47 protein-coding genes (1 of these 47 running past the window's edge) are annotated in these 57671 nt (G+C 42.9%); 29 read left to right on the top strand and 18 right to left on the bottom strand.

Features of this window, described 5'->3' with window-relative positions; genetic code table 11:
• The 3 genes from M0221_RS00235 to sstT all read left to right on the top strand — a co-directional run.
• A protein-coding gene (locus M0221_RS00235; RefSeq protein ID WP_483284002.1) for a leucyl aminopeptidase crosses the window boundary here: on the top strand, window positions 1–97 show its final stretch. Its footprint begins 1583 nt before the window's first position; only the last 97 of its 1680 coding nucleotides appear in the window; its start codon lies beyond the left edge, outside the window; its stop codon occupies window positions 95–97.
• A gap of 35 nt (window positions 98–132) precedes the next feature.
• Window positions 133–588 (top strand): DNA polymerase III subunit chi, encoded by a 456-nt coding sequence (locus tag M0221_RS00230; protein ID WP_149492331.1) that lies wholly within the window; start codon window positions 133–135, stop codon window positions 586–588.
• Window positions 589–782: 194 nt separating this feature from the next.
• Window positions 783–1985 (top strand): serine/threonine transporter SstT, encoded by a 1203-nt coding sequence (gene sstT, locus M0221_RS00225; RefSeq protein WP_011512424.1) that lies wholly within the window; start codon window positions 783–785, stop codon window positions 1983–1985.
• A gap of 87 nt (window positions 1986–2072) precedes the next feature.
• Here sstT and M0221_RS00220 read toward each other — a convergent pair whose 3' ends face one another.
• Together M0221_RS00220 and M0221_RS00215 are read right to left on the bottom strand one after the other, a co-directional pair.
• Entirely contained in the window at window positions 2073–2396 is a 324-nt protein-coding gene (locus M0221_RS00220) for a chaperone modulator CbpM (RefSeq protein WP_011512423.1), read from the bottom strand.
• 85 nt (window positions 2397–2481) lie between these two features.
• Window positions 2482–3462: a DnaJ C-terminal domain-containing protein gene (locus tag M0221_RS00215; protein ID WP_483284001.1), complete on the bottom strand. Its 981-nt coding sequence runs from the start codon at window positions 3460–3462 to the stop codon at window positions 2482–2484.
• Between the two features lie 543 nt (window positions 3463–4005).
• Here M0221_RS00215 and M0221_RS00210 point away from each other — a divergent pair.
• A complete protein-coding gene (locus M0221_RS00210; protein WP_483284000.1) occupies window positions 4006–4368 on the top strand; it encodes a septal ring lytic transglycosylase RlpA family protein in 363 nt (120 codons plus the stop codon).
• Window positions 4369–4472: 104 nt separating this feature from the next.
• Here M0221_RS00210 and M0221_RS00205 read toward each other — a convergent pair whose 3' ends face one another.
• Window positions 4473–6464, bottom strand: a complete 1992-nt coding sequence (locus M0221_RS00205) for an ATP-binding cassette domain-containing protein (RefSeq protein WP_483283999.1) — start codon at window positions 6462–6464, stop codon at window positions 4473–4475.
• A gap of 503 nt (window positions 6465–6967) precedes the next feature.
• On the opposite strand from M0221_RS00205, the gene erpA reads away from it, so the two are divergent.
• The 8 genes from erpA (at window position 6968) to M0221_RS00165 (ending at window position 15308) form a co-directional block, all read left to right on the top strand.
• Complete coding sequence (gene erpA, locus M0221_RS00200) at window positions 6968–7348, top strand: iron-sulfur cluster insertion protein ErpA (RefSeq protein WP_483283998.1); 381 nt, start codon at window positions 6968–6970, stop codon at window positions 7346–7348.
• Between the two features lie 384 nt (window positions 7349–7732).
• On the top strand, window positions 7733–9316 hold the full coding sequence (gshA, locus tag M0221_RS00195) for a glutamate--cysteine ligase (RefSeq protein WP_483283997.1): 1584 nt from the start codon (window positions 7733–7735) through the stop codon (window positions 9314–9316).
• A 55-nt stretch (window positions 9317–9371) separates the two neighbouring features.
• Window positions 9372–9902, top strand: coding sequence for a disulfide bond formation protein B (locus M0221_RS00190; RefSeq protein ID WP_011512418.1), 531 nt, complete (start codon window positions 9372–9374; stop codon window positions 9900–9902).
• Between the two features lie 193 nt (window positions 9903–10095).
• Complete coding sequence (locus M0221_RS00185; protein WP_483283996.1) at window positions 10096–10719, top strand: copper resistance protein NlpE N-terminal domain-containing protein; 624 nt, start codon at window positions 10096–10098, stop codon at window positions 10717–10719.
• A 289-nt stretch (window positions 10720–11008) separates the two neighbouring features.
• Window positions 11009–12529 (top strand): Mur ligase domain-containing protein, encoded by a 1521-nt coding sequence (locus M0221_RS00180; RefSeq protein ID WP_483283995.1) that lies wholly within the window; start codon window positions 11009–11011, stop codon window positions 12527–12529.
• A 314-nt stretch (window positions 12530–12843) separates the two neighbouring features.
• Window positions 12844–13098 (top strand): GlsB/YeaQ/YmgE family stress response membrane protein, encoded by a 255-nt coding sequence (locus M0221_RS00175; RefSeq protein ID WP_011512415.1) that lies wholly within the window; start codon window positions 12844–12846, stop codon window positions 13096–13098.
• A 235-nt stretch (window positions 13099–13333) separates the two neighbouring features.
• A complete protein-coding gene (def, locus tag M0221_RS00170; RefSeq protein WP_483283994.1) occupies window positions 13334–13888 on the top strand; it encodes a peptide deformylase in 555 nt (184 codons plus the stop codon).
• A gap of 244 nt (window positions 13889–14132) precedes the next feature.
• On the top strand, window positions 14133–15308 hold the full coding sequence (locus M0221_RS00165; RefSeq protein WP_011512413.1) for a type III PLP-dependent enzyme: 1176 nt from the start codon (window positions 14133–14135) through the stop codon (window positions 15306–15308).
• A 95-nt stretch (window positions 15309–15403) separates the two neighbouring features.
• On the opposite strand, the gene M0221_RS00160 is transcribed toward M0221_RS00165, so the two are convergent.
• From M0221_RS00160 to dnaJ, 3 genes are all read right to left on the bottom strand, one after another.
• Window positions 15404–16324: a hypothetical protein gene (locus M0221_RS00160; RefSeq protein ID WP_483283993.1), complete on the bottom strand. Its 921-nt coding sequence runs from the start codon at window positions 16322–16324 to the stop codon at window positions 15404–15406.
• A 102-nt stretch (window positions 16325–16426) separates the two neighbouring features.
• Entirely contained in the window at window positions 16427–17257 is an 831-nt protein-coding gene (dapB, locus tag M0221_RS00155; RefSeq protein WP_483283992.1) for a 4-hydroxy-tetrahydrodipicolinate reductase, read from the bottom strand.
• 170 nt (window positions 17258–17427) lie between these two features.
• Complete coding sequence (gene dnaJ / locus M0221_RS00150) at window positions 17428–18561, bottom strand: molecular chaperone DnaJ (protein ID WP_483283991.1); 1134 nt, start codon at window positions 18559–18561, stop codon at window positions 17428–17430.
• Between the two features lie 484 nt (window positions 18562–19045).
• Here dnaJ and M0221_RS00145 point away from each other — a divergent pair, with 484 nt between their 5' ends.
• Window positions 19046–19699: a DUF2939 domain-containing protein gene (locus tag M0221_RS00145; RefSeq protein WP_483283990.1), complete on the top strand. Its 654-nt coding sequence runs from the start codon at window positions 19046–19048 to the stop codon at window positions 19697–19699.
• A 137-nt stretch (window positions 19700–19836) separates the two neighbouring features.
• On the opposite strand, the gene M0221_RS00140 is transcribed toward M0221_RS00145, so the two are convergent.
• The gene (locus M0221_RS00140; protein WP_483283989.1) at window positions 19837–20922 is read right to left on the bottom strand and encodes a thioredoxin fold domain-containing protein; all 1086 of its coding nucleotides are present in this window, start codon (window positions 20920–20922) and stop codon (window positions 19837–19839) included.
• A gap of 337 nt (window positions 20923–21259) precedes the next feature.
• Window positions 21260–21964 carry a pseudouridine synthase gene (locus M0221_RS00135; RefSeq protein WP_011512407.1) on the bottom strand — a complete coding sequence of 235 codons (705 nt, stop codon included), beginning with the start codon at window positions 21962–21964 and terminating at the stop codon, window positions 21260–21262.
• Between the two features lie 198 nt (window positions 21965–22162).
• On the opposite strand from M0221_RS00135, the gene M0221_RS00130 reads away from it, so the two are divergent.
• The 5 genes from M0221_RS00130 to M0221_RS00110 all read left to right on the top strand — a co-directional run bounded on the left by M0221_RS00130 (window position 22163) and on the right by M0221_RS00110 (window position 26462).
• On the top strand, window positions 22163–22759 hold the full coding sequence (locus M0221_RS00130; RefSeq protein WP_133104000.1) for a YigZ family protein: 597 nt from the start codon (window positions 22163–22165) through the stop codon (window positions 22757–22759).
• A 118-nt stretch (window positions 22760–22877) separates the two neighbouring features.
• Window positions 22878–23930 (top strand): YheT family hydrolase, encoded by a 1053-nt coding sequence (locus tag M0221_RS00125; RefSeq protein ID WP_483283988.1) that lies wholly within the window; start codon window positions 22878–22880, stop codon window positions 23928–23930.
• A 52-nt stretch (window positions 23931–23982) separates the two neighbouring features.
• The gene (locus tag M0221_RS00120; protein ID WP_020442427.1) at window positions 23983–24525 is read left to right on the top strand and encodes an acyl-CoA thioesterase; all 543 of its coding nucleotides are present in this window, start codon (window positions 23983–23985) and stop codon (window positions 24523–24525) included.
• A gap of 246 nt (window positions 24526–24771) precedes the next feature.
• On the top strand, window positions 24772–25149 hold the full coding sequence (locus M0221_RS00115) for a DsrE family protein (RefSeq protein WP_483283987.1): 378 nt from the start codon (window positions 24772–24774) through the stop codon (window positions 25147–25149).
• A gap of 269 nt (window positions 25150–25418) precedes the next feature.
• On the top strand, window positions 25419–26462 hold the full coding sequence (locus M0221_RS00110; protein ID WP_483283986.1) for an NAD(P)H-dependent flavin oxidoreductase: 1044 nt from the start codon (window positions 25419–25421) through the stop codon (window positions 26460–26462).
• 240 nt (window positions 26463–26702) lie between these two features.
• Here M0221_RS00110 and M0221_RS00105 read toward each other — a convergent pair whose 3' ends face one another.
• A complete protein-coding gene (locus M0221_RS00105; protein ID WP_483283985.1) occupies window positions 26703–27650 on the bottom strand; it encodes an alpha/beta fold hydrolase in 948 nt (315 codons plus the stop codon).
• A 325-nt stretch (window positions 27651–27975) separates the two neighbouring features.
• Here M0221_RS00105 and M0221_RS00100 point away from each other — a divergent pair, with 325 nt between their 5' ends.
• Window positions 27976–29481 carry an MATE family efflux transporter gene (locus M0221_RS00100; protein WP_483283984.1) on the top strand — a complete coding sequence of 502 codons (1506 nt, stop codon included), beginning with the start codon at window positions 27976–27978 and terminating at the stop codon, window positions 29479–29481.
• A 120-nt stretch (window positions 29482–29601) separates the two neighbouring features.
• Here M0221_RS00100 and M0221_RS00095 read toward each other — a convergent pair whose 3' ends face one another.
• On the bottom strand, window positions 29602–30321 hold the full coding sequence (locus M0221_RS00095; protein ID WP_483283983.1) for an aspartate/glutamate racemase family protein: 720 nt from the start codon (window positions 30319–30321) through the stop codon (window positions 29602–29604).
• 252 nt (window positions 30322–30573) lie between these two features.
• Between M0221_RS00095 and M0221_RS00090 the strand changes: the two genes are divergently transcribed.
• The 4 genes from M0221_RS00090 to M0221_RS00075 all read left to right on the top strand — a co-directional run bounded on the left by M0221_RS00090 (window position 30574) and on the right by M0221_RS00075 (window position 36571).
• Window positions 30574–30828: a DUF2798 domain-containing protein gene (locus tag M0221_RS00090; protein WP_483283982.1), complete on the top strand. Its 255-nt coding sequence runs from the start codon at window positions 30574–30576 to the stop codon at window positions 30826–30828.
• A gap of 147 nt (window positions 30829–30975) precedes the next feature.
• Window positions 30976–31953 carry a zinc-binding dehydrogenase gene (locus M0221_RS00085; protein WP_440825753.1) on the top strand — a complete coding sequence of 326 codons (978 nt, stop codon included), beginning with the start codon at window positions 30976–30978 and terminating at the stop codon, window positions 31951–31953.
• An 86-nt stretch (window positions 31954–32039) separates the two neighbouring features.
• A complete protein-coding gene (locus M0221_RS00080) occupies window positions 32040–33044 on the top strand; it encodes a YhdH/YhfP family quinone oxidoreductase (protein WP_483283981.1) in 1005 nt (334 codons plus the stop codon).
• Window positions 33045–33265: 221 nt separating this feature from the next.
• Window positions 33266–36571, top strand: a complete 3306-nt coding sequence (locus tag M0221_RS00075) for a VPA1262 family protein (protein ID WP_483283980.1) — start codon at window positions 33266–33268, stop codon at window positions 36569–36571.
• A 326-nt stretch (window positions 36572–36897) separates the two neighbouring features.
• On the opposite strand, the gene guaA is transcribed toward M0221_RS00075, so the two are convergent.
• Entirely contained in the window at window positions 36898–38493 is a 1596-nt protein-coding gene (gene guaA / locus M0221_RS00070) for a glutamine-hydrolyzing GMP synthase (RefSeq protein WP_483283979.1), read from the bottom strand.
• A 256-nt stretch (window positions 38494–38749) separates the two neighbouring features.
• Between guaA and M0221_RS00065 the strand changes: the two genes are divergently transcribed.
• The 3 genes from M0221_RS00065 (at window position 38750) to M0221_RS00055 (ending at window position 44136) form a co-directional block, all read left to right on the top strand.
• Complete coding sequence (locus tag M0221_RS00065; protein ID WP_483283978.1) at window positions 38750–40501, top strand: FAD-binding oxidoreductase; 1752 nt, start codon at window positions 38750–38752, stop codon at window positions 40499–40501.
• Between the two features lie 230 nt (window positions 40502–40731).
• Window positions 40732–42387, top strand: a complete 1656-nt coding sequence (locus M0221_RS00060; RefSeq protein ID WP_483283977.1) for a glycerol-3-phosphate dehydrogenase/oxidase — start codon at window positions 40732–40734, stop codon at window positions 42385–42387.
• A gap of 180 nt (window positions 42388–42567) precedes the next feature.
• The gene (locus M0221_RS00055; protein WP_483283976.1) at window positions 42568–44136 is read left to right on the top strand and encodes an FGGY-family carbohydrate kinase; all 1569 of its coding nucleotides are present in this window, start codon (window positions 42568–42570) and stop codon (window positions 44134–44136) included.
• A gap of 128 nt (window positions 44137–44264) precedes the next feature.
• On the opposite strand, the gene M0221_RS00050 is transcribed toward M0221_RS00055, so the two are convergent.
• A complete protein-coding gene (locus tag M0221_RS00050; RefSeq protein WP_483283975.1) occupies window positions 44265–45449 on the bottom strand; it encodes a MalY/PatB family protein in 1185 nt (394 codons plus the stop codon).
• A 239-nt stretch (window positions 45450–45688) separates the two neighbouring features.
• On the opposite strand from M0221_RS00050, the gene M0221_RS00045 reads away from it, so the two are divergent.
• A complete protein-coding gene (locus M0221_RS00045; RefSeq protein WP_483283974.1) occupies window positions 45689–46528 on the top strand; it encodes a hypothetical protein in 840 nt (279 codons plus the stop codon).
• 183 nt (window positions 46529–46711) lie between these two features.
• On the opposite strand, the gene M0221_RS00040 is transcribed toward M0221_RS00045, so the two are convergent.
• Window positions 46712–47539 carry a crotonase/enoyl-CoA hydratase family protein gene (locus M0221_RS00040; RefSeq protein WP_483283973.1) on the bottom strand — a complete coding sequence of 276 codons (828 nt, stop codon included), beginning with the start codon at window positions 47537–47539 and terminating at the stop codon, window positions 46712–46714.
• A 203-nt stretch (window positions 47540–47742) separates the two neighbouring features.
• Between M0221_RS00040 and M0221_RS00035 the strand changes: the two genes are divergently transcribed.
• Both M0221_RS00035 and rlmF read left to right on the top strand, forming a co-directional pair.
• Window positions 47743–48480: a LysE family translocator gene (locus M0221_RS00035; protein ID WP_483283972.1), complete on the top strand. Its 738-nt coding sequence runs from the start codon at window positions 47743–47745 to the stop codon at window positions 48478–48480.
• Between the two features lie 65 nt (window positions 48481–48545).
• A complete protein-coding gene (gene rlmF, locus M0221_RS00030) occupies window positions 48546–49583 on the top strand; it encodes a 23S rRNA (adenine(1618)-N(6))-methyltransferase RlmF (protein WP_041772346.1) in 1038 nt (345 codons plus the stop codon).
• Between the two features lie 111 nt (window positions 49584–49694).
• Here the strand turns inward: rlmF and M0221_RS00025 are convergent, their stop codons facing one another.
• From M0221_RS00025 to dnaA, 5 genes are all read right to left on the bottom strand, one after another.
• Window positions 49695–50276 (bottom strand): manganese efflux pump MntP, encoded by a 582-nt coding sequence (locus M0221_RS00025; protein ID WP_483283971.1) that lies wholly within the window; start codon window positions 50274–50276, stop codon window positions 49695–49697.
• A 124-nt stretch (window positions 50277–50400) separates the two neighbouring features.
• Window positions 50401–53016 (bottom strand): DNA topoisomerase (ATP-hydrolyzing) subunit B, encoded by a 2616-nt coding sequence (gene gyrB, locus M0221_RS00020; RefSeq protein ID WP_483283970.1) that lies wholly within the window; start codon window positions 53014–53016, stop codon window positions 50401–50403.
• A gap of 499 nt (window positions 53017–53515) precedes the next feature.
• Window positions 53516–54724, bottom strand: a complete 1209-nt coding sequence (gene recF / locus M0221_RS00015) for a DNA replication/repair protein RecF (protein WP_483283969.1) — start codon at window positions 54722–54724, stop codon at window positions 53516–53518.
• Window positions 54725–54889: 165 nt separating this feature from the next.
• Entirely contained in the window at window positions 54890–56065 is a 1176-nt protein-coding gene (gene dnaN, locus M0221_RS00010) for a DNA polymerase III subunit beta (RefSeq protein ID WP_483283968.1), read from the bottom strand.
• 160 nt (window positions 56066–56225) lie between these two features.
• Window positions 56226–57671, bottom strand: coding sequence for a chromosomal replication initiator protein DnaA (dnaA, locus tag M0221_RS00005; RefSeq protein WP_181209298.1), 1446 nt, complete (start codon window positions 57669–57671; stop codon window positions 56226–56228).

Raw genomic sequence — 57671 nt, 5'->3', positions numbered from 1 at the left:
TGGTACGGCATGGATTTCAGGTCAAGACAAAGCTGCGACTGGTCGTCCTGTACCGTTATTTATGCAATATCTGAAAAACAGTGCAAACATGGCATAACTTATTAATGAAAACCAATTAATGAAAATCAGTTTATGAACGTTAGCTTCTATGTATTAACTGAGAATAAAGCCCAAGATTTCTTGGGCTTTATTTGTCAGCTGACCCAAACCGCGCTTAATAAAAGTAATCAATCATTGTTAATTCTTATCGACGATGATGAATTGCTATCGACGCTTGATAAGGCATTATGGGCGCAAGAGGCTACTAGCTTTATCCCTCATCAACGCCTTTTGAATGCTGATACTGATATCAATCATAAAGCGTTAGCGCCTGTACTTCTTAGCAATTATATGCCTGCTAACTTTAAAGGTATGGTTCTTAATACCACTATACATCCAGTAAGCACTTTTATGACAGCTACTATCAATGCGAAACCTACTCGCGTCCTTGAGCTGATAAAACCTGATGCAGCTAGTGTGCAAGAAGGTCGTCATAAATATAAAAGCTACCAACAACTCGGCTATGAGCTGACCCACTTTACAGTTTAATTCTTCAAACCGCTTTATTTGTTACAGTAAAATCATTCTTTTTGTCACATACAACGCCTTTTCTTTAGCTCTATCAGCCCAGTCAGATGCGGGTTAAAGGTAGGCGCTTATCCCAAAAAATGCTACCATCCTCCGATTATTTTTCTGTTTTCGCTATAAATATCTTATTTATTGACAAGGTTGAGGGTGTATAGATGCGTTCATTGATTGCGATGTACCAGCGTATAGGACTGGTACCGCTTATTATTATCGGTTTAGTATTAGGGGTATTAATAGGTTGGTTGGCACCAAATGTTGGTATTGCATTAGGATTATTGGGTACTTTATTTGTGGGGGCACTAAAAGCCGTCGCGCCGATACTGGTATTCGTTTTGGTCATGGCAGCCATTAGCCAACATCGTAGTGGCAACGAGGTCTATGTTAAACCCGTGCTGATCATGTATATGTTTGGCACTTTTTTAGCAGCGCTGACTGCTGTAGGGGCAAGCTTCTTATTTCCAACCGAGCTGGTTTTAGTCAATGCGGTAATTGAGCAAGTACCGCCAGCAAATTTAAAAGAAGTGTTGACCAACTTGCTGATGAATTTGGTCGCCAACCCCGTTCAGGCTATCGCTGAAGCCAACTATATTGGTATTTTGGCATGGGCAATCATCATTGGTTTTGCTTTACGCCAGGCGAGTGATACTGCTCGTACCGTGGTTGGTGATTTTTCTGATGCCATCTCACAAGTGGTAAAATGGGTTATTGCCTTAGCGCCTTTTGGTATTTTGGGTTTGGTTGCCAATACGGTTGCTGAGACAGGCTTTGAAGCTTTAGCTGGCTATGCACGCATCTTGATGGTATTGGTCGGTTGTATGCTATTTATCGCGCTAGTCGTCAATCCACTCATTATCTTAGTTAAGACAGGAAAAAATCCTTATCCGCTCGTGTTTATCTGCTTACGTGAGTCTGGTATCACCGCCTTCTTTACCCGCTCATCAGCGGCAAATATCCCTGTCAATATGAACCTTGCGCGTAAATTGGGTCTACACGAAGACACTTATTCAGTGACCATTCCACTGGGTGCTACCATCAATATGGCGGGCGCTGCAATCACCATTAACGTCCTAACGCTTGCTGCTGCTCATACGCTCGGTATCGAAGTGACGTTTGCCTCAGCACTGCTATTAAGCTTGGTAGCAACGATTAGTGCCTGCGGCGCATCTGGTGTTGCTGGTGGTTCATTGCTACTGATTCCATTAGCGGCAAGCCTATTTAGTATTCCAAATGACATTGCAATGCAAGTAGTCGCAATTGGCTTCATCATCGGCGTCATACAAGATTCTGCAGAAACCGCTCTGAACTCATCAACAGACGTCTTATTTACCGCTGCTGCTGATCCAAAATATGCTCGTTAATTTGCTATAAAATCGTATGCTTAAATGCTGAAGAGTCCAATCAATGATTGGGCTCTTTTTTATGATCGGCTTTTACTGTTCATTTAACTATTTTAATTGGTCAATCGTGACTTCAATAACGGGTGCTTGCATATCCAATTGGCGTTTTAGTTGGCGCAGTTGCTCGATTTCATCTAGCAGCTCAAGTATCAGACCAATTGCTGGCACGCTGGCTTCAAAGTCGCGACTTAGGCGGGACGCACGGCGCACAGTCGTCAGCTGATAGCCAGTAAACTGCTCGCGCTCTGGTACATCATATTCGATGATGTTCTCTTCAATCAGCTCGATCACCCACTGGCGCTCTTGACCACAGGCAGATATCAGCTCATCTAAGCTCATGATAATGTCATTAAATTCAGGCGAGTGTTTCATAGCGATTATCCTCGTTTTTCTTTATTTTATCGTTATCGTCTACATCTCTATTAAGGTATTAAACGGCTTTTATAAATCTATTTGTTTATCGTTCAATGGTTGTGTCAGTGAAGGCTTGTTTTAGTGCTTCATAAGCGTTGGTTTCCGCTTCACTATTGATATCGGGATTGACAATATTTAGGGTTAAGTATAAATCGCCTGCTTCTTTAGCAGGAATACCTTTGCCTTTTAAGCGTAAATTGCTGCCTGACTTGCTATTTTTAGGAATTGTCACACCTAGTGTGCCCGCTGGCGTATTAACATTAATTTTTTCACCCAGTGCTGCCTCCCATGGGGCGATGTTTACAGTTTGATAAATATCTGCGCCTTCGATACGGATATTTGAAGCATGACTGATTTTAACCTTTAAAAATAAATCACCATTTTTACCATTACCGCTGCCAGCCGCTCCTTGTCCAGCCAATCGAATTTGCTTGCCATCCGTAATGCCTTTAGGGATTTTAATTTTAAGGGTTTTATTATCGTAGCCCACACTGCCATTTGGCTGACGCACCGGAACATTTAACTTAATACTATAGTCATCACCGTTATAGACCGAAGCCAAATCAACAGTAATCTCGGCATGTTGATCTTGACCTTTGCTATCTTGGTTGCTAAAGCCGCCATATTGCGACTGACCACTATTTTGTCCGCGTGCGCCGCGTCCAAATGCCGAAAAAATATCATCGAAGCGGAAACCTCCATCGCCGTAAGCCTCACCTTCCCCAAACTGATCTTTGATATCTTCCCAACGGAAGCCGCCCTGACCAGCACCTGATTGCCCGCCAAAACCGTCACCTTGACCAGCAAAAGGATTGTTTAGAATCGCATCATATTCAGCACGCTTGTCCTTATCTCTGATGGTTTCATAAGCATTATTAATCTCAGCAATCTTATTATCGGCATCTGGCGCATCACTGACATCCGGATGATATTGACGGACGAGCTTACGATATCTTTTTTTAATATCGGCGTCTGAGGCGTCTTTTTTGACCCCTAAAATGTCATAGTAGTTTTTTTCTGCCATGTTATGTTCCTCAAAATAAGATCTATTAATAATAATGAAATGCCAATTGTAAACGCTAGTAATCGAAATTAGGTTGGCGATATAACAGATTGTGACCCTAGTCTACTTATAATGATAGCGCTAAAAAAACCAAATACCGTTATAGAAATATTACCAATATAGGGGATACAACTTAAACGCGATACCGTGCGCTCGCTATAAATTATTATCGTCTCTGCTAGGCGGATAGTAGTATGCAAGGGATCTTTTTCTCTGAAACATACTATTTAATACGAAAATTTTTTACTTTCAACTGATTTTATAATGAGAGAATCGACCAATAAATTGTTTATATTGACAGCAATCTAAATATAGCAAAATAGGTATATATATCATAACTTACTGTTAAAACAGCGTTTTTGACCTAAAGAGTTTTTTTACAGAGCTGTAAGAATGTGAAAAGTTATTTCTTGTATGATGTTTTATATTATTTGTACTCATAGGGAGTATGCATAACATAGGCAAGAGTATCTGTCTATTTCTTCAATAGCAAAAAGGTTTTAAATGTCTTATTTAATCAAGTCTTTAGTCGTCACTTTATCAATACTATTGAGCGCCACTGCTTTCGCCGGCAATACCAGCTACTACGGTAGCAAGTTCCACGGTAAGCGCACGGCAAGTGGTAGTATCTTCAATATGAACTCCCTGACAGCTGCACATAGAACGCTGCCGTTTGGTACGAAGGTACAAGTGACCAACAAAAAGACAAAGCAGAGTGTGATTGTGAAAATTACAGATAGAGGACCTTTTATACGAGGTCGCATCCTTGATTTATCTAAAGCTGCTGCTGGTCAAATAAACTGTCAGCTTTGTACTACTACGATGGAAATCCTATCTTATGGTGATGGTCGATATCGTAGAGAGTAAGGCAATAAAGTAAAAAAAGGGAAGGCGTAAGCCTTCCCTTTTTTAATGACTGAGTTTTATCGCTTGGTTTCGATTAAAAATTAATTGATAAAAACCTCACGGTATTAGCCGATATTGGCTTCCATTTCTTCCAAGGTTGTCATTGCCAGTAGCAATTTTTCTTCATGTTGACTATGTTGTTGCTGTAGCGCGGTTTGCTCATTCAACAATATCATCAAATCAGCCTTACGACTTTCTTCATAAAGATCCGTATTCGCCAGCTTTTCTTCTAACACCAGCAGCTTTCCATCAATTGTTGCCAAGGTCTTTTCTGTATTTTCAATATCACGGCGAATAGGCGCTGTTAATTTGCGTTGTTCAGCGGCTAGCTTGCGCTGCGCATCTTTACCCACTTGCTTGCTTGCTTGGCTACCTACTGAATTAGCATCTGTTTCACGTGAAACAAACTTCTTACTCTCTTTTTTGCTTTTTTTCTTACTGGTATTTTTATCTTGTGAATTTTCCTGCTTACGCTTTTCGGCAAGCCACTTGCCATAATCGCTTATATCACCATCAAACTCATCGATTTGTCCATCATGTACCAAAAACAGCTCATCACAGACGTTGGCAATCAATTCACGGTCATGCGATACCAATACCACTGCCCCTTCAAAGCCCTGCAAAGCAATGGTCAGTGCTTGGCGCATTTGTAGGTCTAAATGGTTGGTTGGCTCATCAAGTACCAGAACGTTCGGACGTTGCCAGACTATCAAAGCCAATGTTAAGCGCGCCCGCTCACCACCAGAGAATAGCTCACTGATGGTATCGATACGGTCACCACGGAAATCAAAGCTACCCAAAAACGAGCGTAGCATGGCATCAGAAGTATTGCCTGCTAAGCGGCGTAACATCTCTATTGGGGTTGCCTTCGGATCAAGAATATCCATTTGATGCTGGTTAAAGTAGCCAAGCTTTAGCGTATCAGAGACATTATAGCTGCCCTTTAATACGCCAAGCTCACCGACCAAGGCTTTAATCAAGGTCGATTTACCAGCGCCATTCATCCCAAGTAGCCCGATACGAGTATCAGGAGTGACTTGCACATTGGCATTATAAAGCAGCGGCGTATCGCTATAGCCAATATCTGCATCGGTCAGCTCAATCAATGGCGAGCTCATATTAGCTGGCTCATAAAAACGGAACGAAAACGGGTTGTCTGCCATCATCGGCGACAGCTCAGCCATGCGCTCAAGCTGCTTGATACGGCTTTGCGCTTGCTTGGCTTTACTGGCTTTCGCACGGAAACGACGAATAAAGTCATCCAAATGTGCTTTGGTCGCTTCTTGCTTCTCAAAAGCTTGCTGCTGCTGCGCCATACGCTCATGACGGGTGCGAATAAACTGCTGATAGTTACCGGTATAAAGGGTGATTTTTTGTTGCTCAACGTGCAAGATATGACCAACAGTATTGTCCAAGAACGTTTGATCATGTGAGATGACGATGACCAAGCCAGTAAAGGCATTAATCCACGTCTCAAGCCACAAAATCGCATCCAAATCCAAATGGTTGGTTGGCTCATCGAGTAACATCAAGTCAGCGCGGCTCATCAAGGTCTTAGCAAGATTTAAACGCATACGCCAACCACCCGAAAACCCTTCTACCGGCAGCTCATGCTGGTTGGTATTAAAACCAAGACCCGCCATGATTTGCGCGGCTTTGGTTGGCGTACGATAGCCATCAATCTCATCAAACTGCTGATGCAGCACACCAATCTGCTCATCACTGACGCGGCTTAAGTCATTTAACGTAGCGTTAATCTCGTACCACTGCTCATCACCGCTCAGCACATAATCAATCGCCGTCTGTGTGGTCGCGCCAACTTCCTGCGCCATGTGCGCTACATGCCAGCTATCGGGGATACTCACTTCACCCCTATCAAGGGTCACTTCGGTGTCACCGGTACCCATTCGTGTCAATAACAAGGCAAATAAGGTCGATTTTCCGGTCCCGTTATTGCCCGTTAAGCCAACTTTGTGGCCCGGATGTAGCTGGAAGCTTGCCCCTGCAAACAACTCACGACCATCACGGCGAACACCAACGTCTTTAAATTCGATCATATAATTTCTTCATCTCAGCGGTAATATAAAACATAAGGCAATAGGAAAAACACTTCTCTGGCGTGTTTACTGGCGGCTATTATTTCAAACGCCTAACCGATAGGCAAACAATTAAATAAGTATTTTAAATTCAAACCTTTATACTGCTACTAATTCCCTTGTATTAACAAACAACAAGGGGCATATATAAGTAGGTTATAATAGCAAATGCTACTGTTAGCCTTGACAAATCAATCATTAGCCCAATTATGTTATACTAGCAAAACACTATTGACATCAGGCAGTTAAGTGCTGATATTCTCAATTAAAGCCTAGTTACTATGCTGTCTATATTGCAGTGGTTGTCCAACAATAGCGATACCTTGCATAAAGAATAGTGCAGTTGCCTGTAGGTCATGAATAGCAGCTATGAAAAGCTACTGGCAAGTCATCTTAGCCTGTATCAATAGACGACCTCGCATACGTAAAAATAATAACATCTGATTTTAGCAATTGAGGTAGATATGAACCAACCAGCCAACCAATTTAATCCAAGCTCAAGCCAACCTGTCGATCCAACGGTTTTGAATCTGACTGACAGTGCCGCGCAAAAAGTCCGTCGCCTGCGTGAAGAAGAAGGCGATAACAACTTGATGCTACGCGTCTATGTGACGGGCGGCGGCTGCTCAGGCTTTTCTTATGGCTTTAACTTTGCCAATGAGCTCAATGAAGATGATGCCAACTTCGATAATGCCGATGTGACCTTGGTCGTTGACTCATTAAGCTATCAGTATCTGCAAGGCTCTACCGTTGATTATACCGAAGGCTTGGAAGGCGCACGCTTTATCGTAACCAACCCGAATGCCACGACCACTTGTGGCTGCGGCTCGTCATTCTCAATCTAAATACTCGCTTTGGTATACCTCAATATCCAATGATTATATAAAGAATTGTTTTGCTATGGCACTTACCCGATTGGTAGGTGCTTTTTATTTCAGATATTTTTCCTATAAAAATTTGGGTGCATTGGCTATTGATAAAAATAGAGTTGCCCTCCATAAAAGCTTTCAAGAAAATAAGCACAAACGATCAATTAAAGTCATTTCTGTATTAAGATTTTACTGCTAGATTTCTTGCCAGACAGAGTAAAGTTTACCTTAATAAAAACGGACCGTATTTGTAATCGTGCGTGGTTTTTAGCCTATCTTTGGGCTAAACTGAAGTCACTATTCTCTATTTTTCGATTAGCCATTGATGGTTTTTTAATCAATAATAACCAATAACAACAGATGATCCTTATGAGTAATTTTGCGAGTAGCTTTGTCGATTTTGATATTCCAAACTGGTTTGCCAGCGAGCATTTAGCAGGCATGTTACGTGGTATCGAAAAAGAAGGATTGCGCGTGACGCCTGATGGTTATTTGGCACAAACGCCACATCCTGCCAAACTGGGCTCCAAGCTGACTCATCCTTTTATTACGACGGATTATTCTGAGAGTTTACTTGAGCTGATTACCGACCCCAAGTCCTCGCCAAAAGAGACGCTTAACATGCTGCGCCAATTGCATCTATTGGTATATCAAGGCATGCCTGAAAACGAGCTGATGTGGCCGCTGTCTATGCCTTGTATGCTGTCATCAGATGATGAAGATATTCCACTCGCGGACTATGGTAGCTCTAACACGGGTAAATTGAAAACTTTGTACCGTAGTGGACTTGGTGTTCGTTATGGTCGCCGGATGCAGACCATTGCAGGTTTACATTATAATTTATCATTTGGTGACGATTTATTCACTGCATGGCAAACACAAACGCCTACTGCACAATCTCTGACATTAACAGAGTTTAAAAACGATAAATATCTGGGTCTGATTCGTAACTTTAAGCGCCTGACCAGCTTGGTGCTGTATTTATTGGGCGCAAGTCCGAGTGTTTGCCCTTGTTTTGTTTCAGGGATTGAGCACGACCTTGAGATGTTCAATAATTCAACCTATTATAAACCAACTGCTACTAGCCTGCGTATGGGTAAACTTGGTTACACCAATAGTGTGCAAGAGCACCTTGATATCCGCTACAACAATTTGCCTGAATATGTCAAAGGTCTGCGCCGTGCGATTCAAACCCCGCACGAAAGCTTTGAGAAACTCGGCTTAGATGATGAGAATGGCAATCCTATTCAAATCAACAATCATATTTTACAAATAGAAAATGAATACTACAGCCCTATTCGTCCTAAACAAATAGCCATGAGTGGCGAAAGCCCAACTGAAGCACTTGAGCGTCGTGGTATCGCTTATGTTGAGTTTCGTGCGATTGATTTGGACCCTTATAGCGATATCGGTATCCGCTTATCTAGTGCCTGCTTTTTAGAAGTGATGGCGCTTTATTGCTTGCTTAGTGATTCCCCTGAATTAATGCCTGAGGAAGAAGATGCGCTCGCTATCAATCTTGAGCGCGTCGTTAATGAAGGTCGCCGTGACAATTTACAAATCCTTAATAATGGTGCCGAGCAATCATTAGAGAGCTGGATGCTGATGCATCTAAATCGTATGCAGCCGTTAGCGGCACTACTAGATGCACACTATGGCGGCAATGATTATCGTGCAGCAGTTGCCTTGATGCAAGGCAAAGCTGGTCACTCTGAGTCAACTATTTCAGCGCAAGTGAACTCTGATAGCAAGCGCTTGGGCAGTTTATGGCAGTTGGGCTTTACCTTAGCGCAGCAGCATCGCGACTCGTTATTGCAGCAGACGCTCAGTCCAAATACCCAAGCAAAATATGAAGTGCTCGCCGAAAAATCCATCTTACAACAAGCGGAGATAGAAGCAGCTGAAACAGAAGATTTCATGGATTTCTTGCAGCAATATCGTTAATCTTTCATATCTTTCTGTCCTTTATTAACAAGCACTTTATAAGAGTATCTGCCCCATGCTACAGCTAACCACTTACCGCAATCTGCAAGTGTTTTTAGTCATAATGACCGCGATAGGCATGAGCTTTGCACTATTTTTCTTACAGCGTTATATGGGTTTTTCACCTTGTCCGCTTTGTATTTTTCAGCGAATTGGTCTGATGATCATGGGTGGGTTTGCTTTAATCGCCGCTTTGTTTCATCCAAAATCGATGGTTATCAGACTACTACTTTGGCTTGGTAGTTTAGCGGGTATCGGCTGGGCGGCGATAGTCGCAGGACGTCATGTCTGGCTACAGCATTTACCAGCAGATCAAGTCCCGTCATGTGGTCCGGGTTTGGATTATTGGCTTGATACCTTGCCTATGCAGCAGGTATTAAAAGAAGTATTTGCGGGCTCTGGTGAATGCGCCTCTATTGACTGGACGTTTCTGGGCTTAAGCATCCCTGAACAATCCTTGATTTTATTTAGTATTCTGATACTGACCCATTTGCTTATCTTGTGGCGTATCGTACGTCCTGCTACTCCTAAGCCTCTCGCTCGATAAATAACGCACGGCGTGCTATTCATAGTTTCTCCATTTTTATCACATAATTTAACGAAATCAAGCTCGCAACGCGGGCTTATTGCCGTTACTCTAGTCGTTTTCGTTCTATGTGGTTTTTACGCTGATTTTAGAGTCAAAATGACATCAGTTGTAATTAGCAATATTGTTTAAAAATCTGCTCTGTGGTAATACTATGATAAATTTTTCGCCTGTATTTTCTGCTTCCTTGCTTAACAACCGCTGTCTACGCCTATTATTAGCCGTACCGGTCTGTATCGCCTTGGTGAGTTGTGACAGTGCCTCTTCTTCTACAAATAAAAATACCCAAGGTGCGCCGATTAACAGCGACCAAAGTAACGTTTTGAATAATGATGAGCCTGCCTTAGAAGACAATAGTGCTAAAGCATCAGCTAATGAAGACAGTGATCAAGAAGGACAGGCACTTATTGCAGCAGCAAACTCGAATGATAACTTAGCACGTTCACCGATGATTTCAGCAGCCAATAGCGACAGTATGTTGCAAGCGACCTTGATGGGCGATTATGGTGGCGTTGTCCCCTGCCCATCTTGTGGCAGTATCGACCTCACGCTAAACTTATTCGCTGACGGTTCAGTATTAAAAACCAGTGTTTTTAATCAGGCAAAAACGCCGCAACCGCCTTTGATAGAATCCGGTGTCTATCGTCAAGACAATGATGTAATTACTATCGTTTATGAGAAAAAAAATATCGAAACCTATCAAATTCAAGACAATCACTTGATCATGATGGATGAGTATAAAAATCCTGATGAAAACTATGCTTTAGCACGTCAATAAATGCGTGAATAGTAACGCCATATAGCATCTTTAAGATAACACTAAATCCGACTACTTTATAATTTTGATAACGCCTATTTACTAGGCGTTTTTTATTGGTCAACGAACCATGATTACTTTACAATGAGCGCTTGCCTGCTGTGCTACGGTCGTTGGCTCAACATAAAAGAGTACTGGCTTAAATAGTAATTTGCTAAGATAAATATTAGCTCAGCCAAAATACAGCAATCTCTTTTATTACCTTACGTTAGATTTTCATTCCTCTTATTCAAGCTCGTACGGAACGTCTATGCATATTCATATTCTTGGTATTTGTGGTACTTTTATGGGCTCGCTGGCCTTATTGGCGCGCGAGCTTGGACATACGGTCACGGGCTCAGATGCCAACGTTTATCCGCCGATGTCTACCCAACTGGAAAACGCGGGCGTGACCATTGAGCAAGGCTATCTGGTAGAGCATTTACAACCAGCACCAGATTTGGTCGTGGTTGGTAATGCTATGAAGCGCGGTATGGATGTCATCGAATATATGCTGGACACAGGTCTACGCTATACCTCAGGACCACAGTTTTTATCTGAGCAGGTATTACAATCGCGTCATGTGATAGCCGTTGCCGGTACTCACGGTAAAACCACGACGACGACCATGCTCGCTTGGATATTGCACTATGCGGGTATCGATACTGGGTTTTTAATCGGTGGTGTGCCACTTGTTGATACCACTGATGAGCATTTACAGCACGTCTTCGCTCACAGCAGTTATTTGGGTGCTGACAAAATTGATAATGACGATTCGGCAAATACTGGCTATTTCGTTATCGAAGCAGATGAATACGATTCTGCATTTTTTGATAAGCGTTCAAAGTTCGTACATTACCGTCCGCGTACGGCTATTTTAAATAACCTTGAATTTGATCATGCGGATATTTTTGCGGATCTTGATGCTATTCAGACCCAATTTCATCATATGGTACGTATGATTCCAAGCACTGGCAAAATCATTATGCCCACAGCGACTGCCAGCTTAGAGGAAACGTTAGCGAAAGGTGTTTGGACACCCGTTTGGCGGACAGCAGTATTGGACTCAGCGGCAAATAATACCTATGCAACAGATAATACCTATGCAAAAAATAATACCCACGCAAAAGATAGTAGCGATTGGCAAGCTGAACTTATCAGCGCAGATGGTGGTCAATTTGCGGTTAGTTTTGCGGCTGATATTGCTGATAAAGAAGCCACGGGAGTCGTCGATTGGTCGATGAGCGGCATTCACAATGTGAATAACGCCTTGGTTGCTGTCGCAGCGGCTTATAACATCGGCGTCAGTGTCAAAACTGCTTGCGCGGCGTTATCAGCATTTGCGGGTATTAAACGTCGGATGGAGCTTATAGGTAATGTAAATGATATCTTGGTCTTTGATGATTTTGCTCATCATCCAACGGCAATTACCACTACTTTGGATGGTGCTAAGAAAAAGCTAGCTGATAGACGACTGTGGGCAATTATTGAACCACGTAGTAATACCATGAAAATGGGCATTCATCAAGACAGCTTGGCTGAGTCTGCTGCTCTCGCCGATCATACCTTATGGTATGAGCCGACAGGACTTGAGTGGGGTCTAAAAGAAGTCATTAATAATGCCACTATCGCAAATCCAGATATTGGCAGCCAACAGGTACTCTCTAGCGTAGAAGATATCATTACTCATATTTGCACATATGCCAAGGCTGGTGATGCGATTGTGATTATGTCTAATGGCGGCTTTGAAGGTATTCATCAGCGTTTAGTAACCGCTTTAGCTAATAGTTAGTCTGGCTCTATAACCCTGTAGAATAACAGGCGTAGCTCATTAATAATGAGCTACGCCTGTTTATTTCTTTTTATACCTATAAAAAAATATTTTTACTTTTATAGAGAGATATAGTCATTTCATTAGCGACTTTACTACCTTTGTAACACCCCGTTTACCTATTTCCCCTGCTAAATAGCAAATATCGCTTTTTCCTCACAGAGCCCATACATAGGTAACATTTTTTGCTTATTTCTCGATCTCGATAATGTTTACAATGGATTCAACAAAATAAGTAAACCATTATAAATGATAGACACTTTAGGAGAATTGATATGAGCTTTATTTGGATGATTATTGTTGGTCTGGTTGCAGGTTTATTGGCACGTGCGATTAAGCCAGGTAGCGATCCTATGGGTTGGATTATGACGATTGTATTGGGTATCGTTGGTGCGATGCTTGGTGGTTTTGTTGCTGGCCTAATTGGTATCAATGCTGATGGCGGTTTCACTGGTCTAATCTTCTCAGTAATTGGTGCGATTATCTTACTGTTCATCTATGAGATGATTATGAGTAAACGTCGCGTATAATTGGACACAGCTGAATAGCTAATATATTTCAATAACTAATACATAAAACAAAGGTCTTGTGCAATCAAGGCCTTTTTTACTGTTTCAAATTCCTCTATCCATACATTATTACTATATTTTTCTTATATTTATCAGTCAGGATATCTCTCTTTAGCTATTGATAAGCATTACTTTTGTCCCCATTTATCTTATAATATCAAACCTATTTTTTATCTTTATCATTGAGGTGAGCCTTATGGCGTTACTCCCTATTTTAAGCTATCCCGACCCGCGTCTGCGTACGATTGCAACGCCTGTCAAGGAAGTCACTGCTGAAATCAAAACCTTAATCACCGATATGATTGAGACCATGTACGAGGCGCAAGGTATCGGTCTGGCTGCAAGCCAAGTGGATCACCATATCCAGCTTATCGTGATCGATTTATCAGAAGATAAAGACAGCCCAAGAGTGTTTATCAATCCCAAAGTAACGCCATTGGTTGAAGAAAAGCAGCCGTATGAAGAAGGTTGTCTGTCCGTGCCAGACGTCTATGACAAAGTTGAGCGCCCGAATAAAGTGCGTATCGAAGCACTAGATGAGAATGGCAATAAGATTGATGAAGAAGTAGAAGGCTTACTTGCCGTTTGCATCCAACATGAAATGGATCATCTGAATGGGGTGATTTTCGTCGATTATTTGTCGCGTTTGAAACAGACACGTGCGCGCGATAAGGTGCGTAAAGTCCTTAAAATACGTGAAAAACAAGGCGAGCAAGTGGCGGAAAAAGAGCCACAGCCAGCAAACTCTTAATCTATTTCTCTGATAAGTTGATTGTCACATACGTTTATCGTCAAGTGGTTTTGTTATGGCTTATGCTACGTTTTAAACGCTGTCTGTTTTAGATACTGCACATAGCGCAGCGATAAGGCGACGATTAAACGCTTAGATTTTAGCGTAAAGAATTTGGGTTTTATTATTAGTTCTGGTTAGCATCACTCCTTGTTAGCTTCATTCCTTGTTCTCATTAAATACTGTTTTTATTAAAGGTCTTACTATGATTAAAATCGACCAATATTTTGACCCTGCCGGCTGGCAGAAATTTACTAAAGCGGCTGAAGGTCGTGAAACGCCATTTTTAGTGGTTGATCTTAATCGCATTAAAATAAAATATCATGAAATGGTTGGTTTTTTTCCTCATGCTAAAATCCATTATGCGATGAAAGCAAGCCCTGCTGTTGAAGTCATCAATCTGCTTGCTGAGCTTGGTTCAAACTTTGACTGTGCATCGATTTATGAGCTTGATCGCGTGCTTGACTGCGGCGTTGAGCCCTCACGTATCTCTTATGGTAATACCATCAAAAAGCCTGAACATGTCAAATACGCCTTTGAAAAAGGGGTTGATTTGTATGCGACCGACTCAGAAGCAGATTTAAAAAACATCGCAAAACATGCACCTGGCTCAAAAATATTTGTACGTATCTTGGTACAAGGGTCAGATACCGCTGAATGGCCATTGTCACGCAAATTTGGTTGTCACCCCAATATGGCGATTGAACTATTGATTCAAGCGCAAGAATTGGGCTTGGTACCTTATGGCATCTCATTCCATGTGGGCAGTCAGCAAAAAGACGTTGCCGCTTGGGATGATGCTTTAGCCAAAGTTAAATATATGTTTGATTGGATGAAGAACGAAGAAGGCATAAAGCTTCAAATGATTAATTTGGGTGGCGGCTTTCCGGCAAACTATCTGAGCGAAGTCAATCCTATCAAAGTCTATGCTGAAGAGATTCAAAGCTACTTAAGCGATGACTATAGTGCTGAAGATATGCCAGAGATTATTTTAGAGCCCGGTCGTTCATTGGTTGGCGGTTCAGGCGTACTGGTTAGTGACGTGGTATTGATTTCTCGTAAATCGCATACTGATCTGACACGTTGGGTCTATACCGATGTGGGTTTATTTCAAGGGTTAATTGAAACCTTAGGTGAAGCTATCAAGTACCCCGTTTATACACCTAAAATGGAAACCTCAACCAGCGCGGGTACGGTGGTATTAGCAGGTCCTACTTGTGACTCAACTGATATTATGTATGAAGAGGCAGGTTATCAGCTACCAGAAGAGCTGGAGATTGGTGACAAGATATTTTGGTTAACTACGGGTGCTTATACCAACTCGTACTCATCTATTGAGTTCAATGGTTTTCCACCGTTAGAAGTAGTCTATGTTGACTAATTTGTGATAAATAATCGTTACTATAAAAAGCGCGGCATTGTGAATAACAGTGCCGCGCTTTTTTATGTTTATTTCGCTATAGTATTTATCATTAGCTACTGTACTAGTAGCGATATTGGCACATCATTGCTAAGGCTGTTATTTTGGTTGCCACCATAACCTGCGGTCTGATTTTGGCTGTTTTGAGAGATTTTCCCGATAGTTACCCACTGTCCACGTGGCACAATAATGGTGCTATGCGATCTTTGCCCTTGCACGCTACTATTGTAACCATAGCCATTATAAGAAGGATTGGCGCGCACGAGCTTTTCTTCAACTTGGGTCAATTGTACTTCGACTTGTCCATTAGCAAGCAGTCTTGGCGTGACCGCAATACCTTGGCTCGTTGGCAATAAGACCTGCTGCTGGATAATAATAATTCCTACTGGACGGTTGTAAGCTAGATAGGTTCGATAACTATTGGCAGTATAGGTTTGATTTAGTGCGTAGAGTGTATCAGTACTGATGCTGGCGGCACTACCTGACAAGGTTTGTACTTGATATAAATTATTTGTTTGTTGTTGGCTATTACTCTGGTTGATAATCCCTACGCCTTGAATACCGCTATTACTAATAGTGACCTGCCCTTGCTGAATATTACCCTGAGCACTGCTATTATTGCCGACACGCACAGCGACCGTCAATGCTTGTGGCTGACGGTCAATCTGTGCCAATAGCTTTTGTACTGCCTGATAGTTGCTGGCAGTGGTACGAAGCACTAGCTTATCTTGATAAGTCGATACCGTGCCGCCGTCGCGACTAGCATTTAACTGCTGACGAACGGAAGGTAGCAATGCATCACCGCCATACGTATGAATGACATAGGTTTGATAAGCAGCTGCTTGTACGACTATTGGCACTACAGTTAAACTTAGGATAAATGCTATCTGGCGTCCATAATTTATGGTTTTGACAGTTTTTATAATAGCCAGCTTTCGACCAAAAATCGCTATTAGATTTTCACTAAACTTATTCATAATTGACCTCTAGCAATAGTTAAACGCTATCAAAAGCCATACTCAGCAGCTACCAAACCATGAGAAAAAAACCTTAATAATTCAAACCTTGTTCGTTAAAGCCTAGTCATTTAAACCTAAGACATCCTGCATATTATATTGTCCAGCCGACTGCTGAACAATCCACGTAGCGGCACGCACAGCGCCAGCAGCAAAAGTCATCCGTGCGCGCGCGCGATGGGTAATTTCAACAACTTCGCCATCCGCAATAAACATCACAGTATGATCGCCGATGATTTCACCGCCACGTATCGCATGAATACCAATCGTACCTGCTTCGCGCTCGCCAGTTTGTCCTTCACGACCATAGACAGCAACGTCTTTTAGATTCTGTCCACGTGCTTCTGCCACAGCTTCTGCCATCATGTAAGCCGTACCTGATGGCGCATCGATTTTATGCTTATGATGCGCCTCAATGACCTCTACATCAGCATCAGTGCCAAAAGCTTTAGCAGCCATACCTAATAGCTTTAATGAAAGATTAACGCCTGTTGAATAGTTACCCGCATAAACGATAGCAACTTGCTCACTCGCTTTTGCCAATACTTGCTCTTGCTGCTCATTAAATCCTGTCGTGCCGATAACCATGGCGACGTTGTGCTCAGCACAGACTTGCATATTTTGTTCAGTAGCAGCAGGCAAGCTAAAGTCAATCAATACATCAATATTATTAATCACTAACCGTAAATCATCAACAATTTTTACATCCAATCGACCGACCGCAGCAACTTCACCCGCATCAGCTCCAACCAAACTTGAACCTTGACGCTCAATCGCTGCAGTTAATATCGTTTGTGGATTGTCTTGTATCGCTTCGATAAGCATACGTCCCATACGTCCACCTGCACCGATGACACCGACATTAATCATTTTTTTATTCTCTGGCTGACTCATATAATTATCCTAAGTACTTTATTTTTAATACGCTGGTTTCTAAATTTATTAGGCTAAGTTTAGCAAATATCAGCTTATGAATGGTTTTTTATAGCACCAATAAAAAGCTCGATAGTTTCACGTGAAATTATCGAGCTTTTATCATTTATCCATTCAAACACAAAATGCTGTTAGTCAAACAAATCGCCAATCTTTTTAAAGAAAGATTTTTTATGTGGTGACTGCTGATGCTTACTATCACCATCCAGTGTATCTTGGAATTGACGTAGCAAATCTTTTTGCTCACGAGTCAGATTCACTGGTGTTTCGATGACCACACGGCAGATCAAATCACCTTTCATGGTCGTACGTACTGGTGTCACACCTCTACCACGGACACGTAATAATTTACCACTTTGTGTGCCTTCTGCAACCTTGATTTTCACTTTGCCATCTAAGGTTGGGATTTCAACTTCTTTACCGAGTGCTGCATCAGTGATACTAACTGGCACATCCATATACAAATCTGCACCTTGACGGGTAAAGACGTTGTGCTGTTTGACACGTACTTCGACGTATAAGTCGCCGTTTTGTACGCCAGCGCCGCCCGCTTCGCCTTCGCCTGCTAAACGGACGCGATCACCATCATCAACGCCTGCTGGAATAGAAACTTCTAGCGTGCGTGACTTGTCTTTGACGCCATTACCATGACAGTCAGAACAAGGGTTTTTAATTTGTTTACCAGTACCGCCACAATGTGGGCAGGCCTGTTGAACGGCAAAGAAGCCTTGTTGCATACGAACTTGACCTTGACCATGACAAGTTTGGCAAGTCACGATATCAGAGGCATTTTTTGCGCCTTTACCATCACAAGTATCGCAAGGCGCAGGAGCTGTAAAGCTGATTTCTTTTTTGCAGCCGCGTACCGCTTCTTCTAAAGTCAGCTCAATCACATAACGTAAGTCTGAGCCGCGACGCGAACGCCCACCGCCGCCACGTGACTGACCAAAGATATCACCAAAGTTGCCAAAGATATCACCAAAGATATCTTGGAAGTTCCCACCACCGCCACCGCCGAAACCACCACCGCCCATGCCGTTTTCAAAAGCAGCATGACCCATACGGTCATAGGCTGAGCGTTTTTCTTCGCTACTTAATACTTCATAAGCCATCGATGCTTCTTTAAATTTTTCTTCAGCATCTGGGTCTTCAGAGTTACGGTCTGGATGGTATTTCATGGCAAGCTTGCGGTAGGCTCGCTTGATCTCTTTGTTATCAGCGGTCTTACTGACACCTAGTATTTCATAAAAATCGCGCTTACTCATGGGCTCTCCTATCGTCTTCACAGTCCACAGCTTGGTTGCTTTATCGTTCAATACTGCTCATCATCGCAAAAAATGTTTCACATGAAACATAGCGGAAGACAGAGAACAGTGATGACAATCGTATAAATCTTACCAGCGAATACAGTGGGGTGCTGCTTAGTCAAATCAATTATTAAAAGTTTGCGCTATTTATGGAGATGGCAGCAGCATTTATCAAGTTGGCAGAAGTACAAAGTGTTAATTAGACTCTTTAGTTAATATTAAAAAGAATTCATTAAGGAATGAACAAAGGTTTTTATACCTCCATAATGCTCAGCCATGCTAGTATTTATCGCCATATAGATAGCGGTAGTCGAGTCCGTTTAAAGCATGAATACCACTAAAGGTGATGCTCTTTTATTTTAAGCCAACTGTACTCGAACATTACTCTTTAAAGTCCTATTTATACTCATCGCCATTACGCTTGTATCAAGGTATCGATTTTATGAAAAAGCTGATTATTTTATTGATTGTCATTGCCGTTACTATCTATGCAGGCTCGCCTTATTACAGCGCTTATCAGCTTAAAAAGGCTTATGATGCCAAAGATGGTGCGACTATCGCGGCAGCTATCGACTATGAGCAAGTACGCCCAAGTATGCAAGACCAGCTCACTGAGCAATTTGCCGTGACCATGACAAAATACCCATTGGTCGCTGAGCTTGGCGGCGAGCCACTAAAAGAGGCGGCTAATAGTTTTATTATGCAAGCAGTCGCTGGTGCCATCACACCGCAAAACATTGAAAAAGTCATCAATACCCAAGGTCAAGCCAACACTGCCACTAAAGAGCTGGCGGCAGCGTGGGCAATCGCTAGCAATCAAGTCGATTTAAAAAATCTCATTCAAAATCTGATTATTCATCGCGGTGATGTTAATGCTGTGGTCAAAAAACAGATGCAGCAAATCATGGAAAAGCAGGCTGATGAGCTTGAACAGCAGGCAGCCCAAGGGACTGACAGTGACAAACCCCAATTAAGTTACTGCGGTATCAATTGCTTCACTATCAGTGGTCAGGTAAAAGGCTATCCTTTGACTATAGAGATGAAGCGTGAAGGAGTAATTAACTGGAAAATCGTCGATATCGTCTTGCCGCAATAGACTTGCTACCATCAACTGTTATATGAATAAAAACCCGCCCTATGAGCTATATTCATAGGGCGGGTTTTTATTCATTATTCAATATGATATCCATCATAACTATTATAGAAATATCACACTATAGAAATATCAACAACTTATTTTACTCCCAAGAATTCCAAAAACTCAGGACTCTCAAAGCTCGCTTGAAACAATACGCCATCTTCACGATAAATAGCAGGAGTTGCCATGACAGCTAAACCTGCCGCTTTTTCACGATTGCCTGCCACATCATCAATTTTGCAAGATGCGGGCGCTGGTGTCATCTTGCCATGTAGCATCGCCTGATCAAGCGCTTTACGACGACTTTCCTCATTACCTTGGCACCAGATACCGCGCATTTGCTCAGGCGACGCTTCATAAATCGGATAACCAATGGTTTTTATCGTCACGCCTTTGGCATTAAGCATCGGCATCTGCTTATGTAATCTGCGGCAATAAGGGCAATTGACATCCGTTGCTACGTAAATCACCGCTTTTTCAGCACTGGTGGCAGGATAGGTAATCAGCTGCTTAGTATCCAATGTGGTTAAGACAGATTGATTTTTAAGCTTTTCAAAGCGGTTATCAAGCCCAGTAAACTGACCATTTTCGATGACTGATATCTCACCATCGGTGATGTACTGGGCGTCATCTGATAACAAGAACGGTACGCCCTCTAAAGTCGCACCCCAAATCACACCCGGTACTGCAGTGTAAAAGAACGGTGTTTTGTTACTCATGTTTTTAAGCGCGCCCATATTTGCCAATATGTCAGATTTGATACTGGCACCGACAGGCTTACCTATTTGCGCGCTGGTGCTACGTGCTGGCGTTTTGGTCACTACCCGCTTGCTTGGATTCTTTTGCAGCTCGCCTTGAATGACATATTTACCATCTTCAGTAATATGTAGCGGCAATTGCTCAGCCAAATTGACTTGATACATATTGGGTAATTTAGAGGATACAATCGAGGTTATCTGCGTTTTGATACCTGCTTGAGTCAGCAATTGGCGCAAACGGCTATCAACAGATTTACTGACTGTACCAATAGCTTTCATATTCTGACCAGCTTGGGCGCTGTTGTTAACCTTTTGGCTGACTGTTTTATTGGTCATATCGGCAGTGTTCGGCTGCGCACAAGCAGTGGTTGCTAACAACATAACACCAATCAAACTTGCGGAGTTTAATACAGGGAGTTTCACAGAGACCGTCCTATCTGGTTTTTAATAATGATCGTTATTCACTCATGCCTATTTAATAAAAGAGCAGTAAATAACATTATGTAAAAATATAGATTAAAAAAGATAGGCTGACTGTAGCACAAGGAGGGGTTTTTCAAAGTATTAAAGACTTAATTTTGCAAAACTGCTACTGAGCTTTAAGAGATAGGCAACACAGGCAGCCGCTAATGCTAATTGACAGAAATAGCTGAGTAGCAGAACGCAAAAAGCAGCACACTATTGAGTGGCTGCTGATTTTGGAGTAATTTTTCTAAAGCATGATTTTATAACCTAATAGACTATAACATAGGCTATAACTCTAAAATTTTGCTACTTCTTCTGGTGTTAAGAAGCGACTGTCGCCTTTTTCTAACCCGTCTAAAGTAATATGACCGACACTAGCACGATGTAGCTCAACCACTCTATTGCCGAAATAGCCCATCATACGTTTTACTTGATGGTATTTACCTTGCTCTAAGGTTAAACGCGCATGAGTTTCATCGATGAACTCGAGGGTCGCAGGCTTGGTTTCTTCGTGGTCACCTTCTAAAAGGATGCCTTCAGCCACTTCTTTAATAGCATTAGCTTGAGCGTCACTATCCATAGCATCTGCTAACGTCAACTCGTACACTTTGGCATGTTCATGCTTTGGGCTAGTTACGCGATGTAGCCAGCCGCCATCATCACTGATGAGCAATGCGCCAGTCGTATCAACATCAAGACGCCCAGCAATACGTAAACTGCCAAGCTCTGGCACCGCAATAAGGTCAGTGACAATTGGGTATTCTTTAGCCTTTAGGGTACATTCAAAGCCTTCTGGTTTATGAAGCAAGATATAGCGATTGCCAGTGGCGACCGACAATGGCTCGCCTGCCCACTGTACATCGTCATTAACGATATCGACATGTACACCGGGATCTTTAATGACTTGCTCGTTTACTGTGACTTCACCAGCGTGCAGAATTTTTTTAGATTCTTTACGCGACAGCTCAGTGGCTTTACTCAGAAATTTATCTAGACGCATACGATTTGCCTACCATCCGTTTTGGGATACTCACTCTCAATCAAAGACCAACGATGCATACATGTGCACGTCTGTTGTTGGCTATCTTCAATGATCAGAAGTGGTACTATAATGAGAAATGAAATTTACACTGCGCCAAATACGGACAACAGTGAAAGTTAGACAAGTTTACCATATCCAACCTAAGCCTGATGAAATATGAGCTATCAAACGCTAAAACGTGTCGTCACTGCACGCTTAGAAATCAAAAAATCTGCCTTTATTACCTATGCTTATCCAGTGACCTCGCGTGAGCAGGCAATGTTTCATGTGGAACAACTACGTGAGCAATATGCTGATGCCCGTCATCACTGTTGGGCGTATATTATTGGCGATCCCAATAACACCACCAGCGCAGGGTTTGATGATGATGGCGAGCCCAATGGCACCGCAGGACGACCGATATTAAACGTCTTGCAACATAAATCTATCGGCAATGTCATTATTATCGTTGTCCGTTACTTTGGTGGTATCAAGCTCGGTGCTGGCGGTTTGACTCGTGCTTATGCAGGCTCAGCGCAAGCGGCAGTCGATGAGATGATACTAAGCCCTTATGTTCCTATGATCACAGTACAAATACTGGCAGAATTCGCCACCGAAGCCCAGTGCCGCTATGTCGTTGAGAGCTTAAACGGCAGCATAGATAATGTCGCCTATAGTAAGCAGGTTACCTTGACTGTGACGCTCGCTGAGGCAAATATCGAGCACTTAAAAGAACGTCTTGCGATGGATGGACGCGTATTAGATAAGTCTTAAAATTAAATGAGTAATCATGCGTTCACTGAAAACCATTGGTTTTGATGACGACCTTGGATATGATAAGGCACTGATTTTCAAAGACGATTTTTTAACAAACATAAAATAAGACTGAAATATGCCAACCTCAAAGTCGACAAAACCATTCGCACCTGCCCCTTTTAAACCGCCGTTTTGGCTCACCAATCCGCATTTGCAAAGTATTTTGCCAAAGTTTTTTGCGCCAAAAACACCAAATTACCGACGCGTGATTAAACAAGATTCACTTTGCGAAACTGATATCGCTTATGACTTTTATGATGCCCATCCTGTCCAAGATTCAGAAAATGGCAAACTTGAACAAACACCATTAATCGTACTTTTTCATGGGATGGAAGGCAGCAGTGACAGTCATTATGCGCGTGCCTTGGCATATCAGATGCACGCGCAAGGCTGGCACTTTGTCGTCGCTCACTTTCGCAGTTGTGGTGGTATTCCCGCTAATGGCAAAGTGTTCTATAACGCTGGTGACACGGGCGAGGTGCATCATATGTTAGAGAGCTTACGTGAGAATTACGCCCATATTTATGGGGTTGGCGTGTCACTTGGCGGCAATGCACTTGCAAAATATATGGGTGAATATGGTGATGAGGCGCTATGCGACGGCGCAGCGGTAATATCTGCGCCAGTTGACATGTCATCGGCTGCTATTACGATGCATAGCTTTTTGAGTCATCGTATCTATACCCCATATTTGCTCAACCCGATTATCAAAAAAGCCTTGGCAAATGAAATTACTGCAGACGAGATTACTTCTATCAAAGCGGTAAAACGCATTAGCGATTTTGATAATATCTTCACTGCGCCTAGGCATGGTTACCGCTCTAATAATGATTACTACCACTCATCCTCTGCCTTACCTTATTTGATCACTGTAACCAAGCCTTTACTATTAATCAGCGCCAAAGACGACCCTTTTATTGGCTTTACCGCCACGCCAAACGATGTCTCTGACAGTGTCACCATATTAGATACGGCACACGGGGGTCATATCGGCTATTTGCGTTATCGTACAAGCAATAGCAATGTAAAAACTCCAAGTAAAAAATCAAAGTTTGACATCAACTGGATACCTGAAACCGTGAGTGCCTACTTTAATCATATTGGCGTGCCATCTAATAAAACTAGATAAATTATAAAATAAAAAACATCATTTTTATCTTTAAATATTTTGAGACTGCTTTATGTATCCATTTATCCGTTACGCCAGCACCATCGCCCATGCCGCGCTGCAAGTGAAAAAAGGCAATACTTTAACGTTCAAAGAAACCAGTGAGATTACATTTCGCTGCCGTCTGACAGATATTGATAATTTCTTAGAGATGAATAATGGTCGCGTGCTGACCCTTTATGATATGGGGCGTACCGACTTTGCAGTACGGAGCGGGCTTGGCACTCAACTGCTTAAGCAGCGTTGGGGCTTGGTCGTCGCTGGTAGTACCATCCAATATCGCAAACGCATCCGTGCTTTTGAAAAAGTCACCATGAAGACCAAAATCGTCGGCTTCGATGAGCGCTGGATATATATTGAGCAATCGATGTGGGTAAAGGGCAAGCCTTGCTCGTCGGCACTACTACGTACAGGCGTCACCAAAGGCGGTAAGGTCATCGAGACGGCACGAGTACTGGCAGCTTTAGATCAATCGGATTGGCAGCTACCGCCGAGCGGCTATGTGGCAGAATGGATTGTCAGTGATGCCGATCGTCCATGGCCGCCACAATCTTAGGTTTTTGCTAGGCTTACCTCAAAATAAGGACTGCTTATTTAACCATTTGCATCGCAGCGCTTCGTCAAAATCCGCTTGTTATGATCAACTTCTTCATAGACAGCTATTCACAATCAGTTAACCTTATAACTACTATTTGCTAACAATACATTATATAAATAAATATAATCAATGTTAGGATAGTAGTGAGTTTTACACTCAACTGAATACTATCTAATTAGAAACAGTCTAATAAAGGAAAATAATATGGTTAATAATACGGATTATGTCGGTACGCTGTTTGATAATAGTGAGTCAAACCCAAGCAAGATTACTTTAGCTTTTACTATGGCGGGTGTGGCGCTTAAAAAAGGTCACTCTGCATCAGTCATATTGATGGTGGACGCGGTGCATTTGGCATTACCAAACGCTTTAGATAATGTCGATATTGGTGATCCCTTTGAACCTGCTGGCGAATTACTAGAAGCCTTTATCGAAAAAGGCGGTCAAGTATTGGTTTGCGGCGCGTGTATGAAACATGGTGGCGTAGAAGAATCAGCCATTGATAAGCGCTTCACGGTCATCAGTGGTGATGATGTGGTTGAGCTGTTGATGAATGCAAAAGGGTCGTTGCAGTTGAGTTAAGCGTTTAAGCTAAGTAATTAGTATATAAAGATGGGTCAGTTTTCTTAATTATCTTTTTGATAACTTAAGAGCTGACTTATTTTTTGGCGTTAAATTCTAGATTTCTGACCTTATTCCCAGTTTGAATGATAAGTATTGACAACAGTCTTATAGTCAAACCTCACCTCCTATATTCAGCAACTAAATACACATTATCTAACACGTACGCCATCCAGCTTTGCTAAAGTAAGTCATGCAAAACTCCTCATAAAATAACAAGGAAGCCTGTCATGACCTTACTGAACACCCTTAATTTGACATATCCTATTGTTCAAGCGCCGATGGCAGGAGCGACCACCCCTGAGCTGGTGGAGACGGTGAGTAAGTTTGGTGGATTAGGGTCATTGGGGGCTGGCATGACGCCGCCAGACGTTTTAAATAGTGAAATCAACACCATTAAATCGCTCACCGATCGTCCTTTTATGATCAATCTGATGGTGTTATCAGAGCATGAATCTAGTGCTTTAGATAGCGAAGTCCCTGCTTGGCTAAATAATTACTATCAAGAGAAAAATATCGAATTTACTCTACCGAAGCACCCAGCGCTAAGCTTTGCAGAGCAGCTACAAGTGCTCTATGACAATCCCGTTCCTGTCGCCAGTTTTACCTTTGGCATTATCAGCGCTGAGCAGGTGCAGCGTTTGCAGAGTCTAGGCACACGGGTCGTCGGTACTGCCAATCATCCATTGGAAGCAAAAGCATGGGCAGATATTGGCGCAGATGCGGTATGCGTGCAAGGGGTCGAAGCGGGTGGGCATCGCGGTGGTTGGTTGCCGCAAAGTGAAAACGATCCATTGGGATTATTGACGCTAATAAGTCAAACGCGTGCCTGCACCGATATTCCTTTAATCGCGGCTGGTGGCATTATGAACGGACAGGACATCAAAGCAGTTCAAACGGCTGGTGCTGAGCTGGCGCAAATCGGAACAGCATTTTTGACCACAGATAAATGCGCTATCAATGACACTTATAAGCAAGCGCTGCTCGATGCCAGTCAAGGTAAGCGCAGCTCTGAGACGCGCTTAACCAGATTATTCTCAGGGAAACAGGCTCGTGGTTTATTAAATGATTATTTGCATGATTTTGCTCAATTCGAGAGCGCGCATGAGCTACCGCCTTACCCGCAATTAAATGCGATGACCAAATTTTTGCGTGCCCATGCAACCAAAAACCGCGATGCCGAACATCAATCTTTATGGGCAGGACAAGGTGTCACTTTGGTCAGACAAGAGCGCACGGTTGAACTGCTAGAGCGACTGGTAACAGAGAGTTAGTTTGATCGACGTAGGCTGATTTTTAACTCAGCCTACAATAGAGTAGATACAGTTTTAAAAGAATACAGTGCTACTGGGATTAATTATTCGCAGCCTCTGTCTGCGTAAGCACAGTAAGCAACAAAATTTGATACCAGTAGCACCTTATAATGTTTGTACTTATCTCATTGAATACTAACTACAGCTCATATCTAGTCAAACGTTGGATCATTTACGCCTTAAAATATCATATGTAAATGACTAGTTCTTTAACCCTTCACGAAACGCTTTATAATCATTCGCCGTATCTTTCACCGCTTCTATCATCGGTACATGACCGATTTTTGGCATCGTAATCACTTGTGATTGTGGGATGATTTCTTTTATTAGCGTCACGGTTTCAGGCTTGATGACCTTATCCTCCTCACCCCAAACGACTAGTGTTGGAATATTATATTCAGCGATAACCTTGGCACGCTGCTCAACATTGTCTTCAACTATTTGCGCGAGTATTTTGGATTCTAATGCTTTATTAGCGATACGCTCTTGCGCGAATACGGCTTTTACAGACTTAGGAATATAAGGCGGCTTAGACATAACAAAGTCATACATAGCATAAAAGTCTTCCTTCTTATCGACCAATAGCGGATTGTTCTCAAGAGTTGCATTTTCTAAGGATTTCGGCACACCCGCTGACCAAAAGCCCGCACTATCTATCAGCCACAGACTTTTGACTTCTTTAGGATACTTCGCAGCATAAGCAACACTGATAGCGCCGCCCATTGAGTTGCCACCGACATGAATGCTAGATGCCAAGCCTTTAGCTTGCAGTAGCTCGTGTAAGCGCGTCGCTTGCGCCTCTGAGCGATAGTCAGCCGCCATCGGTTTACTAGAGTCACCAAAGCCGAGCAAATCAGGAATGATCAGATTATAGTTCTCTAACTGCCGAGCGATACGGGTAAAGTTGTCTTTATTACCGCCAAAGCCATGAATCAATAATAAAGGCTCGCCCGCGACATTACCGTTTTCTGCATAGACTATTTTATCGCCAGAGCTTAACGTAAATGACTGAGTCGTAAGGTCTGATTTTGAGCGTTCATACTGAATAATCTTTTGGGTGGTATTTATCGCCAAGGTATTGGGCGCTGTGGTACAACCAACGACTGAAAAGCTTAACAAAGTGGCAAGGCCTAGGCGTTTTAATAGCATCGAAATATCCTTTTTGAAAACTAGAAAAATGAAGTAAGAAGTAAAAAGCATCATCCTAGCACAAGAGTATTTTAAGTTTAAGCACTTATAATAACCACCCTCCCCCTATAAATTGCTCGACAATTGCCTAAAAAAATGACAGGCAAATAATCATAGCGTTTGCCGAGGGGTTACAGCTCTAATAAAGACCGTAGACGCTTTCTGGTTTATGATAAGCGCTTTTGTTTAGTCAGCCCTGCATATCGCAAAAGGATAAACATTGAGTAAAACAGATACCTCCATTGGTAAACGGCGTGACCTCACCCAAGGCTCGATCCCGAAAACCATGCTCTTATTTGCATTACCAACCCTTGGGTCATCTGCATTACAGTCATTAAACGGATCGATCAATGCTGTCTGGGTAGGTCGATTTTTGGGTGAGGAAGCGTTAGCAGCCACAGCGAACGGCAATATCTTGATGTTTATACTGATCTCCTTCGTGTTTGGTTTCGGTATGGCATCTACTATTTTGATTGGTCAGGCAATGGGCAGCCGTGACAACGCTATGGTTAAGAAAACCATGGGCACGGCGCTGGGCAGCATTATTCCGATAAGCGTAATAGTGTCGGCAGTAGGGTGGATATTTGCGCCGATGCTGCTTGAGCTGCTTGGTACGCCGGCAAGTGCTGTAGAGCTTGCCCTAACCTATCTGCGCATGATTTTTATTGCGATGCCTGTCACACTTACGTTTACGCTGATAATGATGGCACTGCGCGGGACGGGCGATTCGACGACGCCGCTTTGGTTTATCATTATATCGGTCGTGATTGACCTTATTTTGACGCCGACACTGATTTTGGGTCTAGGACCATTTCCCGAGTGGGGCATATTTGGCTCGGCTTTCGCAACAGCCGTCGCAAATACGCTAGCGCTTATTGGCATGTTAGTCACTATGTATCTGCGTGGCTCTGTGCTGACGCTTAAGTTGCCGGAGCTTCGCTTTTTGCGCGCAGACCGAGACATCCTGAAGTCGATGTTTTCTAAGGGGTTACCGATGGGTCTACAGATGATCGTCATCTCTTCGGCAGCATTGACAATGTTATCGCTGATTAATCGCGAAGGTGTACAGACTACAGCCGCTTACAGCGCAACCCAGCAGCTTTGGACCTACGTGCAGATGCCAGCAATGGCGCTAAGTGCTGCGGCCAGTGCGATGGTTGCACAGAACATCGGTGCCAATCAATGGCACAGAATCGCAGGGATCACACGCTGGGGACTGATTTTTAATCTGGCATTGACCGGTTTTATTATTGTGCTACTGACCATTTTTGATGAGACCATTCTGGGCTTGTTCCTCGGCAGTGACAGTGAAGCGGTGCCGATTGGGCGTCATATTCAGCTAATGGCGACATGGGGTTTTATCTTTTTTGGGATAGCACAGGTTTTGTTTGGCACCATGCGTGCAAACGGCTATGTGATTTGGCCGCTGATTGTCATGGTCATTTCGATGTATCCAGTGCGTCTTGGATTTGCTTTCGGGCTTTATCCTCTACTTGGAACCGATGCCCTTTGGCTATCCTTTCCAGCAGGCATGGTGGCAACCGCCGTGATGGGAGCAGGACTATATTTGTACGGCGGATGGCGCAAAGGCAAACACTTGCCCGCAGAGGAAGCTGCGCAAAGGTCTGAGGAGTTTCGCGCGCATACAGGCACCAGTGCGTCGTTTCGAGATCTTGTACCGACGACTGTATGGAAGCTGTCACCTTTGCGCCGTATCACAAGGTTGCATCGACGACTTCATAGAAGACTTCATCTTCATAGACTCCGTGTGATAAAAAAGAATAAACGATAATAACGTGGTTTATATATACACGCATAACGCCTAGTCGAGCGGCTTTTGCTCATTAGCATGGGCGAGTACATTATTCGTCATACTTACCTATTACTGCAAATACCGAAACTGGTTTTACCTTTAACTAAAATTTTCATTATCTAATAAAAACTGTACCGCTGCGGCTGCATGGATAGCGGTGGTATCAAACATGGGGATTCGACTGTCTGCTTGGCTAATTAACAGTCCAATCTCGGTACAGCCTAATATCGCGCCCTCAGCGCCTTGTGCTGCTAACTCATTAATCACTTGCGTATAATATTGCCGTGAGCTGGCAAGCAATTGTCCTTGGCACAGCTCATCATAGATGATGCGATGGACTTCAGCACGCGCATCGGTATCTGGTATCAGCACCTGCAAGCCCGTATCAATCAGACGCTGTTTATAAAAGTCCTCAGTCATGGTGAATTGTGTACCGAGTAAGGCAATCTTGGTTAAACCTTGCTGCTTAATCGCATCTGCGGTCGCATCAGCAATATGTATCAGTGGCAAATTCGTCGCCGCTTGTACCTGCTTTGCTACTTTATGCATGGTATTGGTCGCAATTAATAAGCCTTGGGCACCAGCCGCTTGTAAGCGCTCACCACTGTTTACCATGACATCACCCAGCTCTTCCCACTTGCCTTGGGCTTGTAACTCGCCAATTGGCGCAAAGTCGACACTATGAATCAATAAGTCTGCTGAATGTAAGTTGCCAAGCTTAGCCTTGATACCTTCATTAATCAGCCGATAATAGCTTTGGGTACTCTCCCAACTCATTCCGCCGATGATACCCAAGGTTCGCTGCTTTTGAACGGTCATACTATTACTCTTTATATGTATTTCAATCTTACTTATCGTAGCAAAAGTTCAGCTTTAATTTGCCAATATTTAGAACATTTTCATTATTAGAAAAGAAATAACGATCATTAAAATGTAACGAACGTCACTATTAATAACAACGATTTTATCCACTCACCAGCATACGCTATGATAGTCAATAACGACGCCTCATAATGCTATTCATCATCGTTCATTGAGCCTCACTATTATCATGTAGGAAAATTCAACATTATGGCAAACTTCCCTATTATCAGAATACGCGCGCGGCGTAAGTACTACCGTCTTATCTTTACTGGTCTGATGGCGCTGATGATGTCACTTATTATCTCATCCGCTTTATTACTGGTTAAAATAGGGTTCGTCGATGGCTTCTTTATGGAATTAATGCACTCGTGGGTGCTGGCCTTTGTCTTTGCGTGGCCGAGCGCCTATATCTGTGCGTATCTTGTACAAGAGCACGTACTTAGTCGGATTGAGTTTTACTAAGTCATACGACGATAAGTACATAACAACGTTCCTTAACCAAACAAGTACTGATAACTGGTAAGCAGAGTTGTTACTGTTGATGGTTGCAAATCAATTCATCAACTCACTTCTTAGACAAATATCTAAAAACTAAAAAAAGGATTTATCATGCGTAGCGCAACTTATGATCATTTTGGCAAACCCACTGAAGTACTCAGCATCGGCGACCGCCCTACTCCAGAGCCTAAAGCCAATGAAGTCCGAGTCAAAACGATACTCGCCTCTATCCACAACCATGACCTACTAACCATTCGCGGTCAATATGGCTTTAAACCTGAAATGCCTGCCATCGGTGGTAGTGAAGCGGTCGGTATCATCGATGCAGTAGGCAGCGATGTTAAGAATCTGAAAGTCGGTCAGCGTGTCGCAGCCGCCAGTGTACAAGCGACGTGGGCAGAGTATTTCGTCGCTGTGGAAGATATGGTATTCCCGATGCCCGACAGCTTAGATGACGAAATGGCAGCACAATTGATTGCAATGCCACTGAGCGCGCTGATGTTGATTGAGTTCTTAGAACTAGAAAGCGGTCAGTGGGTTATCCATAATGCTGCCAATGGCGCGGTCGGCAAATCGCTCGCCATGTTAGCCGCTGCGCGTGGTATTAACACCATTAATGTCGTGAGAAGTGGCGATGCTATCAAGGAATTAGAAGCACTGGGTATCAAGCATAATATCAATACCTCAGATGACGACTGGAAAGATCAAGTAAAAGCCATTCTTGGTGATGAAAAAATCAGTGCTGCGGTTGATTCTATCGGTGGTGAGTCTAGTAATGATCTGCTGGCGTTACTGGGTCATGGTGGCACATTGGCATCGTTTGGCATCATGTCAGGCAAACCAATGGTGCTAAATCCAACCCACATTATTTTTAAACAAGCGACGATTAAAGGCTTTTGGGGCAGTAAAATCAGTCAAGAAATGAGCGTTGAGAATAAGCAACGCTTGGTTGATGAGCTGATCGAACGTGCTAACAATGGCAACTTAAAACTGCCCGTTGAAGCGACCTTTGATTTGGCGGATATCTTAAAAGCAGTTGACGGGAAAATGCAGTCAGAAAAAAACGGTAAGGTACTGTTAAAACCTTAAGATTCATTTTATATCTTAAGGTTTCGAGCATTTTTCTCTACTCGCAAATGGATATCTATATAAAAAATCCAATTAGGAATGGCCTTATGTCTAAACAAACAACGTTTAAAGCTTTGGTCGTCGAAGAACATGCTGATGGCACTTTTAGCAAAAGCATTCAAGAACGTAGCGTCAGTGACTTGCCAGAAAATGATTTATTAATTGAAGTGCATTACTCATCACTAAATTTCAAAGATGCCATGTCGGCATCAGGCAATAAAAGAATCACCAAAAACTATCCGCATACCCCTGGTATTGATGCGGCAGGCGTGGTGGTTAGTGATAAGTCTGGCACCTTTACCGCAGGCCAAGAAGTCGTCGTCTTTGGCTATGATTTGGGCATGGATACCGATGGCGGCTTAAGTCAGATGATATCTATCCCTGCCGATTGGGTGGTCGAATGCCCGTCTTCTTTGACATTAAAAGAAGCGATGATATATGGTACGGGCGGCTTAACGGCTGCATTGAGTATCCAAAAGCTAGAGAAAATGGGCGCAAAACCTGAAGACGGTTCAGTCGCGGTGACTGGCGCAACGGGCGGCGTTGGTAGTATCAGTATCGCGATTTTAAGTCAGCTAGGCTATGAGGTGCTTGCCTTCTCTGGTAAGCCTGAGCAAAGTGACTATCTAAAAGAGCTTGGTGCAAGCGAAGTCCGTCATCGCGATACCATTAACGAGGTTGGGGATAAACCTGCCGGTCGTGAACTGTGGGCAAATGCTATTGATACGATTGGCGGCGATTATTTGGCGAACCTACTTAAGCAAACCAAAGCTGGCGGCGCAGTGACCAGTTGTGGTTTAGCAAGCGGCGCTGAGTTTTCGATGTCAGTGATACCTTTTATCACCCGTGCGGTGTCCCTACTCGGTATCGATTCGGTCTATATTCCATTGGCGGATAAAAAAGCGATTTGGCAGCGTGTCTCCACCGATATGAAACTGCCTAATTTAGAGAATTATTGTGAAGAGATTACGCTTGAGCAAACGCCGGAATACTTAGATCGCTTTATGGCGAGTCAAACGGTTGGGCGTTATGTGGTGAATGTTCGGGGTTAAAATCAATATAAGGAAAAAAGCAGCACTGGCAAGTGTTGCTTTTTTTTGGTTCTAGCACTTGAATCCTTTCTTAAAAAATTTTATTGGAAAGTATGTTTTTACTATTTAGATTCGCAAAGTGAATATTAAATATTAAATTTTAAAAACTTTATACTAATAAATTATTTTAAAGAGCAAAATATTCAGTACACTGGTAATTAATTCGGGTAGAGTGATTTTTTATGGCCAACCATCTTGATACATTATTTGCAGACTTCAGACTGTATGACCTTTTTGGTGATGATAGTAACATCACTGTAAGCCAAATATGGATACTAGAAATTGAACGAGAAAGTTCAAGAGAGTTACGCTTTCTATATGGTAGGTCGCTATCGGGCACATACTTATCAGACTGTTGGCATGGTACTGTTAGTAAAAAAACACCACTCTATGATAATTGCTCAGTCAAAACGCATTCTCTGACAATTTATACTTCCACTAAAAAACTAAAAGCTTTCTTTGAACAATTCATCAGTGGAGCCTCTCTTCAAAACGCCAGTCAATTTTCCGAACTCACTATCAGCGAAGAGCTAGCTAATATTGTTGGCGAAAGTACCTTCGGTGAGAACCCTATCACTCGTCCTGTAATGCATTTGCCCACTCGCGATTATTATCGATTTCAAACAAAGCAATTAAGCCCTAACAGTCATTGCAGTGTTGACAGCGGTTCAGTTTCTTCAGATACCAAACCAAAAATATTCAGCGTCCCTGAAGGATGCGACATGATGATTGCTAAAGCTGCGTGCCGAATATTAGATGCTGAGACTGGCATGGATTTTTCCGAAATTGATTCTTGGAGACTTAATGACTTTGAATTCATTTGTGCGCCAGGGCTTAATGCTAATGAGCGTTGTAAATACGATATAACCTTGAAGGGGGAGCAATCTTCTCTGAAGCTATTCGAATCATTAACTCGAGAACCTTCGGATTTATTAGTTATTATCAAGGCGCATAGTGACGGTAGTGTTCAGTCTTCTTATATTACCAAAATCAGTAAAGACTCTTCTTATCCAATCTGCCATTCATTTGAAATACAAGCGTTTCAAAACCAAGCTGGCACAGCTTATACAATGGAAATATATGCACTTGGCTTTAACGAAAATGATTCGTTCCTCTTAATTCAAACTGGTAACTATTTTGTCCGAGAAGCGAACTTTAATCTACAATTAATAGATGGTATGAGATCAAATGAGAATTTTTCATGGCTAGACAAGAAAGTACCTAAAAGAGAGAAGTTTAGACTGGAGCAAGCAAAACAGATTGAACGTGCTGCTCACACTTCTCAGTCAAAAATAGGTGGTCATACACCTGATCCATGGGTTGCAACTAATCGATTGATCCAAAAAAGAGTCAAACAGCTGTGCCCAGATAATTCTGAGGGTAGGTTTTTCCCCACTCTTAACGACAGCGGTGTGAGCCGTCTTGAGTTAGGAAAATGGCTTAAAGATATTTTTAAAAAGCACCACAACGCGAAAGTCGCTTGGGTCGATCCATATATGGAAGATGTGGGCATTGAACTTCTCAACAGACTAGGGACGGATAGCGCTAATTACCTGATTATTACGACAGAAAAAATTTCTAATAATGATAGTACAAACGATTCTAGTCAGCCCACCCGCGTTGACAACCTTTTAACAAGATGTTCGGGCTGGAATAATGGCTATTTTGGGAGTGTTGATCTCAAGGTGCTTGCAGTTCCAGAAAGTAAACTCCATGATCGAATGATTCTCATTCGCTCCGCTAATGATCAGCCACTAGCAGGGTATCATCTTTCTAACTCAATTCAGAGAGCTAGTGAGAATCATCCGCTACTGGTAACACCAATACCACTAGACATACTTCCACATGTATTTGAATATATCGACAAAATTATCCAACATACGCTTCATGCATACGACTCTGAACCATTAGCAAAAATAATTTTCGATTCGAGTAATAGTCAAACACAGATGGAAGAAAAGCCTCATGAGTCTAACCATTCTTGTTCATTCTCGGAGCATCCATACGCTGGTAATGTGATAGCTTGGTGGCTCAATGATGAACAGCTTTCAGACTTATCTGGAGACGCACTTGAAGAAGAGATGGATAAGAAAGGTTACGTTAAGGATGAACAGTTGAACCCAGACCTTTTTGACGCTCTTCCAGCTAAATTTTGGTCTGAAGGGCTACCAATGAATGATTTTTCCTCAACATGGGACGCTCTTAGTTGTGTGATAGCAAACTCCCCAGCTGACCCTTATGCTGGCAATCTGTATAATAAGGAGAACGTGGTACTATCCCAGTCAGTTAAACTAACGCTCTTAGACCATATTAATCCTAACAGATCGGATGCGATACAACCACGTATAGAAAAACAACAAATCGATATTGAATACTACCGCTCACAAGAGCTTACCTCACTATTAATATCAGAAAGTGATCCATTTAGGATTTTTACATATTCGCCCGTAGATATCTCATGGAGTGACTACTACTCAATAAAAATTCTATGGTTGGAATCCCCAAAAGACTTGGTATCATGGTTAAACGTGATGCTTTCTAGACCAATCAAGCAACCTCGTTCGTATACGCTTGTGGTTGAAGCCCTTAAAAATATTTGTTTGTGCGTTAGCTTTGACAAAAAGCATGAAGAAATTGATGCACTGTTGCAGAGCAATGTGAACCTTATAACTTGGATAGGACTTCACGCACTGGCAAATGCTATAAATAAAGGCAACTGGGGAGTTGAGGCACTCTCTAAAATTAACCATATTGAAACCTCTGCTCGACGTATTATTCAGTGTTGGATGATCAACGAAGCTAACTACCTTGATTCGGATGTTAAACCACAGCTCGTTGCTTGCTTAATTCAGTCGTTGCAGTCTCCTCTCACGGACGATGAGTTCAAGGATATTCTTCAATCCGTTCGTGGTCGTCTTGGTAGGCTACATCATTTCACACCTTGGATTCTTGAATCTATGTTCGTTCCAATGCTAGAACACGGAAAAATAAATGTAGATCAAGTTGCTGATCAGTGGTTGGTAGAGTTGATTACCCAATGGCAAGTAGCCCTTAAAACCGATGATATTCATTTCGCATTAGAAACGGATGGGGCATTTACAGATGAGCTTGCTGTGTTGACTAAATACCTAAACCCCACCGTTCAAGAGGAAAATTTCAGCAAACTGTGGAAAATTTTTAATACGCTAGCTCGAACTATCAGGAGACCAATGAGCGCCCAGATAAGCTATAAATCATACAGCAATGCGCACCAAGTTAATCTTTGGCTTTATGCACTTGCTAAAAGGATTGCAGAAGTATTGCCTTCTCAGTCTATATCTCTTAGTAATCTTCTGGTTAATAGTGAAGAAATTATGGAACGAATCTCTCCATCAGCTTGGGATAGCTTTGCAATAAATAGGTTAAGTAATTATGCACAACATGATCCTAAAACAATTTGTTCACATCATTTGCACCAAATTATTCAAACAGCAATTAATAGATCATAGTTATCAGTTCCAAAATAATCTCAATAGCGTTGATTAGTCCATACTATTTAAATGATACGGCAGACCAGATAATAGCAGAAAGCGAGAATATCTCCAGAAATTCCAAACCAAAAAAAGCACCCAACCAAGTTGAGTGCTTTTTTATCGCTATATTGAACTAATCTAATTATCGATTAGTCGTATATCAATTCATAAAACATGAGTTGAAAAGCTATTTAGATAAGTTTACGTAGTCTAAAATGGTAACAAGGCAACCGAACGCAGATAGTACGTGTTTGTACATCTAGCTAGGTTAACACCGTTACCGTTTAGAATACTTAAACGGTTTATTCCCACTCAATCGTCGCAGGTGGCTTGCTCGACACATCATAAGTCACGCGTGAGACTTCAGCGATTTCATTCATAATGCGATTCGATACCGTTTCAATCAAATCATATGGCAGATGCGCAAAGCGCGCAGTCATAAAATCCACAGTCTCAACGGCACGTAGCGCGATTACCCACGCATAGCGGCGACCATCACCGACCACGCCAACCGATTTGATTGGTTGGAATACCGCAAATGCTTGCGCGGTCTTCTCATACCAGCCTGAGCGTTCTAACTCTTCCATAAATATCGCGTCAGCAGAGCGTAGGATATCAGCAAACTCTTTGGTCACTTCGCCCAAGATACGCACGCCCAAACCCGGTCCTGGGAACGGATGGCGGTTGATCATTTTTGCAGGCAGACCAAGAGTAAGACCTAATTTACGCACTTCATCTTTAAACAAATCACGCAATGGCTCAACCAATTCAAACGCCAGATCATCAGGTAATCCTCCAACATTATGATGGCTCTTGATCACATGCGCTTTACCTTGGTGCGACTTAGCTGATTCAATCACGTCTGGATAAATCGTACCTTGCGCTAAGAATTCGATGACTTTACCATCGCTTTGCTCACTGATTTCACGAGCACTATTAGCGAATACATCGATAAAGGTTTTACCGATGATTTTACGTTTGGCTTCAGGGTCAGACTCACCAGCCAATGCGGTTAAGAATAACTCTTCGGCATCGACGCGAATGACTTTTACACCCATGTTTTCAGCGAAGATTTGCATCACTTGGTCGCCTTCATGTAGACGCAAGAGACCCGTATCGACAAATACACACGTTAATTGATCGCCAATGGCTTTATGCAACAATGCTGCGACGACTGAGCTATCTACACCACCTGAAAGACCGAGCAATACTTGCTTATCACCGATTTGCTTTTTCAGTTGCTCAATACGCATATCGATGATGTTATCAGGCGTCCAGCTACCGGCGCAGCCACAGATTTCATGGACGAAACGACCAAGTAATGCAGACCCTTGTGCGGTATGCGTCACTTCAGGATGGAACTGCAAACCATAATAATGGCGCGAATCATCTGCCATGATCGCAATCGGGCAGCTTGGCGTGCTGGCAACGATATCGAAACCTTGTGGGGCATCGACCACTTTATCGCCATGACTCATCCACACATTTAGCTTCGCTGCTGCGTCTTCGATACCATCAGTCAGCGTTGATTTGCCATCGATATTGATGGTTGCTGCGCCAAATTCATGGATATCACTGGCGTGAACTTTACCACCGAAACGCTCTGCCATCGCTTGCATACCATAGCAGATACCCAATACTGGTACGCCTAGATCAAATACAGCATCGTTGATGCGTGGGCTGTCATCTGCGTGGACGCTCTCAGGACCACCAGATAAGATAACGCCTTTTGCGCCAAAATCGATAATACGCTGAGTGTCGATATCATAAGGGAACATCTCACAAAATACGCCTGAATCACGGACACGGCGGGCGATAAGCTGGCTGTACTGTGAGCCAAAATCGAGAATTAAGATGCGATCTTCTTTAATAGTAGGAACGTTGGCAGCAGTTGTCATAACGTAGTGTCCATCAATAAATAAATTGGTGCGCTATTTTAACAAGTTTCACGAATGTAGTGGCGGTTAGATATGCGTTTATTATTGTCTATTTTTTAATGATTCTACTAATGTTTAGCATATATCAAATAATCAGATCATTTGTGATATGCTAATTCGATAAAGAACAATATCCTCATTGCCTGATTATGGACAATGAGATAGCCACAGTAGCGACACTCAAACCGTGATTATAAATAGATAGGTTAAATTTACTATGAGCAAAATTAAATCCTTTATGCGTAAAACGTCTAAAACTGCCTCTATCTCAACGACCTCTCCTATTGATAATACCAGTTTAGTTACGCTCTCAAAAATAGATACGTCCGTCATTACACCTGCCAACACACCTATAGAACAGACGCGCTGGAATGGTTGGGGCAATGTCAGTATCAATAAAAAAGTCTCGCCACATGGTGCAAAACTGATCAAATCCCATATCGGTAAAACTAAAAAACTGTCTTCTGTCAGCTTACAAAAGGTGCTCAAAACCGTTCCAAAATCACGCTTACCTGCTGCTATGATTGAGCTTGATACTGTATCTGTCGATAACGAAGTAAGACTCAGACATGCCCGTGGTCAGAGCTTTCCGGATTGGATAGCTATGCACGGCGGCGACTTTGAGGTTTTTCCTGATGGCGTGGCGCATCCGCAATCAACCGCTGATGTCGAAACCTTATTAAAACTAGCAAGCGAGTATGACCTGATCGTCATTCCTTTTGGTGGCGGTACCTCAGTCGCTGGTCATATCAATCCGCAAAAGGGTTCAAGCCCCGTATTGACCATCGCCATGAGCAAGATGGATCAACTCATTGACTTAGACAATGAGAGCCAAATTGCTACTTTTGGCGCAGGTACACAAGGTCCAGCAGTCGAGGCGCAATTAAATGCCCACGGTTACCGTTTAGGACATTATCCGCAGTCGTGGGAATTATCGACGCTTGGCGGCTGGATTGCAGCACGCTCTAGCGGTCAGCAGTCATTGGGTTACGGACGTATCGAGCAGATGTTTGCTGGTGGTACGTTGGTCACGCCTCTAGGGGTACTCAATATCGCTGATATTCCAGCGTCAGCAGCAGGGCCTGATCTGCGTGAAATGATGATGGGTACTGAAGGCCGCGCCGGTATTTTTACCGAAGTCAAAATGCGCGTGCAGTCGCAACCGGAAGAAGAGCTATTCAAAGTGGTATTTTTGCCAAATTGGGAAGCGGGTAAAGAAGTACTCAGACAAGCAGTACAAAAAAATATTCGCCTATCGATGCTACGCCTGAGCAATGCGGTCGAGACTGATGCTCATCTACATTTAGGCACGACGCCCAGTCAATTTTTGGCAATCAACACCTATCTAAAAGCTCGCGGATTAGGTTCACAAAAAGTCATGCTTACTTATGGCCTATCAGGTGATAAAGCACAGAATGCGCTGGCACTGACGCAGTTTAAAAATCTGTTAAAGCAGCATGGTGGTATCAGTGGCAAGCTTGCCAATCTGATGGGTAAGATATGGTCACATGGGCGTTTTAAATTTCCATATTTGCGCGGTACTTTGTGGGAAAAAGGCATCATGGTCGATACCTTTGAGACCGCGACCAATTGGCATAATATCGACGAGCAAATGCAGCAGATGCAAGCAGCGGTGCAAACCGCACTGGCAGACGAAGGCGAAGCCGTGATGGCATTTACGCATATCTCACACGTTTATAAGCAAGGTGCTAGCCTTTATACCACCTACTTCTTTAGAGCGGCACAAGATCACGCCAGTACCTTAAGTCGCTGGCAAAAAATCAAGCATGCTGCCAGCTCAAGTCTAGCAAATGGTAAAGCGACAATATCGCACCAGCATGGTGTCGGCCGTGACCATGCCCCTTACCTCACTGCTGAAAAGGGCAAGCTAGGTATTCAGGTTACCCGTGATATGCTAAAAAGTCTGGACCCTGAGCAGCGTATGAATCCGGGTGTTTTGATTGAATAATAACTTTATTCAAAAACCTTGTTTATAGTTAGTTTGGTTTAAGAGCGTTACAGCGCGGCTGGCATTGATTTTTCGCAGCCTCTGTCGGCGTAGGCACAGCACGCAAGGAAAATTAATACCAGTCGCGCATTATAATATAGTGTATTTATTTTATTTAGTAACGACTATGAATTAGATTATTTGGATAACATACATAGTTGAAATTAAGTAACAATTAAAATGAGTCGTCTATGAACCGAGCTAATCAATATCAACAACGCCAGCAAGCATTAGGACCACTGTCTCGTTCTGAACCATGGGATATGCTCATTATCGGTGGCGGGATCACTGGTGCTGGTATTGCTCGCGAAGCAGCAAGACGCGGCTTAGCAGTACTATTAATTGAGCAAAAAGACTTCGCTTGGGGCACCTCCAGCCGCTCAAGCAAAATGGTACATGGCGGGCTACGTTACATTGCCTCAGGCGATTTCAAGACGACACTGCACAGCGTACGCGAGCGTGAACGCATGCTGAATGAAGCGAGTGGCCTCGTTAATGAGATGCACTATGTCATGCCCCATTACAAAGGCAAGTTTCCACCGCCATGGATATTTAATAATCTACTTAGGGTATATGATAAGCTCGCGGGTAAGCACTACTTTAAGTACTTTAAAAAAGACGCCTTTCTTAGCCTTAACCCTCATATTAAACAAGATAAATTTTTGGGTGCCAGTCAATTTAGTGATGCTGTGACCGATGACTCACGGCTCGTGATGCGGGTATTGGACGAAGCTATTCATGATGGTGCGCACGCGATTAACTATCTTAAAGCAGAATCACTCATAACCACTGAACAAGGCTTAGTGGTGGGGGCTACTCTAAAAGACAGCTCTCCTCAACATAGCACTCATACTTACGACGTTCGGGCCAAAGTCGTGGTCAGTGCCACGGGCGCTTGGGCAGATACATTACGGATGCAAGCCAGTCAGCAAACGGAACAAACCTTTCATAAGCAAATTCGTCCATCGCGTGGCAGTCATTTGGTGGTCAGTCAAGAGCGCCTACCGCTCAATCAAGCCTATACCTTTTTGCATCCTGTCGATAAAAGAGCAATCTTTGTCTTTCCGTGGGAGAACCGAACCGTTCTTGGTACTACTGATTTGGACCATCCACCCTTAGATGATACAGAAGTCGGCATTACCAATGCTGAGGTGGACTATCTGTTGACCGCGACCAACGATCTTTTTGATGATGTAGATATTAGCCGCAAGGATGTCATCAGCTCATGGGCAGGCGTGCGACCACTGATTTCTGATGGCAATGATGGTAAGCGCGTCAGTCCTAGTAAGGAAAAACGCGATCATAGCGTCTGGTTGGATAATAATCTGGTCACTGTAAGCGGTGGCAAATTAACCACCTTTCGCCTAATCGCCCTTGATGTACTAAAAGTCTGTCAAAAGGTGCTCGAACTCGATGAATCAGCTACTCAAGATAATGTGTTATATAGCAGCCAAGTTTTTAGCAAGCAAACCTCAACCAACCCTAAATTTACTGCCCTGCCGCTACCATTACAACAGCGCTTAAAAGGTTTTTATGGCCTACAGCTCGATACTTTGCTAGAGCTGGCTCATGACGATGACTTGGCTTATGTGACCGATAGCAATACCATTTGGGCGGAGATTCGCTTTGCTGCTCGCTATGAGCAGGTTATTCATTTGGATGATTTATTACTACGACGCACGCGCTTGGGTCTTATATTGCCCAATGGTGCGATGACCCCGCTAATCAGTCAGCGAGTCAAGCAAATATGTCAGCAGGAGCTAGGCTGGGATGAGCAAAAATGGCAGCAAGAGGCTGACCGTTATCAAGCCTTATGGCAACGCTACTATTATCTGCCTGCGGCTTAGCGCTTTTTTATATCCTAATTTATCTATACTAAACTCAGTGTTGAAAAGATATGACGGAACTGGGATGAATTTTTTTAGCCTCTGTCGGCGTAGGCACAGCAAGCTAGAAAAATTAATACCCGTTCCGCTTTATACTCTAAGTTAGTTTCAACCTATATTCCCACATAGTTAAGGATGACTATGAACGACAACTTTGATGCGCCTATTTATTTCTTAGCCATCGACAATGGCACCCAAAGTGTCAGAGCACTTATCTTTGATCAATTTGGTAGCGAGATAGCCAAAGCACGCGTCCCTATCGAGCCGTATTTTTCTGAGCAGCCTAGTTTTGCCGAGCAACATGCCGATTACTATTGGCAAAAATTAAGCGAGGCCTGTCAGCAGTTGTGGCAAACCTGCGATATTAGCCCAGCGCAAATTGCCGGCGTCAGTCTCGCTACCCAGCGCTATACCATGATATGTTTGGACAAGGATAAACAACCGCTACGCCCAGCCATTGTTTGGATGGATTTGCGTCGCGGCGAGAACAATGACATAGGCTTTCTAGGTCCACTCACCAAAGTCATCGGTATGGGCGAGCTGGTACAAGAGGCGCAGCAAAAAGCACGCTGTAATTGGCTTGCGCATCATGAGTCAGAGATATGGGCAAAAACAACCTATTATGTCAATTTATCCGCGTACCTCACCTATCAGCTCACAGGCGAGATTGCCGACTCTACTGGTCATGCCTTAGGCTATCTGCCTTACGATTACAAAGCGCAAGCATGGTTTAAGCCAAACAACATCAAATGGCGATTGTTCAGTTGCCGGATAGAGCAAATGCCCAAACTTATACCACCTGGGCAGCAGCTCGGTAGTATTACTGCTAAAGCTGCTGCCGCTACTGGTATTCTTGAAGGCACGCCAATGATTGCTGCCGCCAGTGATAAAGCTTGCGAAGCGTTGGGCTCCGCCGGACTTGCCGCCGATACCGCCTGCTTAAGCTTTGGCACTACTGCGACTATCAATACCACGTCGAGCCGTTATATTGAGATACTCAAGCACATGCCCGCTTATACCGCCGCCGCGCCAAATTACTACAATCATGAATATATGATTTATCGCGGCTTTTGGATGGTCAGCTGGTTTAAGGAGCAATTTGCCCAGTATGAAGAGCAACTGGCAAAAACGCAGGGTGTTGATACTGAAAAACTACTCGATAAGGCAGTCAAAGACATTCCAGCAGGCTGTATGGGTTTGATGATGCAGCCGTACTGGTCGCCCGGTGTTCGTCATCCGGGTCTTGAAGGCAAAGGTGCGCTTATTGGTTTTGGTGATGTACATACGCGAGCGCATGTCTACCGCGCTATTTTGGAAGGGCTGGCTTATGAGCTAAAGCTTGGTTTTGATACCATTGAGAAGCGTACAGGCAAAGCCATTAAACATCTGCGTGTGTCTGGCGGTGGTTCCCAAAGTGACTCAGCGATGCAACTGACGGCAGATATCTTCGGTATGCCCGCTTATCGACCGCATACTTATGAAGCCTCAGGCTTAGGCGCTGCTATCAATTGTGCGGTGGGACTTGGCGTTTATCCCGACCATTTAACCGCAACTCAGGCCATGACCCATTTGGGTGATGGATTCTTACCTATCGAAGCCAATGTCCAGCTCTACAAACGCCTTTATAATGAGGTTTATCTCAAAATGTATGAGCGCTTAAAGCCTTTATATCAAAGCATTCAAGATATTACGGGTTATCCAGCTAAGTAATACAGTCAGTTCGATATAAAAGAGGCATGTTAAAAATAGCGTTATGCTGGGATAAACTTTCCTCGCTTGCTGTGCACTTCGCACTCCAGAAGCTTCGCAAAATTTATCCCAGCAACACCGTATTCTTTTTAAATTGAATCGACTATATTAAAAACATCGCTATTTAATGCTGTTTGCATACGGTTTAGCCCTTCTATCAGCAGCGCTTTAGGACACGCCACATTGAGGCGCATTTTAAGATGGCCTTCACCACCATATTTAATCCCTGCACTCAGCTCAACCTTAGCAGCTCTCAATTTGTCATAAAGCATTTGATCGTCTTGCGCATATGCCGAACAATCTAGCCAAATCAAATACGAAGCTTCTGGACGCATCACCTTAATTTTAGGTAAATGCTCTTCTAAAAATTGCAGGGTTAAGTCAATATTGGCTTCAATATAAGTCAGCGCCTGCGCCAACCACTCGTCACCTTGCTCATAAGCACTACGCATCGCTGTATAAGCAAATAAATTTAGCTCATGTTCGTCACTTAAACGCTGCTGCTGGTTAATTTTACTCAGTAATGCGCTGTCTTTAGCAAATATCATCGAACCTTTGATACCGGCAATATTAAAGGTTTTGGTCATCGAGGTTAGGCTTACTACTTTGTGTTCATAGTCTTTTGCTAGGGTTAAAAAAGGCGTGAATGTATGCCCACTCAAAGTTAAATCTTGATGAATTTCATCACTCACAATTGCCACATCGTGCTTTTTACAAATTAAAAGCAGCGCTTCAAGTTCATCCGCCGTCCATACCCGCCCGCCCGGATTATGCGGATTGCAGAACAAATATAACTTAACTTTATGCTCGATAATTTTGGCTTCGATATCTTCCAAATCCAGATGATATCGTCCCGCAACCTCCTGTAATGCAGAAGTCACCAGCTTACGATCATTGTCCAAAACCTTGGTCATAAAAGGCGTATAAATAGGGTCATTGATGAATACCGCATCCCCTACCTCGGTAAATACCTTCATCATCAGTACCAAACTTGGCACGACACCCGGAGAAAACAGGATATCCTGCTTATCCAGCCACAAGTCATAACGACTGCCATGCCAGTCGATAATCGCTTGATACAATGGCTCGGTCGGCACGGTGTAACCCAATATGCCATGCTGCGCTACTTGTTCAATCGCCGCTAAAATAGGCTGGGCGGCCTTAAAGTCCATATCCGCGACCCATAGCGGAATCGTGTCATCGGTATAGTGCCATTTAAACGACCCCGTATCACGTCTGTCTATTATTTCATCAAAGTTGTACAACACCAGCATTCCCCTTTACGATTGCTTTATATTATAACTGTTCATTCGTCGGCTTAAATGATATTTAAAAATATAACATCATCATTATTTGAATAATGGTTAAAAATTAGTGTTACATTGATGTTGCGGACTCTACATATGATCAAGTTATTTATGCCAGAGTACGCTGATATTGCAAGGATTGTGATCTATCAGCTTTTACTCAAACCCCCTACTAAGCCAAGATGGCTTGTCTAAAAGGATTTAGCATGATGAAAATGGACTTTTTACCAAACTTAGCACTCAAAACGTGTGCCCTTACTTTAGCCATCGCTGCTACCGCTTCATGCACGACTATGGCAACAGGCGCTGACTATCAAATGTCAAATGCACAAACCACCGCAAACACTACTAGCACTACTGCCCTCGCTCTTGGCAATACAGCGACTGCTGGTGGCACTAATGATACCGTTGCAATCGGTAATATGGCCAATGCAGGACTTAATTCGGCAACTGCCATCGGCGGTCAAGCCAACGCCGCAGGTTTAGGCTCGACGTCTATCGGTTGGCAATCAAAAGCCACCGCTGAACGCGCGCAAGCTTTCGGTCATTTAGCCAATGCTAGCGGTGTTCGCTCTACCGCAGTCGGTGAAGCCGCCATGGCTGGTGGCACCAATGACACCGTCGCTGTCGGTAATAAAGCCAATGCAGGACTTAATTCTGCTACGGCTGTCGGCGGTCAAGCCAATGCCGCAGGTCTAGGCTCGACGTCTATCGGTTGGCAATCAAAAGCCACCGCCGAACGTGCGCAAGCTTTTGGTCATCTAGCCGATGCTAGTGGCGTACGCTCTACCGCAGTTGGTGAAGCGGCAGCCGCACAAGGTGCAAACTCGGTAGCGTTAGGTAATAAATCTATGGCTGGCGGCATGAATAGCATCGCTATCGGTAACGGAGCAATGGCGGCGAAAAATAACCAAGTCGTCTTAGGTAACGCCGGACAAGTGCAGTCTAGTACCGCAGCACAGTCAGGCACGGTCAGAATCGTCACTATCGATGACAATGGCACGTTAGGCACTATGATGGTTGACTACTACAAGTCGGCTAAATAGTCATAGTCAATCAGAGCCAAGTTGCTAACGCTGGTGCAGTTACAAACAGTCATACTTGATAAGTTAGTAATATTAGATAAAGCAAAAAACCTCGCGATTGCGAGGTTTTTGCTATTTTCGATTACGGTCTTAGGTTTAGGTGTTTGGCATGGGGCTTTAGATAGGTTGAACTTCAGAAAAGATCTAACGCCCGATAAACTTAGCCTCACGTCTCTCAACCATCGCCATCGCACCCTCTTTGGCATCTTCTGAATGAAACAAATGCGGCAGATAGCCATGAATATTAGCTAATGCTGCTTTTGCGCCATTACGACTGGCATCTTGCGCTGATGACAATAACCCTTGCACCCCAAGCGGTGCAGCGTTGCAAATCTCTTTAGCGATAGTTAGCGCGCGCTCGTATTCTTCTCCATTAGCAACCACTTCGCTGACCAAATTCAGTCTATCAGCCGTTTGCGCATCAAACGCTTTACCAGTGAGTAAATAAGGCATGGCTCTTTGCCAACCAGCAGCCGCGACAAAGCGTACGGTCGCCCCGCCAAACGGCATGATACCGCGCTGGACTTCCATTTGCGCAAAGTTGCAGTTATCACTTGCGATGACGACGTCACTATTTAACATCAGCTCAATCCCAGCGGTAAAGCACGTGCCTTGTACCGCGACGACGACAGGCTTACTGCGCAATTTTCCACCGATTCCCCACGGATCGATCTCGTCGTCATTGAATTCGAACGCACCTTTGTCCCATTTATCCTGTAGCTCCATCAAATCGAGCCCTGCGGTAAAATGCTCACCATGAGTAAATATTAACGCACAGCGTAGATTAGTATCATTTTCATAGTGAGTGAGTGCCTCAGACAGTTGCTTAATCATATGACTGTCAAAGGCATTGCGTTTATCGGCGCGATTGAGTCCGATCAGGCAGATATAGTCTTGGATTTCATAGGTAATGCGAGTGTCATTGCCAATGTCATCTCCAGCATCATTGCTATTGTGGCTTTCCGTAGTCATAGTCTTATCCTTTTTAAAGCATTCATTTATAGAGTACAAATTACACTAAATTGATATTACTACAGTTAATAAACCTTCCTTTTAATATAGACATACGTTCGGTGCAACGCAAGCACCATATCAGCGGCGATATCAATATCAGTTGACCTGATTTGCGATAAGTGCAACTATTATCCAACTCAAGACATGACTCAGAGCATTTTATGGAATTTTGGCACGGTTTTTTGCTTATCACCAGCGTCCATCTACTCGCTGCCGCCTCCCCGGGTCCTGATTTTGTATTGGTCTCGCAGCAAACCTTGGCCAAAGGTAGACGCACAGGTTTGATTTGTAGTCTTGGTATTACCTTGGGTCTTGCCGTACACATCATTTATTCGGTACTAGGACTGGCAACGGTCATCGCTCATTCGCAGCCATTATTGACAACTATTAAATGGTTGGGCGGTAGTTATCTTATTTATCTGGGATGGCAAGGTATTCAAGCCAAACCTAAAAAGCTATTAGACTCATCAAATTCAGCAAGTGCAACCGATTCAGTTGTTAGAGTTTCACAAGATATGCTTATTAAGCAAATGACTTCTACCAATGATGCCGAGCTTTCTGATAAAGCCATTTCTAATAAAAAACTGCCTACTGATATTGAATCGACCACTGCCATTTTACGCCGTGGCTTTTTTTGTAATGTGTTTAATCCAAAAGCACCAGTATATTTCGTCGCGATATTTACACTCGTACTCTCACCCGATATACCGCTGTGGCAACTGGCTATTTATGGCCTATGGATGATGGTCTTGCAGATGGCATGGTTTAGTACCGTGGTGATGTTACTGTCTATTCCTGCCGTTCATCGTCGCTTTCAGCGTTTTGAACATTGGATCGACCGCGTATTGGGTACAGCGATGATAATATTGGGATTAAATCTTATTTTACGTAGTCGATAAGACGCTAGTGACTCGTGAAATCTGCTAAAATGGTGCATTATATTCAAACATCAAAGCCCGATACTATGACCAGTAAGCCTATAAACCGTCGCCCGACCGCCAATAATCACAGAAACCGCTCGCCTGAGACTGCCAAAAAATTAGGGCAGCTGCATCCGCGCAATCCGCACCAAGGTCGTTATGACTTTGTAGCATTGACTCGTGCCTTACCAGAGCTTGCCAAGCACACCATTACCAATCCTAAAGGTGAGTCGACGATTAACTTCTCCGATCATCAAGCGGTACGAGTGCTCAATCAGGCACTACTAGCAAATTATTATGGCGTGAAATTTTGGGATATTCCTGAAGGTTATCTCTGCCCACCGATCCCTGGTCGTGCCGACTATATCCATTATATCGCTGACCTGCTCGCGCAAACTACGCATGTGAATAAAGACAATACACCGCCAACTGGCAAAGAAATCCACGCCCTAGATATTGGCACGGGTGCCAGTGCAATTTATCCCATTATTGGTAGTCAAAGCTACGGCTGGCGATTTACCGCTTCTGATATCGATCCTATTTCGGTCAATACCGCCGCGCTGATTTGTGAGACCAATCCAAAGCTAAAAAGTGCCGTTAAAGTCAAACTACAGACCGAACCTAAATTTATTTTTAAAAATATCATCGGTCGCCAAGATTACTTTGATGTGGTGGTATGTAATCCGCCGTTCCATGCCTCATTAGAAGAAGCGATGGAAGCCAATAGCCGCAAGCAACATAATTTGCAACGACATCGCGGTAAGAATGAGAATGAACAAATCAGCCGCAGCTCAACAAAGTCTGGCAATGCCGCGCAAAACCTAAACTTTGGTGGTCAGCATAAAGAGCTATGGTCTGAGGGCGGTGAGATTGCCTTTTTAACTAAGATGGCAAAAGAGAGTCAAGATTTCGCTGAGCATGTTGGCTGGTTTACGACACTGGTATCTAAGTCAGAAAACGTAAAACCTCTGCAATTACTGTTGAAACAACTTGGTGTCGCCCAAATGCGTATCATCGAGATGAGTCAAGGTCAAAAAAGTACTCGTATACTTGCATGGCGTTTTAATACCGATGAAGAGTAAGTAATAGCTAACATAGAGTAAAAATAGTTTCACGTGAAACAAAAAAGCACCCCTTTGATCATCAAAGGGGTGCTTTTTATTGTAGAGAATTAATCCAAATAATAGTGCTTATTAACGGATAAACATAACCTTTATACCAATGGCTATCAATACCAACCCACCAAGTATCTCAGCTTTATCCTCAAGCCACGTTCCAGAAGACTTACCTAAATAGATACCAAAAAAGCCAAATCCAGCGGTGACAATAGCGATAATGAAGCACGCTAACCACGCATTAAGTGCCAGTAAATTTAAAGTAAATCCTGCTGCCATGGCATCAATACTGGTGGCAATAGCCAGTGTAAACATCATGCGATGATTGATTTTTTCTTGCATGTTTCTATCAAAACTATCTTCTAATACCGCTTCAATCTCACCATTAAAAGCTTCATATAACATCTTAGCGCCAAGCAGAATAAGGATACCACCGCCAAGCCACGGGGCAGCAGTCGCCAACCAGCCTAGCAATACTGCACCCAATAAATACCCTATCAATGGCATTACGCCTTGTGCGATACCAAAATACAGTGCTGCATAAACCGCTAAACGTAAAACATAAGCGGACGATTGTTTTTGGGACTTAGCGCCTAAACCAATTGATACCGCAAACGCATCCATTGCCAATGCTATAGCAAGTAAAATAACTTCGATCATTTCTATATCCATTATTTAAAGCATTTATACAATTAAGTTTCACGTGAAACAAGCTTGATATTAAAAAACCACCGCATTGGTTGCCAAAGCGGTGGTTTTTCATTGATTCACAATATTATGCCATTTAGATATCTAAATTAGAAACCGTTAACGCATTTTCTTCGATAAAGATACGACGCGGTTCAACATGATCACCCATCAAGCAGGTGAACATATGATCCGCTGCGATAGCATCTTCAATATTGACGCGCAGCATACGGCGGTTTTCAGGATCCATAGTGGTATCCCACAGCTGATCGGCATTCATCTCGCCCAACCCTTTATAGCGCTGGATCGCTAGACCACGACGCGCATCAAGCATCATTTGCTGCCACAAATAATCGAAGTCACGTATTGGGATGTCTTTGGTTGTACCCGCTGTTGCATCACGGCGAATAAAAGCATCTTCATCAAGCAAGGTATTCCATTCAGCTGATAAACGCAGCAGCTTAGTATACTCACCCGAATTGATAAAGCTGGCATCGAGCAAATAATGATGGGCCAACTGATGCACATAGACCGTAATACGTGGCAGCCATTGTGCTTTGGGAGCTACTGCTTCGACGTCAGAGCTATCACTTTCTTCAACGGCAACGACAGGTTTCATACCCAGTAAATCAGCGGCAGCGGCATCCATATTTTTAGGCTGCGGTGCATGGATATTCACCAGCTCAATCTCAGGACTTAAGTCACTACCAAAGTGCTCAAGCTGGGTCTGTAGCGTGTCTTTCCATGCTTGCATTGCATCTTTATCATACGTCATATCAGTACTAAGCTTTGGCGTATGAGTCAACGCATCCAACAAAACGGCTGGATAACGAATCTGCAAGCGCGCTTTAATAAGCTGCGTTTGATTATAGTCGTTTAATAAAGTCTCTAACGCTTGACCAGTAATCGCAGGTGCATCGGCACTGATATGCAGCCTAGTATTATCAATCGTTGAAGATAATAAATACGCTTTAAGCGCTTCATCGTCTTTTAGGTATAGCTCTTGACGACCTTTTTTGACTTTATAAAGCGGTGGCTGTGCGATATAAATATAACCACGTTCAATCAATTCAGGCGTTTGACGAAAGAAAAAGGTCAATAGCAAGGTTCTAATGTGCGAACCATCAACGTCCGCATCGGTCATGATAATGATTTTATGATAGCGAACTTTATCAGGATTATATTCGTCAGGACCAATACCGCAACCAAGCGCAGTAATTAGATTACCGACTTCTTGTGACGATAACATTTTATCAAAACGCGCGCGCTCAACGTTTAGGATTTTACCTTTTAAAGGCAAAATTGCTTGCGTTTTACGGCTACGACCTTGCTTGGCTGAACCGCCAGCAGAGTCCCCTTCTACAATGTATAGCTCTGATAATGCAGGATCTTTTTCTTGGCAATCCGCCAATTTACCCGGCAGACCTGCGATATCTAATGTGGTCTTACGACGAGTCATCTCACGCGCTTTACGAGCAGCATCACGAGCACGAGCAGCATCAATGATTTTACCGGCAATTAATTTACCAGCGCTTGGATTCTCTTGCAGATAATCATTAAACTTATCGTGCATTGCTGATTCGACGGCAGATTTTACTTCACTTGATACCAGTTTATCTTTGGTTTGACTCGAAAACTTAGGATCTGGAACTTTAACAGATACGATAGCCGTTAGACCTTCACGGGCATCATCACCAGTCGCAGCCACTTTCTCTTTTTTGAAGAGATTTTCACGATCCATATAGGTATTCAAACAACGCGTGAGTGCTGAGCGGAAGCCAGATAAATGCGTGCCGCCATCGCGTTGTGGAATGTTATTGGTAAAACAAAACACTTTTTCGTTATAAGTATCTGTCCACTGCAACGCCACTTCGACACTGATACCATCATCTTGATTACTGATAAAATGGAACACGTCGTTGATGCCATCTTTACCAGCATTAATATAGCTGACAAACTCTGACAATCCACCTTTATGTTCAAACTCATGACGCTTATCAATACGTTCATCAGTCAAAACAATACGTACGCCAGAGTTTAAAAATGACAACTCACGTAAACGCTTGGCTAAAATATCATATTCAAAAATAGTACCAGTAAATACGTCATTGCTAGGGTAAAAACGGATTTGTGTGCCAGTTTGATCTGTCGCTTCCATTTGCTGAATATCGCCATCAGGCACACCATCAGTATAAGTCTGATGATAATGATAACCTTCACGCCAGATATTCATCTCAAGCTTTTTGGATAATGCATTAACGACTGAAACGCCAACGCCATGCAGACCGCCAGATACCTTGTAGCTGTTATCATCAAACTTACCACCAGCATGCAGTACCGTCATAATGACCTGTGCGGCAGACACACCTTCTTCTGGATGAATGTCGACAGGGACACCGCGACCATTATCCATCACGCTGACAGATTCATCTTCGTGGATAATGATATCAATTTGATCACAATGACCAGCAAGCGCTTCATCGATAGAGTTATCCACCACCTCAAAGACCATATGATGCAAGCCGGTACCATCATCGGTATCACCAATATACATACCAGGACGCACGCGCACCGCTTCTAGTCCGCGCAGTACTCGAATGTCTTTCGAGCTGTAATCAGAGGGTAATACCTCAGGAGCGACAGCGGCGGCAATAGTCTCAACTGCGCTGTCTGACGTTAATTGCTGGTGGTCGGTAGGTAATGAGTCACTCATGTGCATTCCTTGATCTAGCCATTATCAGCTGTTTATCATCAGCTCACCACAGTGGTGATACTTAATGATGCTATCTATAATATCGTTTTGTAGTCATATTCTGTCTTTATTAAGGTTGGCCTAAGCTTTTTAGAAAATAATATAGAGGCAAAAAACCAGATTGAAAAATATGTCAGGTCTGCATACTCTATTTGATCCATACTGCGATTATTCTTAAAGCTATGAAATTTAAAAATATTGAATAAAATTCATTATTATCAAAAACTTAAGTACTTACAACCAATAATAAAGATCCATATAAAACGGTAAGATAACTTGCTAAGAATAGGACAAAAATAAAGCTCTATTTTAGCATTTTTTTGCCTGTAAGTCACTGTTTAGGGAACGATTTCTAGGTATCAGAATGCGGTATAGAATGAGGGTAAAATATGCAAGGGGACGGGCGCTTAAGGACATAAAATAAGGATTAATAACGCAGATATCAATACCCTAGTAAAAGCTACTGAGCTGGTAAAATATCACCTTGTTTCATGTGAAACACTTGAGATTTTTCCCAATATTCATGTACTAAAGGTAAAATACTGTCTGTCAAACTGGTCACAAATACCTGACATGGTAGCTGTGCTAATGTTGATAATAAAATCTCTATCGCCTTATTATCTAGCTCTGCGGTAATATCGTCTAGTAATACCACTGGTGTAGCACTTAATTTAGCCTCACTGTTATATAGCTCGCTATTAGTTTTAGCATTAAGCAACAAGGGTAATTGTGATAAACGCAATGCCGTAATCAACAGTTTTTTTTCTCCACGAGATAAGATATTAGCCGCCTGCTCTTTTAAAATAGGCAGTTTAACAGTCGAATCCGCTGATAAAGGTGAGTTTAGATTCTCATCAGCTATCTGTCTTGAGCCTATCGAGCGCCAATGTACGTGAATATCAGCACGATGGTTACCAATACGGGTATAACCCAACTGCAAATCCTGCTCTAGGCGTTCATTAAGCTGTATGTCGAGCGCTATACCAGTATCATAGCCCGCATTGTAGCTCAAGCTTAACTGCTCAGCATAAGCAGGCAATAACTGTGCAATGCTCTTAGAAAAATAAGGCTGCCAAGCTTCAAATATAGCTTGACGGTAGTGATGAATCAGCGCTGCATGACTGGCCAGCCCTTTATCCCAAGCTTTAAGCTCAGCGAGCTGAACCTGAGTTAAATGACGCCGTTGCTTTAGTAAACTATTGCGCTGTTTTAAAAGACGTTGATAAGCAATCCACTGGGGGTGGAAGCCTTGTTTCATGTGAAACACTAACCAATCCAATAGCTGGCGACGACTGGCACTACCCTGCTCTAGCATGTCCATCGTTGATGGGTCTATAAGCAATGTTGGTAGCTGCTCGGTCAAGATGCTTTGGTTGTAAACAGTGGTTTGATTTAAACGCAGAATAGTCGTCGCATCTGCTTTCTTTTGGATAGCTAAGGTACGGCTGTCATTGAGCTTAGCATGTATAGTGGCAGACTCTTGATAATGTTGGATGTAGCGTTTAGGCTGATGATGACGGAAACTTTTGCCTCTTGATAACAAAAATATAGCTTCAAGTAACGAGGTTTTACCACTGCCATTAGCGCCGATAATAACATTACAAGCTGCAGGCGATAAATTGATGTGCGTTAAATTGCGCAAGTGAGAGATTTGTAGACGTTCAATCATAATACCGACAGCCGCCTATAAATCCTGCTTGTATTTTAGCAGGCAAAGTTTAATTAAAATATAGAATTTTAAGCTTCGGAAGCTTAAATTCATCAATATGATTAGGGTTAAAATCCATAACAATTATAATTTTCAACCCTAACTATCTATCATTTAAAGAATAGATTATATGCGCATTGGCATAATAACGTACTGATGAAACTCATCATTTAACTGATTAACCAATACCGACGCATTTGACTGGCTCATATGCATTTGCAAGTCGCCTTGGATGACACCTAGCACGTCTTGTAGATAAGCAGCATTAAAGGACAACTCCATCGGCTCACCTTGATACTTAGCTTGAATCATCTCCACCGCTTCATCTTGCTCTGCATTATTGGCGCGTACTTCTACCATACCATCACTGGCAAAATTAAAGACTACTCCGCGAGATTTCTCATTACTCAAAATCGCGACACGGCGCAGCACATCCATCATTTTTTCTTGATTAAATAGAGCAAGTTTGTCTGTATTGCTAGGCATCACACGGCGATAATCAGGGAATTTACCATCAATCAGACGCGCGGTAAAAGTCACCATCAAATCCTGACTAACCTGCCCTGCACTATCCACATCACCAAATGGTAAGCTCACTTGCAAAAACTCACGACCGAAACTCAACGTGACGGCATTGTCTTTATCACCAAGCATTTTGCCCAGCTCGGTAGCCAAACGCTCAAGCTCAATTACAGCCTTACGTGGCAAGATAGCCTGCATACTTAAATCAGCACTGACTTCAATAACACTACGTGCTAATGCCAGTCTATGACCATCGGTTGCAACGGTGGTTAACTGCTGCTGTGATACATCAAATAGCATACCCGTTAGATAATAACGGACATCTTGAATCGCCATCGCAAATTGGGTCTTATGAATCAAATCAATAAGACGACTACGGCTAATCGTCAATGGCGTGATATTTTCAGGGTTACCCAAACTTGGATAGTCTTCGCTAGGCAATGTCCCCAAGGTAAAACGACTTTTGCCACTGGTTAGTAAACAACGTTGGTTTTCTTGAGTTATCAGAGTGACTTGTGCTTGAGCGGGTAAAGATTTACAAATATCTCTTAATTTAGTGGCAGGCAATGTCGTCGTACCTGCTTCAATACAAGCTCCAGCAGGCAATTTCAACGTCGATGTCAGCTCTACTTCTAAATCAGAAGCTGTCAAAACAAGCTCTGATTCAAATAGCTGTAGCTTGATATTACCCAAGATAACCATATTGTGGCGTTTATCAGCAGCCTTGGCGATCAAGTTAATGGCTTTTAGTAACGACTCTCGATTAATCGATAATTGCATGCTTAGTTACTCTTATTTGATTGATTCTTTTTATAAAAATAAAGAATATTGACTTAATATACCCTGTCTACTGACGATAATCTATTAGGGGTCTGTATACGCCCGTTTTCAACATTATAAACCATATCTATCTACTAAAATATAGTGATAGTAGAGCCTTCTAACCAGCTTGCAGCATCAAAGCTAAGGTCTTGTAATCCTTATCAAACGCTGGATCGGCGGCACGTAGCTCATTCACTTTATCACAAGCATGCATCACTGTTGTGTGGTCGCGTCCTCCAAAAGACTGCCCAATCTCAGGAAAACTCTCGCTGGTCAACTCTCGTGATAGTGCCATCGCTATTTGGCGAGGTCTAGCAATACTACGCGTACGCTTGCGACCGAGCATATCTTTAATCGTCACATCATAATATTCAGCGACCACTTTACGAATATTATCCATATTGACGGCTTGTACGCGCATGGCAACAATATCTTTTAAGGCATATTGCACCATTTCAAGGGTAATAGGGGCGCCGGTTAAGTTAGCATTGGCAAATACCTGGTTTAAAGCACCTTCTAAACGTCTCACATTAGAAACAACATTTTGAGCGATGAATAACGCACATTCTTTAGGAAGGCTCATTCCATAAGAGGCGGCTTTCCTTTGTAAGATTTGTACGCGCGTATCAATTTCAGGCGGATCAACTGCGACCGTTAAGCCCCAAGAAAAACGAGATCTAAAGCGCTCGTCAAATTCAGTCATTTGTGATGGATGACGATCGGATGCCAAAATCAGCTGTTTATCACCACTAGTAAAATCTGCAAACAATGTTAAAAACTCATTACTACTTTTAGTCTTTCCAGCTAATACATGAATATCATCTACTATTAATAAATCTACTTTTTTTATTTTCTTTTTAAAATCTTCTATTTTATTATTTCTTAATGAATAAACCAATTGATTAATAAATTTTTCAGAAGTGAAATAATAAAAAGTTTGATTATTTTTTAAATAGCGATGTGCTACAGAATGCATTAAATGGGTTTTCCCCAAACCAGAAGGTCCATATATAAACAAAGGATTGTGACGGTTTTTTGATTGACGTTTACCAAGCTCGTAGCACGCCTTATAAGCAAGATTGTTAGACTTACCTGTGACAAAGGTTTCAAAAGTAAAATCAGGATTTAAATAATTTAAGGATTTCGCATCAGCAGAGTCAACGGCTTCCGCATGACGCATATTGGCATCGATATCTGCTTTGGCATTATTATGATGAATCGTTTCAAAATCATGATTTGAAGGGGTAGGGGAGAGGTTATCTTCTGAGAATAATGATCCCGATTGCAGCGAGCTACTATCATCGATATCGCGACCAGCATTATCAACACGTACAATAACTTCTTCAATACTTCCCTGACTATGCTTAGCAACCAGCTGCTGAATATCCTCTAAGTGGTTCTTTTTAATGTAAGTTACAAAATAATCATTAGGTGCAAGAATGATTAAAGTGTTGTTTTCTTGATGAGCTGACAATGGTCTTAACCACATGGTAAACACGTTATCTTTGACATGATAACGTAAGTCGTTTAGGCATTTATCCCAAATATTTGCTGTATCTATCAT

It is taken from the genome of Psychrobacter sp. ANT206, assembly GCF_056880555.1.
Note: the sequence above shows the minus strand (reverse complement) of the source record. Positions and strands in the feature narration are given on the sequence as shown.

Excerpts from the sequence above, each read along its gene's own strand:
- M0221_RS00040 (WP_483283973.1), bottom strand. The coding sequence starts at position 47,539 with ATGACTACGGAAAGCCACAATAGCAATGATGCTGGAGATGACATTGGC.
- M0221_RS00035 (WP_483283972.1), top strand. The coding sequence starts at position 47,743 with ATGGAATTTTGGCACGGTTTTTTGCTTATCACCAGCGTCCATCTACTC.
- M0221_RS00165 (WP_011512413.1), top strand. The coding sequence starts at position 14,133 with ATGATTAAAATCGACCAATATTTTGACCCTGCCGGCTGGCAGAAATTT.
- M0221_RS00060 (WP_483283977.1), top strand. The coding sequence starts at position 40,732 with ATGAACCGAGCTAATCAATATCAACAACGCCAGCAAGCATTAGGACCA.
- M0221_RS00145 (WP_483283990.1), top strand. The coding sequence starts at position 19,046 with ATGAAAAAGCTGATTATTTTATTGATTGTCATTGCCGTTACTATCTAT.
- recF (WP_483283969.1), bottom strand. The coding sequence starts at position 54,724 with ATGATTGAACGTCTACAAATCTCTCACTTGCGCAATTTAACGCACATC.
- M0221_RS00135 (WP_011512407.1), bottom strand. The coding sequence starts at position 21,964 with ATGCGTCTAGATAAATTTCTGAGTAAAGCCACTGAGCTGTCGCGTAAA.
- M0221_RS00205 (WP_483283999.1), bottom strand. The coding sequence starts at position 6,464 with ATGATCGAATTTAAAGACGTTGGTGTTCGCCGTGATGGTCGTGAGTTG.
- M0221_RS00190 (WP_011512418.1), top strand. The coding sequence starts at position 9,372 with ATGCTACAGCTAACCACTTACCGCAATCTGCAAGTGTTTTTAGTCATA.
- M0221_RS00160 (WP_483283993.1), bottom strand. The coding sequence starts at position 16,324 with ATGAATAAGTTTAGTGAAAATCTAATAGCGATTTTTGGTCGAAAGCTG.
- erpA (WP_483283998.1), top strand. The coding sequence starts at position 6,968 with ATGAACCAACCAGCCAACCAATTTAATCCAAGCTCAAGCCAACCTGTC.
- dnaN (WP_483283968.1), bottom strand. The coding sequence starts at position 56,065 with ATGCAATTATCGATTAATCGAGAGTCGTTACTAAAAGCCATTAACTTG.
- M0221_RS00050 (WP_483283975.1), bottom strand. The coding sequence starts at position 45,449 with ATGCTGGTGTTGTACAACTTTGATGAAATAATAGACAGACGTGATACG.
- M0221_RS00105 (WP_483283985.1), bottom strand. The coding sequence starts at position 27,650 with ATGCTATTAAAACGCCTAGGCCTTGCCACTTTGTTAAGCTTTTCAGTC.
- M0221_RS00055 (WP_483283976.1), top strand. The coding sequence starts at position 42,568 with ATGAACGACAACTTTGATGCGCCTATTTATTTCTTAGCCATCGACAAT.
- M0221_RS00130 (WP_133104000.1), top strand. The coding sequence starts at position 22,163 with ATGAGCTATCAAACGCTAAAACGTGTCGTCACTGCACGCTTAGAAATC.
- M0221_RS00095 (WP_483283983.1), bottom strand. The coding sequence starts at position 30,321 with ATGACCGTTCAAAAGCAGCGAACCTTGGGTATCATCGGCGGAATGAGT.
- M0221_RS00110 (WP_483283986.1), top strand. The coding sequence starts at position 25,419 with ATGACCTTACTGAACACCCTTAATTTGACATATCCTATTGTTCAAGCG.
- sstT (WP_011512424.1), top strand. The coding sequence starts at position 783 with ATGCGTTCATTGATTGCGATGTACCAGCGTATAGGACTGGTACCGCTT.
- dnaA (WP_181209298.1), bottom strand. The coding sequence starts at position 57,671 with ATGATAGATACAGCAAATATTTGGGATAAATGCCTAAACGACTTACGT.
- M0221_RS00075 (WP_483283980.1), top strand. The coding sequence starts at position 33,266 with ATGGCCAACCATCTTGATACATTATTTGCAGACTTCAGACTGTATGAC.
- M0221_RS00090 (WP_483283982.1), top strand. The coding sequence starts at position 30,574 with ATGGCAAACTTCCCTATTATCAGAATACGCGCGCGGCGTAAGTACTAC.
- M0221_RS00215 (WP_483284001.1), bottom strand. The coding sequence starts at position 3,462 with ATGGCAGAAAAAAACTACTATGACATTTTAGGGGTCAAAAAAGACGCC.
- M0221_RS00120 (WP_020442427.1), top strand. The coding sequence starts at position 23,983 with ATGTATCCATTTATCCGTTACGCCAGCACCATCGCCCATGCCGCGCTG.
- M0221_RS00220 (WP_011512423.1), bottom strand. The coding sequence starts at position 2,396 with ATGAAACACTCGCCTGAATTTAATGACATTATCATGAGCTTAGATGAG.
- M0221_RS00080 (WP_483283981.1), top strand. The coding sequence starts at position 32,040 with ATGTCTAAACAAACAACGTTTAAAGCTTTGGTCGTCGAAGAACATGCT.
- M0221_RS00185 (WP_483283996.1), top strand. The coding sequence starts at position 10,096 with ATGATAAATTTTTCGCCTGTATTTTCTGCTTCCTTGCTTAACAACCGC.
- dnaJ (WP_483283991.1), bottom strand. The coding sequence starts at position 18,561 with ATGAGTAAGCGCGATTTTTATGAAATACTAGGTGTCAGTAAGACCGCT.
- M0221_RS00180 (WP_483283995.1), top strand. The coding sequence starts at position 11,009 with ATGCATATTCATATTCTTGGTATTTGTGGTACTTTTATGGGCTCGCTG.
- rlmF (WP_041772346.1), top strand. The coding sequence starts at position 48,546 with ATGACCAGTAAGCCTATAAACCGTCGCCCGACCGCCAATAATCACAGA.
- M0221_RS00125 (WP_483283988.1), top strand. The coding sequence starts at position 22,878 with ATGCCAACCTCAAAGTCGACAAAACCATTCGCACCTGCCCCTTTTAAA.
- M0221_RS00230 (WP_149492331.1), top strand. The coding sequence starts at position 133 with ATGAACGTTAGCTTCTATGTATTAACTGAGAATAAAGCCCAAGATTTC.
- M0221_RS00115 (WP_483283987.1), top strand. The coding sequence starts at position 24,772 with ATGGTTAATAATACGGATTATGTCGGTACGCTGTTTGATAATAGTGAG.
- def (WP_483283994.1), top strand. The coding sequence starts at position 13,334 with ATGGCGTTACTCCCTATTTTAAGCTATCCCGACCCGCGTCTGCGTACG.
- gshA (WP_483283997.1), top strand. The coding sequence starts at position 7,733 with ATGATCCTTATGAGTAATTTTGCGAGTAGCTTTGTCGATTTTGATATT.
- M0221_RS00100 (WP_483283984.1), top strand. The coding sequence starts at position 27,976 with ATGCTCTTATTTGCATTACCAACCCTTGGGTCATCTGCATTACAGTCA.
- M0221_RS00210 (WP_483284000.1), top strand. The coding sequence starts at position 4,006 with ATGTCTTATTTAATCAAGTCTTTAGTCGTCACTTTATCAATACTATTG.
- M0221_RS00175 (WP_011512415.1), top strand. The coding sequence starts at position 12,844 with ATGAGCTTTATTTGGATGATTATTGTTGGTCTGGTTGCAGGTTTATTG.
- guaA (WP_483283979.1), bottom strand. The coding sequence starts at position 38,493 with ATGACAACTGCTGCCAACGTTCCTACTATTAAAGAAGATCGCATCTTA.
- gyrB (WP_483283970.1), bottom strand. The coding sequence starts at position 53,016 with ATGAGTGACTCATTACCTACCGACCACCAGCAATTAACGTCAGACAGC.
- dapB (WP_483283992.1), bottom strand. The coding sequence starts at position 17,257 with ATGAGTCAGCCAGAGAATAAAAAAATGATTAATGTCGGTGTCATCGGT.
- M0221_RS00025 (WP_483283971.1), bottom strand. The coding sequence starts at position 50,276 with ATGATCGAAGTTATTTTACTTGCTATAGCATTGGCAATGGATGCGTTT.
- M0221_RS00065 (WP_483283978.1), top strand. The coding sequence starts at position 38,750 with ATGAGCAAAATTAAATCCTTTATGCGTAAAACGTCTAAAACTGCCTCT.
- M0221_RS00085 (WP_440825753.1), top strand. The coding sequence starts at position 30,976 with ATGCGTAGCGCAACTTATGATCATTTTGGCAAACCCACTGAAGTACTC.
- M0221_RS00045 (WP_483283974.1), top strand. The coding sequence starts at position 45,689 with ATGATGAAAATGGACTTTTTACCAAACTTAGCACTCAAAACGTGTGCC.